The organism is Mycoplana sp. BE70 (genome assembly GCF_031455855.1).
GTDB lineage: Bacteria > Pseudomonadota > Alphaproteobacteria > Rhizobiales > Rhizobiaceae > Mycoplana.
Genome location: NZ_JAVDTM010000005.1, coordinates 344,032 through 384,672, shown reverse-complemented (window position 1 = coordinate 384,672; position 40,641 = coordinate 344,032). Strand labels below are relative to the sequence as shown.

The window sequence follows — 40,641 nt, the reverse complement described above, 5'->3', positions numbered from 1 at the left end:
CTGCGAATAGCAAAGCGACACGAGAAATATCTCCAATGCGAAACCATTGTTTTTATTGGCATGTCGCACTTGGAAATAGAATGTACCCGGCTACATATGTTAGTCGCGTAATATATCTTATGGAACCTTTCCGCTTGGTTCCCCAGATACCCTCGTGACCTGGGGCTGTTTAGGGACCTGCTGGCTATGGCTTGAGCCCATCATCACTCATCGTGTTCGCCTCAACACCGCTATACCAAGTTGGGATCATGCTTCGAAGCTCCCTGACTGAAAGTCTGCCGGGTTTAACGTGGTTCATTCGGTGGCCGTGCTAAGGCAGGCAAAAACTTGTTGCAGCTTTCTCGAGGCTCATCAGATCGTATCCGCCCTCTTGGATCAACAGCACCAGCAGATCGAGTCTTCCAAGTATTTCCCCCATCGTCCTGAAGGCCTCGACGATCAGGCGAAGGCCTCGTGCCGGATCGCGTGCCGGCGCGTCGAAGCCCAGGGAGATGATCAGGACCTGGGGCCGATGGCGAGCGCCGCCTTTGACCTTGTGAGCAAATGTCTTTCTTCATCGCAAATGTGGCGCATGCACACGCAGTCTTACAAATGCAGACAACCGGCGAGGAAATCTTACTTCACTATCGTAATTTTCGAGGCGCGCTCAAAGCATTATGCGATCTTTTGAGTTAGCGACGAAGATCGGCCATCGAGTTGAAACGCAAAGGATAGTCATTGATACGGGCCGGCGATGCTTATATGCGGCGCCCTGGCGAGTGCCATAGGCGAGGAAAAAGATAATGGTTGAAGCTTCCGTTGCTGCCGATCTGTGGACCGTGATGTCGAAGGTGTACGCAATGCCGGGCGTCGCCCAGGCGTGCCTGGAATTGCAGGACCGGTTTGAACTCGACGTGCCGTTGTTCCTTGCCGTGCTCCAGGCGGCCGGGAAAGGCAGCCGCATCGATGCCGACACGATTCGGAGCCTTGACGAGAGCTGCAGCCGATGGCGTGCGGAGGTCGTCCGGCCCCTGCGCGCGATCAGGGTGCAGCTAATGGCCAATCCGTGGATGGAAAACCGCGCGCCAGTCGTGTCCTTTCGCTCGGCGCTCAAGATGCTGGAACTGGACGCCGAAAGGCTCGAGATCGCGGTGTTGGAGGAAGCGATCGCCGACCTGCCGCGCGATGAAGGTCAGGAGGACGGGTCGGCACGGATTAGCGCCGTCGCGCAAATGGTTCTCGAACGTTTCGCCGGCCGCACCCTGCCGGAAGAGATGCCGCAAGCCCGTCTCATCGCAGACGCCGTGTGGTCACTCGCACGGGGCTGATGCTGAACTCGTGAATACAATATCATAATCGATCGCGTCTTCTGCACCGGATTTCGCCTAGCGAAATCGAAGCCAGGCGCATGGCGAAAAAAACCTACCGGATTCAACTCCTGTTTGCAGAGGTGACACGCAGTAATAGGTATGTTAGTCTTTCAAAAGGATATCATTATCAAGGCCGAACATGCCTGAACCCGATCAGCACCTCTATGAGAAGATAAAAGCAACGATCGATCGCCGTGTCGAGGCGGAGGAGTGGCCCGCTGAATTCCAGGTTCCGGCAGAGGTCGAGCTTGCGGAGGAGTTCGGGGCGTCTAGGCTGACCGTGAGACGTGCCTTACGTGAATTGCAGGCCGAGGGCGTCCTGATACGCATCCAAGGGCGGGGAACCTTCGTGGTCGGCCGGCGCATGCAATGCGCTATCTTCAATATTTCCGACATGGCCGAGGAAATTGTGTTCAACGGCGGCGCCCATGCCAGCAACGTGATCCAGCTCGGCGTCGTGCCGCGGGAAGACCCGCAATCGAACATGCTGGCACTGGGGCCGGATGGGGTTGTCTTTCATGCGCGGCTGCTGCACCTGGAGGATGGTACGCCGATCCAGCTTGAAGATCGCTACGTCAATGCAAGCGAGGCTCCGTCCTTCCTGGAGCAGGACTTCAGCAAGATCACGCCGCACGCCTACCTGCTTCGCGAGACGACGGTGACATCCGTGGACAATACGATCCGCGCCATCAGGCCGGACGCGGACGCGTGCCGGCTCTTGCAGATCGACAGCACCCAACCGTGCCTCCTGCTAGACCGGTCGACCTGGCGCGAGGGGACCCCGGTGACCCGCAGCCGCTTCCTCTACCCGGGCGATCGTTACCGGCTGCGGAGCTCGCACGAAGCGCGCCAGAACCGCATTGTGAACGCAAATGGACCATTGACGCCGAAGGGACGCAAGAAATTCAGGTGAAACGGCTGTTCCGGCAGCCGCGGGGGACCCGCGACGTCGCGGCTCGATAATATCCGCGATCTCCCCGAGCGATATGAGGCGGAGCGTCAACACCTCGATCGAGAGGCCGTGGGCCGACGTGACTATGCTAGCCAGCGTCGTTGCCGCACATTCACCCCTTGCAAGGGCCCATGCCGCAGCGCGGGAAGCGTCCTGCGCATCCCCACACGGATTTCGCCGCGGGTGCCCCCTCGCACCGGCATGCCACGATCTCGGCGGCGGACGTCAGGATGACTATATCGAAGCCTGGCAGGCCGAACCGCGGCGACACGGCCGCCATCGGAAGGCCGGATGGCCCCCGGCAGGAAATGCGGATCGGACAGGTCAGCCCCGGGCCTTCATTCCCGTGAACGACACGGGGAAGTGCCGTGATGGTCATCAAGCCCGGCGGCGAGAAAGCCGCAACCGGTAGCGATCGCCGCACAGCTCGAGGGGATGAGATCGTCGATCGCCGCGCGGAAAGCATCGTGCCGTAGACTATGATGCGCGCGGGTCAGAGGTATCCTCCATCAGGCTGCCCTTCAGGCCGCCCCAGCGCCGTATGGCGCCGGTATCGATGTCGAAGAGGTCAAGGGCGCGGGCACTGGAATGGGTGACCAACTCCTCGATGCTCTGCGGCTTGGCATAGAAGGCGGGGACGGGGGGCATGATGATGGCCCCCGTCCGGGTGAGCGCTCCCATCGTCTCGATGTGCCCCAGATGCAGCGGCGTTTCCCGCAGCATGAGCACGAGGCGACGGCGCTCCTTCAGCACCACGTCGGCGGCCCGGCTCATCAGGGTGGAGGTCACGCCCGTGGCGATCTCCGACATGGTGCGCACGGAACAGGGGGCGATGAGCATTCCCATGGTGCGGAACGATCCGCTGGCGATCGTCGCGCCGATATCGGCGACCGGATAGATCACATCGGCCCGGCCCTCGAGATCGGCCTTCTGCAGGCCGAGTTCCTGGTTCAGTGTGAGAAGGGCCGAGCGACTAACGACGAGATGCGTTTCCACCTCCGCCGCCCGCGCAAGTTCAAGGGCGCGGATTCCATAGGCCGCACCCGAAGCGCCCGTGATCCCGATAATCAGCCGCCGCGTGCTCATGATCAGGCGCCCGCGAACCAGTCGGAGAGATGGATGTCATTCACCATGCGCAGCCGCTTACGCTCGAATTCCTCTTCCCGTCCCCAAGGCTTGGTGGCGTCGACCAGCAGGCGCCCCCAGTGATCCTTGGCCTCATCCCGGTAGAAGGACGGGGTCTCGGGAATGACGAGCGTGTCCTTGTCGGGGCGGCAGCGGGTCAGAATCGCCCATTGCACGTCGTCCATGTCGTAGATGTCGACATCCTTATCAACGACGGTGATCTGCTTGGCCCAGATGGGTTCGGCGCCGATCGTCGCCAGCATGACCTGGCGCGCATGGCCTTCGAACTGCGGTTCGATCTGCACGATGGCATGGTTGACGAAGGGCTGGCATGTCACGTTGACGATGCCGGGAAGCGCCGCGCTCAGCCGCTGGTAGATGTTGGCCGAGACGGAAAGCTCCAGCGTCAGCACCTCCTCGGGCGAGCCGCACAGGATCGAATGGAACATGGCGTCCTTGCGCACGGTCACGCCAAGCACTTCGAAGACGGCATTGGGACCGACGGGGACGTAATAGCCCATGAACTCGCCGAACGGGCCTTCCGGGCGGCGCTCGTTGGGCAGGAACCGGCCCTCGATCACCACCTCGGTCTCGGCGGGAACTTCAAGGTCGATATGGTTGCATTTGCGCATGGCAATCGGCGTGCCTCGCAGGCGCGCAGCCACTTCCAGCTCGTCCACGTCATAGGGCAGCGGAGCGGCGGCGGTCAGGAAGGCGTGGGCCGGCGGGCCGATGAGCATGGCCGCCTCGAGCGGCCGCCCCATCTTCTCGGCCTTCTCGTGATAGATCGTCAGATGGTGACGCGGCGCGAGGCGGCAGCGCAGCTCGTTGTCGCTGATGAACATCGAGCGGTGATAGGAGAGGTTGCCCACCCCGGTCTCGGGGTCCTTGGCGATGAACATGGCAGAGGTGAAATAGGGTGCGCCGTCTCGGTCCGAATAGGTGATCAGCGGCAGGTCGGATAGTTTGACCTCCTCGTATTCCGGGGTCTCGTTCGCCGGCACGAGGGGGTCGCGCATCTCGGCCGAGCCGAGCGAGGATAGCTTGCTCCACTGCCGGCAGAAATCGTTCGCGTCGATGCCGATCACCTCACCCAACCGTTCACGGGTGCTGTAGACATTGGTGACCACCGGAAAGCGCGTGCCCTTCACATTGGTGAACATCACGGGCTTTGCCCATTTCTTCTGCGCCAGATGGGTGACGGCGGCAAGTTCATGGGCGGGGTCGATCTCGCGGTCGACGACCAGCAGGTCCCCGCGTTCCTGGAGTTTGCGAACAAAATTTCTCATGGGCGGCTCCTATTGTCAGGGTTTCAGCGGCTTGTGCCGGATAGGGCGGGGATGGTGACGATGCGGTTGGTGCGCGCCTCGTGTGTGGAGCGCATGCGGTAGCGGTCGCCGGGATAGATGAAACGGCTGCGCGTGACGGGAACTCCGTCACGCCAGGTTGAGCGATCCAGCAGGAGGCACGGCTGGTCGGCGCCTATCTGCAGGTGCAGACGGATTTCGTCGTCGACACGGATGGAGCGGATTGTGTTGTCGACGGTCGTGACGGTGGTCTCGCGCAGCAGCCAGGCATGCGGGCTAGTTTTCGAGAAATCCTGCTCGATGTAGTCCGGCGCCTCCACGGCGTTCACATAGCGATCTTCCAACTGGATCGGGCTGCCGTCCTCCAGATGAAGCAGCCGTGAATGGAAAACGGTATCGCTGGCGCCGAGCTGGAGCATGTTCCAGCCAGGATCGTCCCTGGTGAGGATCGAATGCTGGAGCAGCCGGCAGCTATGGGCACCGCCCCCGGAAGCGATCTCCTCCGATATGTCGGCGAGATTGAACACGGCGCATTGCATGCGCGGGCCTATGACGAACGTGCCGCGGCCCTGGACGCGTAGCAGCACGCCATCTGTCTGCAATTCGCGCAAGGCCCGGCGTACCGTAAGGCGGGACGCGCCAAATTCGCTGGCAAGATCCTCTTCCGAGGGGATTTGGAAGTTGGGCGGCCACTCCTCGGTCTCAATACGGCGATCGATCACGCATTTGATGCGCTCGTATAGGGGCTGGTCTGACGCCAACGTGTCCTCCAAAGTGATATCATTATGTTGAGCGCAAACCACACCAAATTTGCCAAGAAGGCAAGGGGGAATTCATTTTTAAATAGAAAGTCAGCGCAATTGCTTACTATTTATGCATTTCGCCGCGCCATTGGTTAAATTTTATGCAGATAAGTAATTTATCAGATCAGCAATTCTGTTCTTGACAGCGATTAGGCATATCATTTTTAATCGAAACAGATATCGCTATGCCGCTCAAGGCGCTACTTCATGCCGCGAAAAGGAGAGACCATGCCCATGCAAGACCTACCGAAACTGTCTATGTACATCGACGGTGAATGGGTCGCCCCGGCCTCGGGGGAGTATATCGAGACAGTCGATCCCTTTACCGCGAAGCCCTGGGCCTTGATCCCGCGTGGAAATGCAGAGGACGCCGACCGTGCGGTGCGCGCGGCGCATCGCGCCTTCACGGAAGGCCCCTGGGGCAGGATGCACCCGACCAAGCGCGGACGTATCATCCAGAGATTCGCCGCCCTCATCGAGGAACATGCCGATGCACTTGCCGAAATCGAGGTGCGCGACAACGGCCGCCTGCTGGAGGAGATGCGGCACCAGATCCGTTACATTCCGCACTGGTATCACTATTATGCTGGCTATGCCGACAAGATCGAGGGCGCGGTCCATCCCTGCGACAAGCCGGCGCTCAGTTTCTCGCGCCATGAGCCGCTAGGCGTCTGCGTCGGCATCGTGCCGTGGAATGCGCCGTTGCTGCTGTTCTCCCTCAAGGCGGCCCCCGCCTTGGCGGCGGGCAACACGCTGGTGATGAAGCCCGCAGAATTTACCTCCGCGACCGCGCTCAAGCTCATGGAGCTAGTCGAGAAGGCCGGTTTTCCGACCGGCGTCATAAACGTCGTCACCGGCTACGGCCCAGAGGTGGGCGAGCCGCTGGTTACGCATCCGCTGACCCGGCACTTGGGCTTCACCGGATCGACGAAGACGGGCGCCCATCTGTCCGCGCTGGCGGCGAGGGACGTGAAGCGTGTCAGCCTGGAACTCGGCGGCAAGTCCCCCAACATCGTCTTCGCCGATGCCGATCTCGACAATGCCGTGCGCGGCGTGGTGGGCGGGATCTTCGGCGCAGTCGGCCAGACCTGCATCGCTGGCTCGCGTCTCCTCGTGCATCGCTCTATCCAGGACCGTTTTCTGGAAAAGCTCGCCGCCTTCACGAAAACGGCACGCATCGGCGATCCGCGCAAGGTCGAGACCCAGATCGGGCCGATCGCCAACAGCATGCAGTTCGAAAAGGTGCTCGGTTATATCGACATCGCTCGCCAGGAAGGCGCTGAACTCGTCCTCGGCGGCAAGCGCCCGGACCTTGCAGAATGCGGCGCCGGCTTCTTCATCGAGCCGACCATCTTCACCGGCGTCAACAACGATATGCGCATCGCGCGGGAAGAGGTGTTTGGCCCGGTTCTTTCGGCCATAACCTTTGACGAGCCGGAAGAGGCCGTCGCCATCGCCAATGACAGCGAATTCGGCCTCGGCGCAGGAGTCTGGACCTCGAACATGCGCCTTGCCCTGAAGATGTCCGAACAGCTCGAGGCCGGCAGCGTCTGGGTCAACACCTATCGCGACATTTCCTACACCACGCCTTTCGGCGGCTACAAGAAAAGCGGCATCGGGCGCGAGAACGGCGTGGCGGGGATCTACGAATATCTCCAAACCAAGGCCGTCTGGCTCTCGACCGCGGAGGAGATCGCCAATCCCTTCGTGATCGGTTGAAGCGCGACGCCGATTTCATCCGCACACAAACGACGAGCCGCAACAGGCCGAGTGGCTCGTCGCCAACCTGAGGCCACAAACGGGAGGACGCAATGATTTTCGAGAGAGTGAAACGCTACAGTTATGTCTCCGCGGTGGGTGCCATCGCCGCAATCGGCCTGCTTGTCGTGGCAGGCGCCGCCAATGCGCAGTCGGCGGCCGACATTCTGCCCCAGAAATACAAGGATTCCGGGGTCATCAAACTGGTGACCGATGCGAAATATCCTCCCTTTCAGTCGATCAACGACGCAGGCGAGATGGTCGGCTTCGAAGTCGATCTCTGGGACGCGATCGCAGAGCGCCTCAGGGTGAAGATCGATGTAACGTCCGTCGCATTCGATTCGCTCATCCCCGGCGTCCAGTCCGGTCGTTGGGATCTCGCCATGGAAGGGATCACCGACAATGCGGAGCGGCAGAAGGTCGTCAGCTTCGTCGATTACGGCTACACCACCTCCTCCGCCTATGTCCTTGAAGAAAAGGGCAGCGGGATCGACGACCATCTCAGCCTTTGCGGCCTGAAGGGAGCCGCGCAAAGCGGCACCGAATGGGTCGGCATGATCACGACGGAAATCGGCGACGCCTGCGCCGCCGCCGGCAAGGAGAAGCCTTCCGTCTCCGAATTCGGAACGTCGGAGGCGACTTTGCTTTCCCTCTATTCCGGGCGTAGCGATTTCGTTCTGACCTCCGCGGCCTTGGCTGGCGAAATCCAGAAGGCGGCGCCGCGTCCCGTGAAGGTCCTCAAGATGCCGGTACTCGCCCGCATGCCGAGCGGCATCGCGTTTCGCAAGGATGAAACGGACCTCGGCGAGGCCGTGCTGGCGGCTCTGAAGGAGGTCCGGGCGAGCGGCGACTACGACAAGATCTACGAGAAATGGACGGTCTCGCCGATGGCGATGGAACACGAGCCGGGCATCAACCTTGCCACGGTTCCGGCTGCGGAATGAAAAACGCGGTCGGTGGCTCCGGCCACCGGCCGCATCAAACCGGCCATTATTGAGAGACAGCGATCATGTCGAATGATTCAACTCTGGCGTTGTCGGCCCCATCGGATCGACCGGCGCTGACATATGTCCCGGCCACGGCCTGGAAGACGCGGCTGGCCGCAGCCTTACTGATCATCTTCGTGCTGTATTGCGCGAATATGATCGCGGCAAATCCCAATTTCGGATGGGCTGTCGTCGGTGACTATCTGTTCGACGCACGTATTCTTTCGGGCCTTTCCCTGACGCTGTGGTTGACACTGGTCACGATGGCGATCGGCGTCGTCTTGGGAACGATTTTCGCCATTCTCGCGATGACGGACAATATTGTCATCTCGACCGTCGCCAATGCCTATATATGGTTCTTTCGCGGCACCCCAGTTCTTGTCCAGCTGATATTCTGGTACAATCTCGGCGCTCTCTTTCCGGAACTTTCCCTCGGAATCCCGTTCACGTCCCTGTGGGTTTCCGTCCCCACCAATACACTCATATCGCCTGTTACAGCGGCCGTGCTCGGGCTCGGACTGAACGAAGGCGCCTATATGTCCGAAATCATCCGCAGCGGCCTGATGTCGGTCGATCCGGGCCAAAGGCAGGCCGCGAAATCGCTGGGCATGACCAGTGGAAAGGCGCTGTGGCGCATCGTCTTGCCGCAGGCAATGCCAGTGATCATCCCGCCGACCGGCAATCAGACGATCGGCATGCTGAAGACTTCGTCCCTCGTGAGCGTGATCTCGCTGGCCGATCTGCTCTACTCCGCTCAGACGATCTATTCCCGGAATTTCCAGACCATCCCGCTGCTGATCGTGGCCTGCCTGTGGTACCTAGCGGCCACCACGCTCCTGAGCGCCGCCCAGGTGCGAATAGAGCGGCATTTCAGCCGATCGACCGTAACTGCCATCACCCCAATGAGACGCCTGTTTCGCCGGAAGGTTCGATAAAAATGTCAGATCCGATGATTGTCTTTGACCGGGTATCGAAAAGATATGGCAGCTTGCCGGTGCTGCACGACATCAATCTGGAAGTCACCGCGGGAGAGGTCATCAGCCTGATCGGCCCATCCGGATCCGGCAAGTCGACCCTCCTGCGCTGTGTCAATCACCTGGAACGGATCGAGCAGGGAAGCATCACTGTCGACGGGGAGTTGATCGGTTATCGCCGTGACGGAAACTTCGCCTACGAGCTATCGGAAAAGCAAATTGCGCGGCAACGGGCGCGGATCGGAATGGTGTTCCAGAACTTCAATCTGTTCGGACACAAGACCGCTCTCGAGAACGTCATGGAAGCGCCCGTCCATGTTCTCGGCATCGGAAGACGGGAGGCCAAAGCGCTCGCGGGCGAGCTTTTGGCGCGTGTCGGTCTGGCTGACAAGATGCAGAATTATCCCCGAATGTTGTCCGGCGGCCAGCAGCAGCGCGTTGCCATTGCACGGGCGCTGGCGATGAAGCCCAAGGTCCTGCTCTTCGATGAACCCACAAGCGCGCTCGACCCGGAACTGGTCGGCGAAGTCCTCGACGTCATGCGATCGCTGGCGGCCGAGGGCCTTACGATGATGGTGGTCACCCACGAGATGTCTTTCGCGCGTGAGGTCTGCAACCGCATCGCCTTCATGCAGTCGGGTCGGATCGTGGAATTGGGGGCGCCTTCCGAGATGTTCAGCAGCACTGCCTTCGAGCGCACCCGCTCCTTCATGGCGAAGGTTCATTAAATGGATGCTCGAAGAAACGTCCACATATCCAGCAAGTGGGATATGATCGTCATCGGCGGAGGTATCGTCGGGTGTTCGGCCGCATTTTACGCGGCGCGTTCCGGCCTGCGCGTCCTTCTCGTCGAGCGTGACACGCCAGGCTCCGCACAATCGGGCCGTAATCTTGGCTTCGTTCGCCAACAGGGACGAGACTTCCGCGAGCTTCCTCTCGCCATTGCCTCGCTGCGCCTTTGGAACGGTCTCGAAAAGGATATCGGACGCAGCGTCGGCTGGTTTCGCGGCGGCAACATCGTTCTGGCGGTCAATGACAGCGACATGGCGCATCAGGCGGACTGGCAGGCCAAAGCGAAGGATTTCGGTCTCGACACCGTGCTGCTAACGCCGGCCGACGTCGCCGGAAAACTTCCCCTCCTTTCCGAAAAAGCCGGCATTCGAGGCGCGATGTTCACCGCCTCGGATGGGCGGGCTGAGCCGGGACGCGCCACGCGGGCGTTGTTCGAGGCCGCGGTCGAAGCGGGTGTCTCGGTTATTCTTGGCGGGAGCGTGAAGCGCCTGGATGTTCAGGCCGGGCTTATCCATGGGGTATGGATCGACGGTAAGCTTTATCGTGCCGACACGGTCCTCTGCGCCGCCGGCACGGGAAGCGGCAAGCTCCTGCGCCCGATCGGATACGTTCTTCCCCAGGAAAAGATAAGGGCGACCGTGGCGCGTTCCCTGCCGGTGCCGAACCTCACCCTCCATCCCTGTGTCTCGCTGCCCCAGACTGGCCTTCGGCAGGATGTAAACGGGGCAATCGTTTTGTCGGTGGCGGGGGGAGAATATGACGTACGGCTCGATTCCTGGCGATACATGCGCCACTATCGGGAAACGAGAAGAAGCAATCCAGATGCGGCGCGGATCAACTATCTTGGTCCAATTCAGCCGTTTGTCCGGTCGCATCGCTCCGCACCGATAGCGGATATCGCACCAACCCGAGAAGCCGTGCAGCCTGCCCTTTACCGCGTCCGGCAGGCCCAAAATGAATTGCAGAGATTTATACCTGCATTGGCGGAGGTTGCTATCGAAACCGTATGGGCGGGCATCATCGATACCCTCCCCGACGTGGTTCCCGTCATAGGTCAGGTCAAAGCCGTCGAGGGGCTTCTCGTCGCTGCCGGATTTAGCGGACACGGTTTCGGATTGGGACCGATGGCTGGGAAAATCATGGCCGAACTCGCAGTAGGCCAAACCCCGTCGGCTGATATTTCGGCTCTTTCGCCGGCGCGCTTCCAGCAACTACCCAAATGAACTGACAGCACTCGATCCGCCTGACGACATCGGCGACCATGAACATGGAGACTAAAATGCCAAAGAGAATCTTTTCCGGTTCCCCCTCCGAAACGACCGCAGGCTACGCCAAGGCTGTGATTGATGGGACAACGATTTATGTTTCCGGCACGACAGGCCGTGATAAGGCCACGGGTCTGTTTCCTCCGGATGCGGCAGATCAGGCACGCAATGCATTCGCGGATATTGAGGATGCATTGAACAAGGCAGGGGCCACCCTCGCCAATGCCGTGGCAAGTCGCGTTTACGTAGCCGACCTCGAAGCGGCCGAGGCCGTAGGGCCGGTGCTTGGACAGGTGTTCAAGGATATTCGACCCACCAGCACGTTCTTAATATGTCAAATTCCTGCACGCGGTGCAAAAGTCGAAATCGAGATTACTGCTTCCCTTGCCGATTGAGGCTGCCCATGTCGGTCGACATGGAGATCCGATTAACCGGAGAAAGCGGTGGCAGGTTGGATGTTCGGCCCCCTCCCCTTGGGAGGCGACATAGAGGATAGTGGTGAACATTGGCTGTTCCGGCATATTCACGCGGAAAGCAGCGGCCAAGCCAGGGCGTGTGCTGAAGCAGTGCGAGGGCGTCTTAGGCATGGAGGGCGAGCACTGCAGCACCGGCGGCGGGACTTCGATCTCGGAGACGACGACGCGCCATTCGTTGAAGCGCGCGCAGCACGTCGGCACCTCCGCGCTTTTAACATGCCCGCGGGCAGCGCTTGACTATTTTGAGGCCTGGTGCGGTCTTGCTACCGGCTCTCCCCTCCCGGCGACGGGGCGGTGAGCGACCTCTTCGATGTCGGCGTCACGGCAGCTTGGGCAGCGTATTGAAGGGATCGATTACCGGCACACCGAGCGGCTCGAAATGGCACGTGTTCCTTGTCAAAACGGTGAGCCCCAGCACCTGCGCCGTTGCGACTTCGAAACCAGGCTTATGCGCACGGGCGTGATCAAGGATGGCGCCAGCCGCATTCGCGCATTTCAGGTCAAATGGCAGCAGCCTCTCCGAATAGAGATACTCAATGGCGCTCCACCCGTCGCGAAGGGCGCGCGGTTTCGTCGTCGCACCTTCGTGTTGCGCCTTTGCGATGCCCGCTGCAACCTCTGCCGCCGAAACGACGGAGAGAAATAGATATGGACTGGCGCGGTCCAGCCAATTGACCAGGGCGCCTCCCCTCCCCGCCTCGACGGCGCGAGCGCCGAAATGACGTTGGTGTCGACGAGGGACATCAGAAGTCGATGGCGCGGTGCGGCTTACCGGTCCGCGTCGGAATATCGATTTCGTCGCCGGAAAAGCGCCCAGCAACCGGCCGAAGCTCGGCACATGCGACAGCTTCTCGTATTCCTGATAGGACACGACGGCTTCCTTCCTACCGTGCCGGGTAATCAAGGCTGGATTGCCACGAAGCGCTTGATCGACGACGGCCGACAGCGTCGCTTTGGCGTCTTTCAGCTGGATCTCTTTCCGTAGACGGTGGTCTGCGGTTCGAACTCTTCCAAGGTGAGGAATTGAACGGGTGCTCCTTCAAAGCAAGGGCACTGTTTGATGAGTGGTCGCGTCATCCAAACTGGCGTGGTTTTTCAGGTCGCTAATAAGGTTTGTGACAATTTTCAAGGGCTGGCGATTTGCCGGCAGTAGCAGGAGCGTGCGGAAATATATGGCTGGCTCGAAGGGGCGGACAATGAGATTCCTGCCGAGATAAGGTTCAGCCGTTATAGGGTTCACCACGCCGCAACCGAGTCCGGCATTGACCAGCGCGCATATCGTCGTCGAGTGTTGAGTCTCAAGCACGATTTTGGGCTTTATCGCTCCCGTCTCAAAAATGGCATCTACCTGCCGGCGAATCGTGTCCTCGGGAGAAAGCGCAACGAATGGTTCGCCGTGCAGGTCCTTCGCGAGTACGACTGCCCGTTCCCTTAGACGGTGGTCGGCCGGAAGCGCAACCACCGCGCGGTAATTCGTGAAAGGCCGGGCATCGACACCGGCCAGTTCTGTCTCGTCTGCTACCACTCCGACGTCGAGCTGTCCGGAGGCAACGAGATCTTTCACCAGAGTGGACCTCTGGGTTTGGAATGTAATCGTCACCTCGGGGTGGCGCTTCTGAAAAGCATACAACGCCTTTGGAACCACATTTGTGCTCAGTTCCGACAGGCTGGCAAAGCGAATTTCGCCTGAGCCGAAACCGCCGATGCGCGCCGCAGCGCTGCGAAGGTGAGTTAGCCCGGTGAAGGACTGCTCAACCTCGCGAAAGAAAAGCCGAGCCTCCGAGGTCGCCAATAGGCGGCCGTTCGTGCGGTGGAAGAGGGCGAGGCCGGTACTGTGCTCCAGTTCCTGAATGGCCTTGCTAACGACGGGCTGCGAAATCCTGAGGACCTCAGCAGCGCGAGAGGCCGTACTGTTGGTCATCACCGCATGGAAGATTTCGATCTGCCGCAGATTCATGAGGACGTCCTCCAGTGAGAATAGACAAGCGCCTGTGTGGTGACGCCGAAGATCAAGACGGATGATTTAACGTCACGGATCGACGCCCTCGCGGCTCCGTTGAGCTGTACTGGCCTGGCCACTACCGCACAGCAGTACAAATGCTGTGTATGGCTCCAGTGTCCTGGCTCTGCTCAAGGCCATTCCTCCGTCTCGATACGGCGATCGATTACGCTTTTGATCCGCTCGCACAGGGGATGGTCTGATGCCATTACGCTATCCAAATAATATCATTATGCTTAGGCGGAAATCACACCAAATTTGCCCGAAAGGCAAGAAAGATTATGTTTCGGACGTAAAATTGACGAAAAATGCCTATTTGTTGGGCGCAAACTAGGGGTGATGAGTTTTTGTGCGCCGAGAATGATTTTTCTTTGTCCGAGAATTCTGTTCTCTCTATTGAATAGAGATGTCATTTCAAATTGAAATGGATATCGATATGTAGCGGGTGCGCCCTCACTTAAGTGTGTCAGTGATCACGGCAGTTGGTGCAATCGACAGGAAATATCGAGCGCTCCGACTCTATTCTCAATGCATACCGCTGCCTCTTGACGGTGATCCGACGTGGCATCTCACATCCGAGCAAGGTCGATCGCGGCCTGGGCGAACGCCTGCGCCGTAGCCGCGAAGATAGGTCACGATGACACGATAGCCCGACTCGGCAAGAACCGGTGCCACATCGATATAGCTGTGGATGTCGTAGGGCCAGCCGTGCAGCAGAGGCGCGACGGGCCCCGACGACCGGGCCAGGCCCACTTCATGGACAGCTTAAGGGCTCGATCTGCCGCAGAGGCGTAGAGCGTCGGGCCCTGAGGCGCATTCTCGGTTCCTGGTTCGAACCTCCGAGCGCCGGAAGGAAATCGAGCTTCCGCTGATACGCAAACGGATCGTTCACGCTCAGCCACCCGGCGCCCCTCGGTCAAATATTTTTTGCGGTGCATATCCCTTCACCTGACGAACCGGGCTTGACTAAACGTTATTTGTCGTTTGTTATAACACTATACGAATTGCTCTACAGGAAGCCATACCATGACCGTGCACAGGACTTTGCGCCATTCCCTTTTTAGTCGTCTGGCGGACCCCTCGCTGGTGAGGCATCAAGCCTATGTCGGCGGAGAATGGATGAGTGCCGACAATGGCAGCACGATCACGGTGATCGATCCCGCTACGGCCCTTGAGATAGGCACTGTGCCGAACATGGGCTCTGATGAGACCCGCCGCGCCATCGAGATGGCAGAGGGGGCCCGGCAGGACTGGGCGGCTCTTGCAGCCAAGGACCGCGCCGCAGTGCTGCGCCGCTGGTTCGACCTCATGATCGCCAACCTTCCCGATCTCGCGGCCATCATGACGGCAGAGCAAGGCAAGCCGCTGGCCGAAAGCGAGGCCGAAATCCGCTATGCCGCCTCCTTTGTCGAGTGGTTCTCTGAGGAGGCCAAGCGCGCCTACGGCGACCTCATCCCCGCGCCCCGCGCCCATTCGCGCATCATGGTGCTCAAGCAGCCGATCGGGGTCGTCGCCGCTATTACGCCCTGGAACTTCCCTTCCGCCATGATCACCCGCAAATGTGCCCCGGCCTTTGCCGCTGGCTGCTCGGTCGTGGTGAAGCCGTCCGAATTCACGCCCTATTCGGCTCTGGCGCTGGCCGAGCTTGCCGAACGCGCCGGCCTTCCGAAGGGCGTCTTCAATATTGTCACGGGCGACGCCACCGCTATCGGCGGTGAGATGACCTCCAATCCGATCGTGCGCAAGATCAGCTTCACGGGCTCGACCCGCGTTGGCAAGCTGCTTCTGGAGCAGTCGGCCAATACGGTGAAGAAGGTAGCGATGGAACTCGGTGGCAACGCCCCACTCATCGTCTTCGACGACGCCGACCTCGACGTCGCCGTGCAAGGCGTCATCAACGCGAAATTCCGCAACACCGGACAGACCTGCATCTGCCCGAACCGCATCTATGTGCATGAAAACGTCCACGACGCCTTCGTAGCGCGCCTCTCGGCGGCAGTCGGCGCACTCAAGGTGGGCGACGGCTTCGTTGATGGCGTGCAGCAGGGTCCGCTGATCAACGAGGCGGCCGTCACGAAGGTGGAGCGCCATGTGGCGGATGCTCTGGGCAAGGGTGCCAAGGTCGTCGTCGGCGGCAAGCGCCACAACCTCGGCCAGACCTTCTTCGAGCCGACCGTGCTGACGAATGTCGATGCCACCATGCTCTTCGAGAGCGAGGAGACCTTCGGCCCCGTGGCCCCGGTTCAGCGCTTCTCGGACGAGAAGAGCGTCATCAAGGCCGCAAACGCCACCTCTTCCGGCCTTGCCGCCTATATCTTCACCCGCGATCTCGACCGCATGTGGCGGGTCGCCGAGCAGATTGAATCCGGCATTGTCGGCGTCAACGAAGGCCTGGTGTCGAACGAGGTTGCGCCCTTCGGCGGCGTGAAGGAATCCGGCATCGGCCGCGAAGGCTCGAAATACGGGATCGAGGAATTCCTCGAGCTGAAATACGTCTGCATCACCCAATCGGCAGCCTGACGGCCGGCCGGAAAACGCAGCTCGCAGGCAATGGTGCTTGCGGGCCTCATCTGAACGCGCATGAAAAGGGGAAATACGTGAAACTTGCGAATTCATTGAAACTGGGAGTTCTGGCCTGCGCTACCGCGCTTATGGGTGCGATGTCCTTCGCCGGCTCCGCACAGGCTGGCGCGGCGCTCGACGCCATCAAGGCCCGCGGCAATCTCGTCTGCGGCGTCGGCCAGGCCGTTCCGGGCTTCTCCGCACCGGCTGCCAATGGCGAACTCGCCGGCATCGACATCGACTACTGCAAGTCGATGGCCGCCGCCATTCTCGGCGACGCCTCCAAGGTAACCTATCGCCAGGCGTCCTACTCGGAACGTTTCGTGCTGCTGTCTTCCGGCGAAATCGACGTTCTGGCCCACGACACGACGACCACGCTCAACCGTGAAGGCGCCCAGAGCGCACGCTTCGCTTCGCCGAACTATTTCGACGGCTACACCTTCATGGTCTCGAAGTCCCTCGGCGTCGACAGCCCGGACCAGCTCGCTGACGCCACCGTCTGCATCCTGCAGGGTTCGACCTTTGAAGTGAACACCGAGAACTTCTTCAAGTCGCGCGGCCTGAACTATACGCCGCTCGTCCTTAGCGCCTGGGAACAGCTCGACGCTGCCTTCTTCGGCGGCCGCTGTGACGCATTCGGCGGCAACTACGGCAACCTCGCCGGCTCCCGCGCCGGCAACGGCAATGTCGACGACTACATCATCTTCCCGAACTTCATAACGCTGGAGCCCTATGCGCCGGCCGTGAAGAGCGGCGACGAAGAACTCTTCCTCATCGCCCGCTGGGTCATGTTCGCTCTCGTCGAAACCGAGCGTCTCGGCATCGCGCAGGCCAATGTCGCCGACCTCGCCAAGAACTCGCCCGATCCGGAAGTCAAGCAGCTCCTCGGCACGACCCCGGGCAACGGCAAGGACCTCGGCCTTTCCGAAGACTGGGTCGTCAAGATCGTCTCGTCCGTCGGCAATTACGGCGAGAGCTTCGAACGCAACCTTGGCAAGGCCTCGCCTCTCAAGCTCGACCGCGGTCTCAATGACCTGTGGACGAAGGGCGGCCTCATGTATGCAGCACCGTTGCGTTGATGCGTAGCGAGCGCCTTCAAAACGCGCTGTTTGTCGCGGCAGCTATCGCAGTTTTTGCGTGGCTGTCGCACAATCTTGCGTCCAACCTCGCCGCCCGCGGCGTCAGCATCGACTACGGTTTCCTCTGGAATGCCACGTCGTTCCCGATCGGCGAGTCGCTGATTTCCTTCGGTTCGGGCGACAGCTATTTCCGGGCCCTGCTCGTCGGTCTGCTCAACACCGTCAAGCTGGCCTTTGCAGCGATCGTGCTGTCCACCGTGCTCGGTCTTCTGATCGGCCTTGCGGGACGCACCGCCCATCCGCAGCTCCGCGCCCTCGCGAAAGCCTATATCGAGGTGACGCGCAACACGCCGCTGCTGCTCATTCTCGTCGTCTGCGCCACCGCCGTCCGCGTACTGCCGTCGCCGCGCCAGGCCTGGACCTTCGGGGAATCGATCTTCATTTCGAGCCGCGGCCTCTATATTCCGACGGTGCTGGTCGGTGATGCCGGACCAATTCTGGTCACCATCATTGTGCTCGCCCTTGTCTGCGGCTTCCTCTTCTGGCGCATCATGGTGCGCCGCCGTAACGAGACGGGCCATTTCCCGCGGCCCGCGACGAGCGGGTTGTTCCTGTCGATCGCCGCACTTGTCGGCGTCATCGTCTATGCGCTTGGCTGGGGCGAAATCCAGAAACCGACGCTCATGGGCTTCAATTTCCGCGGCGGCATGGGCATGACGCCGGAATATCTGGCAATGCTCGGGGGGCTTTCGTTCTATACGTCCGGCTTCATCGCCGAGATCGTCCGCGGCAGTCTCGCGGCGCTGCCGAAGGGCCAGTCGGAAGCGGCTCATTCACTAGGTCTCAGCCCCCTGCTGACGCTCTATCTGGTGCTGGCCCCGCAGGCGCTGCGGCTCATGCTGCCGCCACTCGCAAACCAGTATCTCAACGCCATCAAGAACACGACGCTGGCCGTTCTCATCGGCTATCCGGACCTGGTTTCCGTGGGCAACACCGCACTCAACCAGACCGGCCGGGCCATCGAGACCGTGTCCATCTATCTGCTGATCTACCTGTCGCTCAGCCTGGTGACCTCCGCAGTCATCCGCTGGCTGGAAAAGCGCGCGCAACTGGTGAAGTCATGAGCGAAATTACCGCGGCACTCCCTCGCCCCTCCAATGGCGGCCTCACCGGCTGGCTGCGCCCCTATTTCCATCCGTGGCCGCACGCCCTGCTGACGGTGGCGATTACCGGCAGCCTCTTCTACCTTCTCGCGCGCTTCTACCAGTGGACCGTCACCGACGCGGTCTTCGGGCAGGCGTCGCCCGAAACCTGCCGTGCGGCGGCTGGCGCCTGCTGGGCCTTCCTGCACGAGCGCTACCACATCATCCTCTTCGGCAGCTATCCGGCCGACCAGTACTGGCGCCCGACGCTTGCCGTCGTGCTAGTGCTCGCCATCCTCATCCTCAGCGGCTTCCGCCGCTTCTGGAAACCGGCTCTCGCGCTCGCCTGGATTGCGGTTATGGTGATCAGCCTGATCCTGATGGGCGGCGGCATCCTCGGCCTGCCTTCGGTTTCCACCAGCCGTTGGGGCGGCCTGCCGCTCACCGTCGGCCTGTCGGCCTTCGGCATCGTGCTGGCTCTTCCACTGTCGGTCTTCATCGTGCTTGGCCGCCGGTCGAAGGCTGCCGTCATCCGTCGTTTTTGCTCGCTCTATGTGGAAATCGTACGCGGCCTGCCGCTGATCGCGGTGCTGTTCATCGCCTCGACAATGCTGCCCTTCCTTCTCCCGGGCGGCAACCTCATCGACAATATTCTGCGTGCGCAGGTGGCGCTGATCCTGTTCCAGGCGGCCTATCTCGCCGAGGCGATCCGCGGCGGTCTCGAAGCGGTGCCGCGCGGCCAGTCGGAGGCCGGTCACAGCCTCGGCCTTTCCAATGGCCTGATCTCCCGCCTGATCGTGCTGCCGCAGGCTTTCCGCATCGCCCTGCCCGCGATCATCAATACCTTCATCGAGTCCATCAAGGACACGACGCTGATCAGCATCATCGGTCTCATCGACGTGCTTGGCGGAGCACGCGGAGCGATCGCCGACGGCGCCTGGCTCGGCTTCTATCGCGAGGCCTATCTCGTCGTCGGCGGCGCCTTCTTCGTCTTCTGCTTCATCCTCTCCATCCATTCCCGCCGCCTTGAGCGGGAGTTCGCCAACGAGAAGCATTGAGGATGGACGGCAAGGAGATATCGCAGGCGGATGGGGGCTTCATGCAGACCTACAAGACGCTTGTCCAGGATACGCTCAACGAGCAGATCTACCAGCAGATCAAGGAAAAGCTGATCATCGGGGAATTCCGCCCCGGGGACCGGCTGGTCCTGAGAAATCTCGCGGCGGCGCTTGGAACGAGCGTGGTTCCCGTCCGCGATGCGCTCCAGAAGCTCGAAAGCCTCGGGGCACTGCGTCTTGAACGCACCTTCGTCGTCCCCCTGCTGACCATCGCGGAACTCACGGAAATCCGCGATATCCGCGTCGCGCTCGAGGGTCTTTCCGCCGCCCGCGCGGCACGGGCAGCAACGCCCGAGACACTCGCGGGCCTGCGCGTCCATTTCGACGCCATGACCGAGGCTGCGCACGCCAACGACACCAGCCGGTTCCTGCGCGCCAATGCCCGCTTCCACCTGCATATCGCTGACATGAGCAACTCGCCGATCCTGCGCGACATGATCGAACCGCTGTGGCTGCGCATGGGGCCCTCGGTGCGCCTCGCCAAGGCCGAGCCCGGGAAGCTGACCGACGCCATTCCCGACCACGAGACGGCATTTGCGGCAATATCTGCAAACGACGCCACTGGTGCCCGCAAGGCCGTGGTGTCCGATGTTGTCAACTGTTTCGGTATCCTCGCGGACGCCTTCCAGGGAGCGGACGAATGACCGCGCGATTCGACACCGCCGAAGCCGAGGCCGTCGTCCTCCGCCATTTCGGCGTCAGTGGTCGCGCGAGCGAACTTGGCGGCGAACGCACCCAGAACTTCCGCATCCGAACGCCAATGGGCACCACCTTCACGCTCAAGGTCTCGGACCCACAGGAGAGCGCGGACGGCACTTTGCTTGAAAGTGCCGCACTTCAGCACATAGAGCACACCGCCCCGAACATAGCGGCGCCGCGTGTCGTGCCCGCCCTCACCGGCGAAGGTTCCGTTTTCCTCGGGGCCGAGGACGGCCGCTACCTGCGACTGCTGACCTATCTCGAAGGCACGCCGTTGTCCTTCATCGACGCACCGACGCCGGCGCTGCGCCATGCCATCGGAGAGGCCGTCGCCCGCCTCGACGCGGCGCTCGCAAGCTTCGACCATCCCTTCTCGCGCCAGCGCGATCTCATCTGGGACGTCAAGAACATCGCCCGCCTGCGCCCCTCCCTGATACTGATCGACGAGAAGCGCCGGCCGCTTGCCGAGGCGATGCTCGACCGCTTCGAGACGGTCGCGAGACCGCATATCGCCGTGCTGCCCGCGCAGGCCGTGCATAGCGACATGAACGGCCAGAACATCCTCGTCGACAGCGATGCGAGGGACCGTCTTGCGGGCTTTCTCGATTTCGGCGACCTCGTCCACGCGCCCCGCCTCGTCGATCTCGCCGGCGCGGCGTTGCTGCAGGTTCGCGCTGACGAGGACGATCTGCAAAATGCCGCCGACGTTGTCCGCGCCTACCACCAGGCCTCGCCACTGCAGGATGTGGAGATCGAGCTTCTGCTGGAATTCATGATCGCGCGCTGCGTCGTCAACGTCGTGGTCACGGAGTTTCTTGCGGACCGCGACCCGGCCAACCGCCCCTATATCATGAAGAACAACCCCGCCTCCTGGATGCGGCTGGAGCGGCTGTCGTCGCTTTCGCGAAATCCATTCAGGAATCCCCTCTAGAGAACGAAGGTGCATGCCATGAGCGTACCCGTGATGATCAATGCGTTCGACAGCAGGAACGCCGCCAACCTGGACGAGCGCACGCGCGACCTCGTGGAGCGCCGCCAGCGCGTTCTCGGCCAGCCCTATCGCATGTTCTACGAGGAGCCGGTCCATTTCGACTGGGCAAGCGGCGTGCGTCTCTACGATGCCGCGGGCAATGCCTATCTTGACGCCTATAACAACGTGCCCTGCGTCGGCCATTGCCACCCGCGCGTCGTTGCGGCCATCGCCGAGCAGGCCGCGCGGCTCAATGTGCACACGCGCTATCTCGACGAGAGCATCGTCGGCTATGCCGAGCGGTTGCTCGGCCATTTCCCCGCCGAGACCAACCGGCTGATGCTGACTTGCACCGGCAGCGAGGCCAACGACCTTGCTCTGCGCATCGCCCGTAACCACACCGGCGGCACCGGCTTCATCGTCACCGCCAATGCCTATCACGGCATCAGCCACGCGATTGCCGCCATATCCCCCTCACTCGGCCTGAACGTGCCGCTGGCCGTGGACGTGCGCACCGTCGCAGCCCCCGATCCGCGCCTTGCCGGTTCGCCGGAAGAGGTCGGCGCCTTCTTCGAGCGTGAGGTGCGGGCCGCCATCGCCGACATGCAGCGCCACGGCATTCGTCCCGCTGCACTTCTGGTGGACACGATCTTCTCCAGCGACGGCGTCTTCGCCGAGCCGGCTGGCTTCCTTGCCGGCGCAGTCGACGCGATCCGCGAGGCGGGCGGCCTCTTCATCGCCGACGAGGTGCAGGCGGGCTTCGGCCGCATGGGCTCGCATATGTGGGGCTTTCAGCGTCACGGGATCGTGCCCGACCTCGTTACAATGGGCAAACCCATGGGTAACGGCTACCCGATCGCCGGCGTGGTGGCGCGCGAGGAGGTGCTGGAGCGTTTCGCCCGCGAAGCGCGTTACTTCAACACCTTCGGCGGCAATCCCGTCGCCTGCGCCGCCGCCACCGCCGTCCTCGATATCATCAGGGACGAGGACCTGCTGGCGAATGCGTCCAGCGTCGGTGCGTATATGATGGCCGGCTTCGAGGCGCTGGCAAGTCGCCACGCCGCCATCGGCGAAATCCGCGGCCAAGGTCTGTTTCTCGGCGTCGATATTCTGAGCGCTGACGGTTCGCCCTCCCCCCGCATAGCAGGCGACCTCGTCAACGCCCTGCGTCGCCGCCGCGTGCTCATCAGCGCATCGGGACCGCTCGGCCATGTCCTGAAGATCAGGCCGCCGCTGCCCTTCTCCATCGCCGATGCGGACGAACTGGTGCAGGTCTGCGACGAGGTGCTGACCACCCTTTGAGCCGCATAGCGCGGAATAGAGATCAACCGCGCCGCCGAGGAGGCAAGGCGCAGCAATGCAGGAGGATGCTCGAATGGCGGGCGAAAATATCATACGTTCTGACGATCTTCAGGTCGACACCACGAAAATGCAGGTCTCGGCGACCGATGTCGCCATCGCGATCGAAAAGATGCACAAGTGGTACGGCGAGTACCATGTTCTCAGGGATATCGACCTCAAGGTCATGAAGGGCGAGCGCATCGTCATTTGCGGCCCCTCGGGTTCCGGCAAGTCGACGATGATCCGCTGCATCAACCGCCTGGAAGAACACCAGAAGGGCCGGATCGCCGTCGACGGCATCGAACTCAACGATGACCTGAAGAAGATCGACGAAGTGCGCCGCGAGGTTGGCATGGTGTTCCAGCACTTCAACCTTTTCCCGCACCTGACGATCCTTGAAAACTGCACGCTTGCCCCGATCTGGGTGCGCAAGGTTCCGAAGAAGGAAGCCGAAGAGATCGCGATGCACTATCTGAAGCGCGTCAAGATTCCGGAACAGGCCCACAAGTATCCCGGCCAGCTTTCCGGCGGCCAGCAGCAGCGCGTGGCGATCGCCCGTTCGCTCTGCATGAAGCCGAAGATCATGCTCTTCGACGAGCCCACCTCCGCACTCGATCCGGAAATGGTGAAAGAAGTGCTCGACACCATGGTGTCGCTCGCCGAGGAAGGCATGACCATGCTGTGCGTGACGCACGAAATGGGCTTTGCCCGCCAGGTCGCCAACCGCGTCATCTTCATGGACCAGGGCCAGATCGTCGAAGAAAACACGCCCGCCGCCTTCTTCGACAATCCGCAGCACGAGCGGACGAAGCTCTTCCTCAGCCAGATCCTGCACTAGGATCGCACCATCACATCACAGACAGCCGCCAAGGGGAGCATTCATGCAACGATACCGTTATACGGACCTTATGGAATTCTCCACGCGGCTGCTCAACCGAGCTGGCCTTGCACACGAGCGGGCGGAAACCGTCGGCTCGCTGTTCCTCGAGGCCGATCTGCTCGGCTACTCGACCCACGGCATGCAGCGCTTGCCGACGAATATCGAGTGGCTGCTCAGCGGAGAAACGCGCCGGGACGGTGTCCACGAGGTTCTGAGCGCTGCACGCAGCAGCGAGGTCTGGGATGCACAGTTCCTGCCCGGCCCGTGGATCACGGCCAAGGCGGTGGACCGCGCCTGCAACATCGCGGAGGCGGAAGGGACCGGAACCGTGGTCATCCGTCGGGCACAGCACATCGCCTGCCTGGCGAGCTACCTGGAACGCGCAACTCGACGCGGCATCATGGTGATGATCACGGCGAGCACGCCAACCGAGGCGGTCGTGGTGCCTCACGGCGGATTGAGCCGAGTCTTTTCCTGCAATCCGATTGCCGCAGGCATTCCGACAGACCGGGATCCCATTCTGATCGATACGACGGCCGCGATGTCCGCGCAGGGACCTTTGAACCGCAGCTACCGGCTCGGGAAGAAGCTGCCGCTGCCCATGATCGTCTCGCAAAGCGGAGAGATCACCGACGATCCTGCCGAATTCCTTGAGAGAAATGGCGGCATCCTGCCGATCGGAGGCCCCGGGCAAGGATACAAGGGCTTCAGCATTGCCCTTCTCACCGAAGCGCTTTCCGGGGCGCTCGGTGGTTTCGGCCGAGCTTCGCAGACGGGTGACAGCGAGGCCAATGGAGTCTTCGTACAGGCGATCGACCCCGCCCATTTCGCTGGCCGTACAGCATTCGAACACGAAATGGGGAAGCTTGCCGAGCAATGCAGAGCAAGTGCGGTGGCTCCCGGCCACGACCCTGTGCGCATCCCCGGAGATCGATCGCTTGCCCTGAAGCGCGACCAGCTCGAAAACGGCGTTGGGCTCATCGATACGATCGTTGAGGATATCCGGCCGTGGGCAATCAAGCTCGATTGCTCCTTCCCCGGCGCCATCTAAAAAGGCGTTCGTGGCGCCTCCACCGTTCAACGAGGAAGAGGCGCTACGGTGTCAATAGTCTCAGTCGAACGAAGCGAGGACGGCGGCTGCGATGGTATCCGTCTTGTCCTGGCCCGGCGTAATGCCGATTCCCCGCGCGGTCGTCCGCTCGATGGCGGCCATGACGCGGGCCGCGGCATCGCGCTCGCCCAGATGATCGAGCATCATGGCGCCGGACCAGATGGCGGCGATCGGGTTTGCAATGCCGAGATGGGCAATGTCAGGCGCGGAGCCGTGCACCGGTTCGAACATCGAGGGTGCGCTTCGGTCGGGATTGATGTTGGCCGAAGCGGCAAAGCCGAGCCCGCCTTGGATCGCCGCGCCGAGATCGGTCAGGATGTCACCGAAGAGGTTCGAGGCGACGATGACATCAAGGCTGTCCGGCGCCATCACCATACGGGCCGCCATGGCATCGATATGATAGCTGGTGACTTCGACATCGGAATATTCGGCCGCGAGTTGCCGGGTGATCTCGTCCCAGAACACCATCGAATATTTCTGCGCGTTGGACTTGGTGACGGAAGCGAGCTTGCCGCGACGGCTACGGGCCTGCTCGAAGCCGAAACGCAAGATCCGCTCGACGCCCGTGCGCGTGAAGATGGAAGTCTCCACCGCCACCTCGTCCGCCGTGCCCTGATGGACGCGACCCCCCGCGCCGGAATACTCACCTTCCGTGTTTTCGCGGATGCAGAGGATATCGAAGCCCTCGGCCCGCAGCGGCCCCTTGACGCCCGGCAGCAGACGATGCGGCCGGATATTGGCATACTGCACGAAGGCCTTGCGGATCGGCAGCAGGAGACCGTGCAGCGAAACGGAATCGGGAACTTCGGCCGGCCAGCCGACAGCGCCGAGCAGGATGGCGTCGAAGGCACGCAGCGTCTCGATGCCGTCGGTCGGCATCATCGCGCCGGTTTCCCTGTAGAAGGCGCAGGACCACGGCAGCGCCGTGCCCGCCAGCCTGAAATCGCTGCCTGCAGCCTTTTCGAGAACTGCCCAGGCCGCTTTGGTCACGGCTGTGCCGATGCCGTCGCCAGGAATGAGCGCGATCGAATAGGTCTTCATGGGATTGGTTCTCCGGGTCAGGCAGGCAAAAGATGGAAGAACAGAGCGCCGCGATCGACGCGGCGCTCTTCAATGCGTCAGTTCAGGTCTTCGGCGGCGCACCACTGCGCGGTGTCGTCGAGCGCCTTGCGCAGACGCTTCACGGTCTCGTTCACCTGCTCCTCGTTGATGACGAGCGGCGGGCAGAGCGCGACGACGTCGCCGATGGCGCGGACGATCAGGCCGTGCTCATGGCCGGCCGCAAACGCGCGAGCGCCTGCCTTGCCGGCAGTGGCGAACGGACGGCGCGTCTCCTTGTCCGCAACCATTTCGATGCCGGCGATGAGGCCCGCACCGCGCACTTCGCCCACCAGCGGATGGTCCGCCAGTTCCGCCAGGCGCGTCTGAAAGATGCGGCCCATGCGGGCGGCGTTGCCGATGAGGTCCCGCTCTTCGATGATCTTGAGGTTCTCAAGACCGACGGCGGTCGCGACCGGGTGACCCGACGCGGTAAAGCCGTGTCCGAAGGTGCCGATCTTCGCCGTGTTGTCGGCGATCGCATTGTAGACCGCTTCGGTGAAGACGACAGCGGCGAGCGGCATGTAGGACGAGGTCAGCTGCTTCGACATGACCATGATATCAGGCGTAAAGCCATAATGTTCGCAGCCGAAGGTCGTGCCGAGACGGCCGAAGCCACAGATCACCTCGTCGGCGATGAGCAGGATGTCGTACTTGCGGCAGAGCGCCTCGATACCCTTCCAGTAGCCGGCCGGCGGAGGCATGACGCCGCCGGCAGCCATCAGCGGCTCACCGATGAATCCGGCAATGGTTTCCGGGCCTTCCTCGAGGATCACCGCTTCGGCTTCGGCAATCAGGCGCTCGGCGAACTGCGCCTCGGTCTCGCCCGGCAGGCCGTAGCGATAATAGTGCGGGCAGGTCAGGTGGCGGACCGGGATGGCCGGAAGGTCGAAGTCGCGGTGGTTGTTCGGCAGACCCGTCAGGCTGCCTGAAGCGATGGTGATGCCGTGGTAGCCGCGCGTGCGGGCGAGGAACTTTTTCTTCTGCGGCCGGCCGAGCGCATTGTTCATGTACCACACCATCTTGATCATGGTGTCGTTGGCTTCGGAACCGGAACTGGTGAAGAAGACACGGGTCAGCGGCTCGGGCGTCATCTCGACGATCTTCTCGGAGAGACGGATGGAGGGCTCATGCGACTTGTGGCTGAACGTATGGTAGTAGGGCAGCTTGGCCATTTGTTCGGCCGCGACCTTGACTAGACGCGGCTCGTCAAAGCCAATGGCAACCGACCAGAGACCCGCGAGGCCTTCGATATACTCCTTGCCCGCGTCGTCATAGATGTAGATTCCCTTGCCGTGGTCAACGATTAGCGGACCCTGGCGCTCATGCGCACGGGCATCCGTGTAGGGATGCAGGGTCGTCGTGATGTCCGCGTGGGCCAAAGAATTGGAGAGCTTGCCGCTCATGGTCTGTTCCTCCTTGGGGCGTTTCCGCGAGTGCGCGGAACCCCGGCGGCGGACGCAAGGCCTCCGCCGCTCGCATGTTTGTCTTGACATCCTCGCGGATGACCGTTCGGAAACCGAAGGCGGCCTGACAGGCGCCCGCCTTCAGCGGTGGCAGTGGCACGCCGCACGCTCGCCCGTCATCGCCCCGGAAATCCGGCGCGACAGCGTCGTCGAATACGGCTCGATGACGATTTGCGACAGATGAAGCCTGAACGCGACTACAATCTCGGCAACGCGCGCCTAGATTGTGGTGGCGTCCTATCCTAGAATGGACCGCTTCCGGCTAAAGAAGGCACTGTCCTTTCTTCTGTCTAGTGTTATAACACAGTAAACATGCCTTCCCATGTTTTTGGTGTCAAGCCACATGTTGGGTGTTATGACGAGTTGCGCACAAAGGGAGAGCCTAATTGACGAGCCGTGAAATCCCGTATGATGGAGCCAACGCGCCGGAACTGTCTCCGGTCTCCCGGGACATGTTGCACGAGCAGATCTACGAGATGCTGAAGCGCAACCTGATGATGGGGCGCTTCATGCCCGGGCAGAAGCTTCCCCTCCGAGGGCTGGCAAAAAGCCTCGGCACCAGCCTGATGCCAGTCCGTGACGCGCTCCAGAGATTGGAAAGTGTCGGCAGCGTTGTATCGACGCCCAACAGAACGATGATGGTGCCGATCTTCACCAGCAAGCAATTGCAGGATATCCGCATCTTGCGCTCGATCCTTGAAAGCGCCGCACTTGAGCGTGCCGTGGAAAACCATACGGACGAAGAACTCGGGAGGTTGAAAGTCCACGTCATCGATATTTGCCGCTCGGCGGAAATTGACGATCTCGACCTCTTCCTCGAAGCCAACTACCACTTCCACATGCTGATCGCCGAAATGAGCCGCCTGTCCTTCATCGGCCAGCTTCTGGAACCGCTGTGGATGCATATCGGGCCGTCCGTACGTCACTCGGTACCCAACAAAACGCTTTTCCATAGTTCAGCCCAGAACCACAAGGACGTCTACGACGCGATCGTCGCCGGAGATGCAAAGGCCGCGAACGAAGCGCTCCAGCGAGACATTTCTGAAGGCTACAATTTTTGAAGCACCTCTCACCACTTTGGCGATGTATCCGTATGCATCTGAGACTAACACCAGTTCCCACCCGTCGATGAGAGGCTGGAATCGCCGCAGCGAGTTCTCGTCAAGCTAGCCATCGGGCTGGACGCAGAGGCGATGGTCTTGAGAGGATTCGGACCGCAGACCACCCCGCGGCGAATAGCTATGTCCTTACAATTCTTGTCTTCGTTGCTCGCCGGCACGGGGCGCATAGCCGCTCGATCGAGTTATTGGAGCCGGAACATTTTCCACAAGAGGCACGGCCCCGCTTGGTGCGGGATCGCACTCGCTCAAATATCAGTATGCGCCGCTACTTCCAGCATGGCATGTTCCGTATTGGGCGGCTCGAGCAATTCATCTGTTGCTCAATTGCCTTTACTTCCACTCGTAGGATCGCTCCATGTAATGCGGCCGTTCCGCGACAAGGGCAGATGAGTTTATCGTCGCTGCAGCAAACTGCAGCGCATCTGCTTCGTCATTGAACCCAATGAAAACCATCAGCATCGATCGGGTCACTGGCTGCCCTTTTTTTCGATACGAGAAGTTCACTGCGCAGTGTGGGTACCGTGCATCAATTACACTCGACCCTTTACGTCCGTTTGTCTCGACCGTCAGGGCAAGGAACTGACCGAGGGCAAAAAACCGATCAATCGCTGAGAAGGCCGATCCCTGTGAAATTTGCTGATTCGCCCCTGCAGCGGAGCGCCCATAGTACAGGCTGTCTGTCTGACCTTTGCGCCTTGTCGTCTCGTAGACGATGAGGCCACCGGCTGCGGCCAACTCCAGCCGAACATTGAAGGTTTGAAAGTCTTCAGGACGGCGATCCAGCTCGGAAAACAACGCCCTCAAATTCGCGATATAGTCAGCGTATAGCGCTATCATAGAGCCTCATCTGGTTCCAAGGTCGGTGCCGAACACATCGCGTCGTCGGGTCACTATCTCGATCTCGGTCAGAAGGCAACGCTGTTGCCCTGACGACTTGGACCTCGTTCCGTCGCCAGTCCCAGTAGATATGGTCCGTCTCATGGAGCGAGCGGCCCAAGAGCGGCACCGGGCGTAACCCGACATTACAGCGCGAACCCGTCACGTGCCTCCTTTCCAATTGCAACCGTCAAGTTTAAGACGGTGGGCAGCACTAACAAATACAAGGTCTGTGAATGTCAATCTCGCTCAGTCTACTCACCGGTTCTGACGCTGTTGCGCCGGCTTCCCCCGTAATCGTCGCGCTACGCCTTGACGGCGGCTTCGGCAGGCGTGCAGCGGCCTTGGACGAACAGACCCGCGGCATGCTCAGCCGCGCATGCGCCAGCCCACGTTGCAAAGGCGAGTCAGGCGAGATCATCGATCTGCTGGCGCCGGTCGGCGTATCTGCGCGCCGCATCATCGTTCTGGATCTGGGGTCAAAGTCGAAGATCACTGCGCTTTCGGCAATGAAGGCCGGCGCTGAACTGGCCAAGAGACTGGAGACGGAAGCCGAGTCAGCTGCGGTTTTGCTGGCGGATCAGGTGACGGATGCTGCGATCCCAGCAGGCGAAATCATGGCGCGGCTGCTGTTGGGCATGCGGCTTAGAAACTATCGCTTCGCGCTCATGCCGAAGCAGGAAACCGCGCATGATATCGCGCTGACCCTTGTATCCGACGAGGTTGACCAGGCAGCCATCGATAGGCTGTCTGCGGTTGCCGATGGCGTGAGTTTGGCGCGCACGCTTGTGAACTATCCCGCCAGCCATCTGCACCCCGACAATTTCGGCGACCACCTGTCGCCCCTTCGCGAAGCCGGAATCAAGGTCGAGGAATTGTCGCCCTCCGAACTCGAACGTCTGGGGATGGGGGCGATCCTCGCTGTCGGCAACGGCTCCGACCGCAAGCCGCGCCTGTTCGCGCTTACCTATCGGGGCGAAGGTGCAACCGGCAAGCCGTTGGCCCTGGTCGGCAAGGGCATGTGCTTCGATGCAGGTGGGTTGTGCATCAAGACCGGCCCGCAGATGTTCACCATGAAAGCGGATATGGGCGGCGCGGCCGCGGTGGTCGGCACCATGCTGGCTCTGGCGCGTCAGAAGACATCCGTTCATGTGGTCGGCGTGTTGGCCGTTGCCGAAAACATGCTTTCCGGCAACTCCTACAAACCGGGCGATATCGTTACGACCATGTCGGGTCGGACGGTTGAGGTATACGACACCGACTGCGAAGGCAGAATGGTGCTGTCCGACGCGCTGCATTACACGGCGACGCGTTTCGACCCTTGTGCGATCGTCGATCTGGCCACGCTGACCTATTCGGTGATGCGCGGGCTCGGTCATGCCTTCGCCGGCCTTTTCGCCACCCATGACGAACTGGCCCAGGGCCTTCTGGCGGCCGGAGAGAAGACGGGCGAACGATTCTGGCGCCTGCCGCTCGACACGGCCTATGATGAGGGCTTGCATTCCGATGTGGCCGATCTGCGGCAGCATTCGCGCGATCTTGAAGATGGCGATGCTCTCTTCGCGGCAGCCTTTCTGAAGAATTTCGCCGAAGGCCGTCCGTGGGTGCATCTCGATATCGCCGGCAAGGAACTGATCGGCGAGGATCGGCTGCTGGCGCGGGCGGGCGGCGCGGGCTTCGGCGTACAGCTCCTGGAAGAATGGATCACAAGCAATAGCGCAAGCTTGCAAAAGCTGGGCTGATCAGAAAACAGAAAGGGCGGCTAGAGCCGCCCTTTTCGTATCAACATCGATCAGCCGTCGACCCGCACCAGATGTCCGGGCGATATTTCCCTGTAGCGCCGCTCGGGGGGGGCGAAGTCAAGCGGGCGAAGAGGCGTGCGGAGTTCGTTGATCGGCTGGTTTCGCCGCAGGTGCCGGCGGGAAGGATCCGGTACGGTCACCGCCCCGATCAGCCTTTGTGTGTAGGGATGCTGCGGCCGCTCGAGGATCTCGGCCCGCGGCCCGATTTCGACGATCTCGCCAAGATACATCACGGCGATGCGGTGGCTGATACGCTCGACCACGGCAATGTCGTGCGAGATGAACAGAAAAGCGATGCCCATTCTGTCCTGGATATCGAGGAGCAGGTTCACCACCTGCGCCTTGACCGAAACATCCAGCGCCGAGACGGACTCGTCCGCTATGATCACCTTCGGGTCCAACATCAGCGCCCGGGCTATGCAGACGCGCTGGCGCTGCCCACCGGAGAACTCATGCGGATAGCGTTCAAGCATCGACGGTGAGAGATCGACCTGCTCCATCAATCTGGCGGCTTTGGTTCTGGCCTCTTCCGCGCTGCCCAGCCCGTGCTCGCGGAACGGTTCCACCAGAGCATCGCCGACCGTCATGCGCGGATTCATGCTCGCAAGCGGATCCTGCGGGATCATCTGGATCTCGCAGCGCTTGCGGCGCATCGCTGCCGCCGGGAGCTCGAACAGTTCGTCATCGTCAAGACGGACGCTGCCGGTCGAGTGATTGTTGAGCCGAATGATCGATCTGCCGGTCGTCGACTTGCCACAGCCGGATTCACCGACCAGAGACAGTGTTTCACCCGCAAAGATCGAGAACGAAACATTCTCCACTGCATGCACACGCGCAATACGTCGGTTGAGCATACCGCCGCGGACATCGAAACGTGTCACGAGGTTTCGCACGTCCAGAAGCGGCCGGCTCATATCCGGTTGCCGCTCCAGAGGTGCAGGCGCACTTATCTCGCCGGTTCCCATGTCGACTTCCGGAAAACGCAGCGGGGCCGGCTCTCCCTTCATACTGCCAAGCGTCGATACGCTTGCCAGCAATGCCCTTGTATAGATTTCGCGGGGATTGGCGAATATCTCCGCAGTCGGCCCCTGCTCGACCGGGTTTCCGCGATACATCACCACGGTTCGATCGGCCATTTCCGCCACCACACCCATGTCATGAGTGATGAAAAGAATGGCCATGCCGTACTCGGCCTGAAGGTCCTTCAGCAGATCCAGGATTTCTCCCTGCACGGTCACATCAAGCGCAGTCGTCGGCTCGTCGGCGATCAGCAGTTTCGGGCGCGAAGCGAGAGCCATGGCAATCATGACCCGCTGACGCATCCCCCCTGAAAAGGCATGCGGATAGTCATCCATCCGTTGCGCGGCATTGGGGATGCGAACCCGCTCGAGCAGCGCGATCGCTTCCTTGCGTGCCTCAGACTTTGGCAATCTGCGGTGGGAGGTCAGCGCCTCGATGATCTGTTCGCCCACCCGATAGATGGGGTGCAGGCTGGTCATCGGCTCCTGGAAGACCATCGCGGCGGTCTGGCCGCGAATGTCCCGGATCATCCCCGCCTCGTCGAGTTTGAGAACATCCTTGCCATCCAGGATGATCTCGCCTTCCAGCCGGCTGGTCGCCGGATCGAGCAGCCGCATGATCGACAGCGACGTCACGCTCTTGCCCGACCCGGATTCCCCTACCAGCGCCACCGTCTCACCGGCGGCGATATCGAAGGACAGGTCCTTGACCACGCGGTTCCATTTGCCCCGCGCCCCCAGAAAGGAAACGTTGAGGTTGCGGATCGACAGCATTGCGCCCTTCTGTGCCGGCAAGGCGGCATCTTCCTTCAAGGCCATCTTCATGCCCGCCTCATTCTCGGATCAATCAGGATACAGACGAAGTCGACCAACGCATTGGCGATCACCACGAAGAACGAGGCATAGAGCACCGTCGTCATGATCATCGGCAGGTCAAGGACCTTGAGCGCCTGATAGGTCAGGCGGCCGACGCCGTTGATGCCGAATACGACCTCCGTCAAAACCGCAGCGCCTCCGACGAGCACACCGAAATCCATTCCGAACATGATCACGATGGGGATGATGGCGCTGCGGGTCGCATGCTTCAAAAGTACCGTGCGCCCGGTCAGGCCCTTCGCGCGAGCCGTGCGGATGAAATCCTCCTGATAGGTTTCGATGATGCCGGTCCTCAACATCCGTCCATAAAGGCCGATATAGAGGAAGGCCAGCGTCAGCCAGGGGAAGATCATGGACTTGAACCATAGACCTGGATTTTCCGACAGCGGCGTATAGCCAAGCGCCGGCACCCAAGAAAAGGCCCATGTGTCATGGAGGCGGCTCTGGGTGACAAGGTTCACCATTTCGCCGACCCAGAAGACGGGCATCGCGACGGCCATCATCGAAATTCCCATCAGGATCTTGTCCGGCCACCGGTCCTTGAAGGCTGCCGCGAGGATGCCAGTCAGAGTGCCGCCGAGCATCCAGAGGATGGCCGCGCCCGTGACCAGCGAGAGCGTCGCGGGCGCTGCCGCCATGACCGCGGGAATGATTTGCTGGCCGCGGTTCGCAAAGGAGGTGAGATCCTGCGTCACGAACAGCCGTTTCATCATCAGCCCGTATTGGACATAGATCGGCCGATCGAAGCCGAAGTCCTTGCGGACTGCCTCCACAGTCTCCTGCGCGGCGTTGCGCCCGGCAATGCGCGCAGCCGGATCGGAACCCGGCGTCGCGAAGAAGATCAGGAAGGTGATGACGGAAAGCCCGAACATCACCGCCATCATGCGCAAGAAGCGCGAGAGAATTGCAGCAAGCATGGCTCAGCGTCCCCGAGCGGATTTGGGATCGAGAACGTCGCGCAGCACGTCACCCAGCAGGTTGAGCAGCAGGACGGTCACCATGATGGCGATGCCTGGCGCCATGGAAACCACGGGACGCGAATAAAGCAGGGATTGTCCATCCTGCAGGATCGTGCCCCAGCTCGCGTTCGGCGGCTGCACGCCCACCGACAGGAAGGACAGGGAGCTTTCCGTGACGATGTTCAGCGCCATCAGCATCGGGGCGAAGACGATCAGCGTCGTGGATACATTCGGCAGGATATGCCTCCACAGGATACGTGCAGGCCTGATGCCCAGCGCACGCGCGGCCAGGACGAATTCGCTCTGGTTCAGGGCGAGAACCCGTCCCCGGATCGGGCGGGCGACATAAGGCACATAAACAAGGCCAATGATGAGGATCGGCACGATCACGCTGCTCGACGATATTTCGAAGGGGCCTAAGTGAAAACTTCGGCCGATCATCACGATGGAGAGAGAGATGGCGAGAAGATAGACCGGAAAAGCCCAGATGATGTCGATGACATTGGAGAGCACGCCATCCACCACGCCGCCCAAATAGCCGGCAGCGATTCCGACGATCGCGGCGATCAGCAGGCACAGCACCGTCGAGGCGCCCGCGATCAAGAGCGAGTTGCGTCCACCGTAAAGCAGGCGTGCCGCCACGTCGCGCCCTTGCATATCGGCGCCCAGGAAATATTGCCCGCTCCAGGTCGGACCGATCGGTGTGACGCCGAGGCCCAGCCCCTCGGTCGACGGCTGCATGACGGGAACGCGTTTGCCGTCCAGTTCGATTTTCGCCGACAGGCCGGATCGGAACGGATCCGCTTTGGACATGTATTCTGCGTAGACCGGCGCCATTAACGTGGCAATGACAATCAGCAGGAGAAGGCTTGCCGATATCACAGCAGTGGGGCTCGCGAGCAGCCCCTCGAGGACGCGCCTCCAGGGGCCTCGACGTGACCACCCTTCATCCCCGGCCGAAATGGCCGGGGACAGAGCGGTCTGCTCGTTCGATGGGATCGTCATTTCCTTCACTGAACCCAGGAATTCCCGACCAGCCAATGGAACTGGCTGGAGAACTGGTAGTTGCCCAGGCGCGTGGAGTTTAGATCGACATCCTTCGGCGTGAAGAGCGGGACGGCCGGAGCCAGCGCCATCATGTCACGGTCGATCTTGCCCCATTCCTTGTTCGCCGCTTCCAGATCGGTTGCGGCCAGCGCCATAGCGGCCTTCATGCGATCGTCGAGCGGCTTGTCGCAGATGCCCGACATGTTGACCGAAGAATCCGAGCCCGGCGTGAAGCTGTCGCAGCCGAACAGCACGTTGAGGAAGTTCGACGGCGCCGGATAGTCCTGATACCACTGCGTCACCGATATCTGCACCTTGTTATTGGTGTTCTGGATATAGGTGAACTGGATATCGCCCGAGATGGATTGAACGGTGGCATCGTAGCCGAGATCCGAAAGAACGGTCTGCAGATAGGTGCCGACGGCGCGCGATGTTGCAGTGTCGTCACTGACGACGGTCACCTTTTGGCCCTTGGTGCCGGATTCCTCGACCAGCGCACGCGCCTTGTCCATATCCGGAGCGCTCCACTCGGTGCCCGGGTTGGCGGTGTAGTCGCAGTGAGGATCAAAGCCGGGCATGTCCGGCGGCAGGATGGTGCAAACCGGTGACGCCAGAGCGGGACCGCCGAACAGGGAAACGAGCGCATCGCGATCGACAGCATAGTTCAATGCCTGCCGCACGCGTACGTCGTCGAAGGGCGCGAGATTGGTGTTCATCGGCGCATACCACCAGGCGTTCAGTGGCGAAACGCGTAGCTGGTCGGGGTTGCTCACACTCAGCTCGGCGAGGCGATCCGTCGGCACCGGCTCGTACATCCAGTCGGCCTGGCCGTTGAGGATGGCGTTGACGGCCGCTTCCTCCGTACCGCCGAAGGTATATTCGATACGGTCCGGATAGCCCTTCGGCTGGGCGTCCTTGCTCCACTCGTTAAAGTGCGGATTGCGCACCATGATGAGCGAGGCGTTCGGATCATAGCTTTCGAACATGTAGGTTCCCGTGCCGGGGATCGGCGCATTGCCGGCATCCTTTGCCACCGTGTCGGCGGGCATGATCGACGCATGCGGCACCGCCAGTTTGTAGAGGAATTCCGCATCCGGAGCGACGAGATTGATCGTCACGGTGTTGTTGGCGGCATCGGCCACGACGCCACCTTCGAGCGTGCAGGTCTCGGCCTCGGCAAGGCATTTTTCGGCACCGACGATGCCGCTGTAGAAGCTGCCCGAAGTCGGGCTGCTAACCTTGAAGATGCGCTGCAAGGACGCCACGACGTCATCGACCGTCAGATCCTTGCCATTGGAGAACTTGATGCCCTTGCGCAGCTTGAATGTATAGCTCCGGCCGTCGTCGGAAAGCGTCGGCATTTCCTCGGCCAAATCCGGTACAACTTCTGCGCTTTCGGGACCGGCAACCTTCTTGAAGGCCATCAGGCCATCGTGAGTGTAGATGTAGAGAGGCCAGTAGCGCGCTGTGTAGTTGATGTGCGGATCGAGCGTTCCCTCGGAGGAGACGCCCAGCAGTTTCATCGTGCCGCCGTAGTGTACAGCGTCGGCGTCCTGCGCCTGCGCCGGCTGGAAAGCTATGCACAGCGCAAGCGCTGTCGCACCGAGAAGCACCCGCCCGCGCGCAGCAAGACCGCTCAGCTTTTGGGTTTCGTCCATATTATTCTCCCTCTTGGATAAATACGTGTTTGTTCAATTGCCTATCCGACCAGCGGCCGGAAATTTACGCCCTAATCTCTTGTCGCACTCCGGCAAGCCGCCGAACACTTCATGCAATCTTTGAATTCTTCGACGCGGGACTGCGACTGGAATCGAGGAGAGGTGATCGGAGAAAAGCTGGTCGCTGCCAGTGTGGCTTTGTCGCACGCATCGGAGATGAGCAGCGTGCGCACATCGATCAGATACAGCTGATCGATTTCGGCCCAGCCAAAACCGGGATGATTGCTGCCAACCTCGCTTGGAAAAGTGACCCTCCCCCTCAACCTGAGATCATCTTCTCGGTAACCCGAAGGATTGGCAAGCGACTAAGCCGTTGTAAACAGAAATTTTTCCGTCGCACCCAGCGCTAGGTGGGGCGCCTAGGGTTAGGTGGGTCGCCTTGGGTCTGGACGATTTCATCGAGAACATAACCGCTCTCATCAAGGCGCATTCGGCCGAACGGTCTGAACGCAAGTCAAAAAAAATGGGCCAGCGAAAATCGCGGCCCATAAAGTGTGAAGGTAATTTGTACCTCCAGAGGGAACAGCTGGTGCGGCGGCACTGGGAGGAAAACCGCCATGTGCATCAGCTGTGGGCGTTATGCCGGAATTTTGACCAATTGGAAAACATTTATTGTGCAATGCAGCTATGCGAATCCTGCGCTGCTATTGTACAGACGCGCGACATCCGGCGAACCTGACAGAGATGGCGCCAGAGGTGCGCCAGGAGACATCGATCCTGCGCTCGGCAAGCAGATCCCTCGACATGCCGCCGGCTAAGTGGGAACCGATGACAGAGCCAAACAACGTGAGAAACTGAGACGAGCGGTCCTGGTGTGCGGAGCTTGCCGCGGCGTTCGGCAGCACGCAGATCGACGGAAGCTACAGCCCTGCCTGGCAAGCCGGAGTGCGTTCAGGCCGGACGACGATGCCGGCCTGCATCGGCCATTGCAGTTGGCAGGGTCCGCCATTGCCTATGGCATCTTCGTTCTGCCCGCTTGTGATCACCATGCGTTCGATCCCTTGAACGTCCCGGAAACGCAAATAGGTGACGACGCCCAGAAACTCCGTGCTGACGAGTCTTGCCGATATCGCATTGGTGCCTTGCTCGGCGCGTCGCCCTTCGGATGCAACACGAATGGCCTCCGGTCGCACACCAACCATCACTCGATCGCCCTCCAGGATGTTGTCCGCAAGTGGTACCTTGACTGATAGGTCCTCCCCAATGGCAACATCCATGAGGCCATTCGCCCGCTTTCCCGCGATGCCGTCGAAATAGTTCATGTAGCCGATGAAGTCGGCAACGAATCGGCTGTTCGGCCTGTGGTAGAGTTCGGCGCCGGTGCCGATCTGGGCAATCTTGCCGCGGTCCATCACAGCGATGCGGTCAGCGATGGCGAGCGCCTCTTCCTGGTCATGGGTGACGATGATCGCTGTGATGCCAACCTTCTTTAGCAGGCTGCGCAGTTCGGCGCGCATGCCCTCGCGCAGTTTCTTGTCCAGTGCCGAGAGCGGCTCGTCGAGCAGGAGGACGGACGGTTCCGTCGCGATGGTTCGGGCGATGGCGACCCGCTGCTGCTGCCCGCCCGAGAGCCTGGCGGGATAGGCATCGCGCAGGTTGGTCAATTCCAGCATGGCGAGGCTTGCGGTGAGGACCGCGTCACGCCGCGCCGCCGGCATCTTCTTCATGCGCAGGCCGAACGTCACGTTGTCCGCGACGGTCATATGCGGAAAGAGGGCGTAGTTCTGGAAGACCATGCCGACGTTGCGCCGGTAGGGTGGCACTCCGCTCATCGTTTTTCCGCCGACGGAGATCTCCCCCTTGAGCGTCGGCTGCAGTCCGGCTATGGCGCGCAGCATAGTGGTCTTGCCGCAGCCGCTGGGGCCGAGCAGCGCCACGATCTCGCCGGCCTCGATATCGAGGCTCACCTCGTCGAGGATACGCTTGCCCTGAAGATCCACGGTGAGACCCGTCAGAACCACGCCGCGCTTTGCGAGATTGAGCGAATAGGTCATCTGACCAACCTTTCCAGACCGATCCACTTTTCCATGAGATAGACCGCGAGCACGCCACCCAGCATCATCAGCGTCGAGAGCGCAGCGACCGTGGGATCATTTTCCGTGCGAATGTATTGATAGGCGGCCACGGGCAAGGTCGGGCGATTGCCGACCAAGAACATCGTGGCGGTGAAATTATGAAATGACATGACGATCGCGAAGACCGCCGCGCCGAGCAGGCCCTTGCCCAGAAGCGGCAGGGTGACATGCAGGAAGGCCTGATGCGGCCGGGCACCCAACAGCATCGCCGCGCTTTCCAGGTTGGGGTCCATGCCCTGCAGATTGGCAACGACAAGTCGAACGACATATGGAAGCACGATCAGGGCGTGCAAGACGACCAGAACCGTCGTGTTGGAGATAAACAGGACCGTGTTCGCCCACAGAAGCATCGCGATACCCATGACGATCTCCGGGACGAACAGCGGGGCCATGACGAACACGCTGGCTGCTTGCCGCCCGAAGAAACGGAAGCGCACAATGGCAAGCGATGCGAGCACCCCGAGCACCATGCTGATGACGCAACTGGTGGCGGCAAGCAGCAGGCTCTGCCTAAGTCCTACCGCAAAGCTCGGCGTGCTGAACACGTTGACATACCACTTCAGCGAGACGCCGCTCGGAGGAAAGGCAAGTGTTGCAGCGCTGTTGAAGGAGATCACCAGAATGAGCAGGTTGGGCAGTGCCATGAACAAGAGGACAGCGAAGGTCGCGATCTGAAGGGTCGAAGGTATGAAACTGCGCGTCATCGTTGGAAACGCCTATGGAAGCGATCGCCGGCTACTGTGAGGGCGAGGATGGCGATGGCGGAGATCAGGAACAATATACCCGCGGCAGCCGAACCGAGCGGCAGGTTGCCGAGATTGATGGACTGATCGAAGATGAAAACCGCGATCATGTCGACCCGACCACCGCCCAGGAGCATCGGTGTTACGAAGGAGTTCAGCGACAGCAGAAAGCTGAGCATCGTCCCGGCCAGTATGCCCGGCACGCAGAGCGGCAGGGTGATCAGCAGGAAGACCCGCCAGGGCGCCGCGCCAAGCAGCGCCGCCGCTTCCTGTAAGCGCTTGTCGAGCCGGGCGATAACGCCATTGAGCGACAGGATCATATAGGGCAGGATCCCGGAGATCAGACCGACCAGAACGCCGAATTCGTTGAACATCAGCCGGAGCGGTTCGTCGGTCACGCCGAGCCAGAGCAGCAGCTTGTTGACCAGTCCCGTGCGCCCGAGGATGAGCACCAGACCGAACATCTTGAGCACATAGTCGCTGAGGAACATAGCGAGCAGTGCCGCAAAGATCAGCTTGCGCTGGCGAGGCGAAGCCTTGGTTTCCATGTAATAGGCCGCGGGAAAGCCGAAAACCAGCGCTACCGCCGTCGCCACCCCTGCCAGCCACAGCGAGGAAGTAAAAAACTGGCGATAAGACGCATTGGTCGCCAGGCTCTCATACTGGGCGAGGCTGATGCCGTTGCCCGTTCCATCATCGAGGCTCCAGCCGAGCACGGACGACAGCCCCATCAACAGCGCCGCGATCAGGACGAGGGACGGGGCTACCAGCAGATAGGGCACGAGCCTCTGTCTCATGGATCTGCCACCGGCTCATGGGGCGCGATCTGGCAAGCGGCGCGATGCTTCGCCTGCCAAACTACGCCTTCGGACGAAAAGGGGACTGACGGCATTGCCGTGCCGGTCCCGCCTGCACGACGAGGATCAGTTCTCACTGGATCTCCTGCTGCCACCGGTCGTTCCACGCGGAAAGCTGGGTGGAGATCGCGGGCTCGTCCATGTAGCGGAATTGCGTATCGGCGGGGACCACCTCGCGCAGCTCGGGCGAAACCGCCGCCTGCGTGTTGATCGGCAGGCAGCCGAGCTCTTTTGCAATGCCTTCCTGCGCGTCCTTGCTGATGGCAAAATCGATGAAGCGGGTGGCCGCCTCGACA

General features: G+C 61.1%; 35 protein-coding genes and 3 pseudogenes (1 of these 38 only partly in view). 20 read left to right on the top strand and 18 right to left on the bottom strand.

The genetic code is table 11. From position 1 onward, the window contains the following. Positions 1–310: 310 nt before the first annotated feature. Positions 311–508, bottom strand: a pseudogene (locus J2Y48_RS25365) (histone deacetylase family protein); the annotation flags it as partial. Between the two features lie 274 nt (positions 509–782). Here J2Y48_RS25365 and J2Y48_RS12115 point away from each other — a divergent pair. Continuing rightward, positions 783–1,307, top strand: a complete 525-nt coding sequence (locus J2Y48_RS12115) for a TIGR02444 family protein (RefSeq protein WP_310417755.1) — start codon at positions 783–785, stop codon at positions 1,305–1,307. Between the two features lie 181 nt (positions 1,308–1,488). Further along, positions 1,489–2,262, top strand: coding sequence for a UTRA domain-containing protein (locus tag J2Y48_RS12110; protein ID WP_310417753.1), 774 nt, complete (start codon positions 1,489–1,491; stop codon positions 2,260–2,262). Between the two features lie 516 nt (positions 2,263–2,778). Here the strand turns inward: J2Y48_RS12110 and J2Y48_RS12105 are convergent. Genes J2Y48_RS12105 through J2Y48_RS12095 form a run of 3 tightly spaced genes read right to left on the bottom strand, consistent with a single transcriptional unit; the run spans position 2,779 to position 5,494 of the window. Then, the gene (locus J2Y48_RS12105) at positions 2,779–3,387 is read right to left on the bottom strand and encodes a UbiX family flavin prenyltransferase (protein WP_310417751.1); all 609 of its coding nucleotides are present in this window, start codon (positions 3,385–3,387) and stop codon (positions 2,779–2,781) included. Positions 3,388–3,389: 2 nt separating this feature from the next. Next, positions 3,390–4,715 (bottom strand): UbiD family decarboxylase, encoded by a 1,326-nt coding sequence (locus tag J2Y48_RS12100; protein WP_310417747.1) that lies wholly within the window; start codon positions 4,713–4,715, stop codon positions 3,390–3,392. Between the two features lie 23 nt (positions 4,716–4,738). After that, positions 4,739–5,494, bottom strand: a complete 756-nt coding sequence (locus J2Y48_RS12095) for a UTRA domain-containing protein (RefSeq protein ID WP_310417744.1) — start codon at positions 5,492–5,494, stop codon at positions 4,739–4,741. A gap of 276 nt (positions 5,495–5,770) precedes the next feature. On the opposite strand from J2Y48_RS12095, the gene J2Y48_RS12090 reads away from it, so the two are divergent. The 6 genes from J2Y48_RS12090 (at position 5,771) to J2Y48_RS12065 (ending at position 11,706) form a co-directional block, all read left to right on the top strand. Beyond that, positions 5,771–7,255, top strand: a complete 1,485-nt coding sequence (locus J2Y48_RS12090; RefSeq protein ID WP_310417799.1) for an aldehyde dehydrogenase — start codon at positions 5,771–5,773, stop codon at positions 7,253–7,255. Positions 7,256–7,347: 92 nt separating this feature from the next. Then, positions 7,348–8,238 carry an ABC transporter substrate-binding protein gene (locus J2Y48_RS12085; RefSeq protein ID WP_310417741.1) on the top strand — a complete coding sequence of 297 codons (891 nt, stop codon included), beginning with the start codon at positions 7,348–7,350 and terminating at the stop codon, positions 8,236–8,238. Positions 8,239–8,303: 65 nt separating this feature from the next. Next, positions 8,304–9,215 carry an amino acid ABC transporter permease gene (locus J2Y48_RS12080; protein ID WP_310417738.1) on the top strand — a complete coding sequence of 304 codons (912 nt, stop codon included), beginning with the start codon at positions 8,304–8,306 and terminating at the stop codon, positions 9,213–9,215. A 2-nt stretch (positions 9,216–9,217) separates the two neighbouring features. Next, positions 9,218–9,982 carry an amino acid ABC transporter ATP-binding protein gene (locus J2Y48_RS12075; protein ID WP_310417736.1) on the top strand — a complete coding sequence of 255 codons (765 nt, stop codon included), beginning with the start codon at positions 9,218–9,220 and terminating at the stop codon, positions 9,980–9,982. 42 nt (positions 9,983–10,024) lie between these two features. Continuing rightward, a complete protein-coding gene (locus J2Y48_RS12070) occupies positions 10,025–11,269 on the top strand; it encodes an FAD-binding oxidoreductase (protein WP_310417733.1) in 1,245 nt (414 codons plus the stop codon). Between the two features lie 56 nt (positions 11,270–11,325). After that, the gene (locus J2Y48_RS12065) at positions 11,326–11,706 is read left to right on the top strand and encodes a RidA family protein (protein ID WP_310417730.1); all 381 of its coding nucleotides are present in this window, start codon (positions 11,326–11,328) and stop codon (positions 11,704–11,706) included. A gap of 824 nt (positions 11,707–12,530) precedes the next feature. On the opposite strand, the pseudogene J2Y48_RS12060 reads toward J2Y48_RS12065, so the two are convergent. The 3 genes and pseudogenes from J2Y48_RS12060 to J2Y48_RS12050 form a co-directional block, all read right to left on the bottom strand. Beyond that, positions 12,531–12,811, bottom strand: a pseudogene (locus J2Y48_RS12060) (type II toxin-antitoxin system Phd/YefM family antitoxin). A gap of 15 nt (positions 12,812–12,826) precedes the next feature. After that, entirely contained in the window at positions 12,827–13,744 is a 918-nt protein-coding gene (locus J2Y48_RS12055) for a LysR substrate-binding domain-containing protein (RefSeq protein ID WP_310417726.1), read from the bottom strand. Positions 13,745–14,398: 654 nt separating this feature from the next. Beyond that, positions 14,399–14,524, bottom strand: a pseudogene (locus J2Y48_RS12050) (alpha/beta fold hydrolase); the annotation flags it as partial. 381 nt (positions 14,525–14,905) lie between these two features. Here J2Y48_RS12050 and J2Y48_RS12045 point away from each other — a divergent pair. From J2Y48_RS12045 to J2Y48_RS12005, 9 genes are all read left to right on the top strand, one after another. Beyond that, positions 14,906–16,306, top strand: coding sequence for an NAD-dependent succinate-semialdehyde dehydrogenase (locus J2Y48_RS12045; protein WP_405030212.1), 1,401 nt, complete (start codon positions 14,906–14,908; stop codon positions 16,304–16,306). Positions 16,307–16,383: 77 nt separating this feature from the next. Beyond that, positions 16,384–17,427, top strand: coding sequence for a transporter substrate-binding domain-containing protein (locus J2Y48_RS12040; RefSeq protein WP_310417721.1), 1,044 nt, complete (start codon positions 16,384–16,386; stop codon positions 17,425–17,427). Next, on the top strand, positions 17,427–18,551 hold the full coding sequence (locus J2Y48_RS12035; RefSeq protein WP_310417717.1) for an ABC transporter permease subunit: 1,125 nt from the start codon (positions 17,427–17,429) through the stop codon (positions 18,549–18,551). Before J2Y48_RS12040 ends, J2Y48_RS12035 begins: the two co-directional genes overlap by 1 nt. Beyond that, positions 18,548–19,627 carry an amino acid ABC transporter permease gene (locus J2Y48_RS12030; protein ID WP_310417714.1) on the top strand — a complete coding sequence of 360 codons (1,080 nt, stop codon included), beginning with the start codon at positions 18,548–18,550 and terminating at the stop codon, positions 19,625–19,627. Before J2Y48_RS12035 ends, J2Y48_RS12030 begins: the two co-directional genes overlap by 4 nt. 2 nt (positions 19,628–19,629) lie before the next feature. Further along, entirely contained in the window at positions 19,630–20,331 is a 702-nt protein-coding gene (locus tag J2Y48_RS12025; RefSeq protein WP_310417711.1) for a GntR family transcriptional regulator, read from the top strand. After that, entirely contained in the window at positions 20,328–21,317 is a 990-nt protein-coding gene (locus J2Y48_RS12020) for a phosphotransferase (RefSeq protein ID WP_310417708.1), read from the top strand. The genes J2Y48_RS12025 and J2Y48_RS12020 overlap by 4 nt, the downstream gene beginning before the upstream one ends. 18 nt (positions 21,318–21,335) lie before the next feature. Further along, positions 21,336–22,658 (top strand): aspartate aminotransferase family protein, encoded by a 1,323-nt coding sequence (locus J2Y48_RS12015; RefSeq protein WP_310417707.1) that lies wholly within the window; start codon positions 21,336–21,338, stop codon positions 22,656–22,658. Between the two features lie 73 nt (positions 22,659–22,731). Continuing rightward, positions 22,732–23,535: an amino acid ABC transporter ATP-binding protein gene (locus tag J2Y48_RS12010; protein ID WP_310417704.1), complete on the top strand. Its 804-nt coding sequence runs from the start codon at positions 22,732–22,734 to the stop codon at positions 23,533–23,535. Between the two features lie 43 nt (positions 23,536–23,578). Then, positions 23,579–24,628 carry an Ldh family oxidoreductase gene (locus J2Y48_RS12005; protein ID WP_310417701.1) on the top strand — a complete coding sequence of 350 codons (1,050 nt, stop codon included), beginning with the start codon at positions 23,579–23,581 and terminating at the stop codon, positions 24,626–24,628. A 60-nt stretch (positions 24,629–24,688) separates the two neighbouring features. Here J2Y48_RS12005 and J2Y48_RS12000 read toward each other — a convergent pair whose 3' ends face one another. Together J2Y48_RS12000 and J2Y48_RS11995 are read right to left on the bottom strand one after the other, a co-directional pair. Further along, positions 24,689–25,729, bottom strand: coding sequence for a tartrate dehydrogenase (locus tag J2Y48_RS12000; protein ID WP_310417698.1), 1,041 nt, complete (start codon positions 25,727–25,729; stop codon positions 24,689–24,691). 77 nt (positions 25,730–25,806) lie between these two features. After that, positions 25,807–27,192, bottom strand: coding sequence for an aspartate aminotransferase family protein (locus J2Y48_RS11995; RefSeq protein ID WP_310417696.1), 1,386 nt, complete (start codon positions 27,190–27,192; stop codon positions 25,807–25,809). Positions 27,193–27,638: 446 nt separating this feature from the next. Here J2Y48_RS11995 and J2Y48_RS11990 point away from each other — a divergent pair, with 446 nt between their 5' ends. Then, on the top strand, positions 27,639–28,313 hold the full coding sequence (locus tag J2Y48_RS11990) for a GntR family transcriptional regulator (protein ID WP_310417693.1): 675 nt from the start codon (positions 27,639–27,641) through the stop codon (positions 28,311–28,313). Between the two features lie 390 nt (positions 28,314–28,703). Here the strand turns inward: J2Y48_RS11990 and J2Y48_RS11985 are convergent, their stop codons facing one another. Beyond that, positions 28,704–29,210 (bottom strand): hypothetical protein, encoded by a 507-nt coding sequence (locus J2Y48_RS11985; protein WP_310417690.1) that lies wholly within the window; start codon positions 29,208–29,210, stop codon positions 28,704–28,706. Between the two features lie 383 nt (positions 29,211–29,593). On the opposite strand from J2Y48_RS11985, the gene J2Y48_RS11980 reads away from it, so the two are divergent. Further along, the gene (locus J2Y48_RS11980; RefSeq protein WP_310417688.1) at positions 29,594–30,991 is read left to right on the top strand and encodes a leucyl aminopeptidase family protein; all 1,398 of its coding nucleotides are present in this window, start codon (positions 29,594–29,596) and stop codon (positions 30,989–30,991) included. 50 nt (positions 30,992–31,041) lie between these two features. Here J2Y48_RS11980 and J2Y48_RS11975 read toward each other — a convergent pair whose 3' ends face one another. From J2Y48_RS11975 to J2Y48_RS11960, 4 genes are all read right to left on the bottom strand, one after another. Next, positions 31,042–32,889 (bottom strand): ABC transporter ATP-binding protein, encoded by a 1,848-nt coding sequence (locus J2Y48_RS11975; protein ID WP_310417797.1) that lies wholly within the window; start codon positions 32,887–32,889, stop codon positions 31,042–31,044. 2 nt (positions 32,890–32,891) lie between these two features. Next, positions 32,892–33,863: an ABC transporter permease gene (locus J2Y48_RS11970; RefSeq protein ID WP_310417685.1), complete on the bottom strand. Its 972-nt coding sequence runs from the start codon at positions 33,861–33,863 to the stop codon at positions 32,892–32,894. Between the two features lie 3 nt (positions 33,864–33,866). Next, entirely contained in the window at positions 33,867–34,718 is an 852-nt protein-coding gene (locus tag J2Y48_RS11965; protein WP_310417681.1) for an ABC transporter permease, read from the bottom strand. 197 nt (positions 34,719–34,915) lie between these two features. After that, a complete protein-coding gene (locus J2Y48_RS11960; RefSeq protein ID WP_310417678.1) occupies positions 34,916–36,610 on the bottom strand; it encodes an ABC transporter substrate-binding protein in 1,695 nt (564 codons plus the stop codon). Positions 36,611–37,049: 439 nt separating this feature from the next. Between J2Y48_RS11960 and J2Y48_RS11955 the strand changes: the two genes are divergently transcribed. Then, entirely contained in the window at positions 37,050–37,349 is a 300-nt protein-coding gene (locus J2Y48_RS11955; RefSeq protein ID WP_310417676.1) for a hypothetical protein, read from the top strand. A gap of 181 nt (positions 37,350–37,530) precedes the next feature. Here the strand turns inward: J2Y48_RS11955 and J2Y48_RS11950 are convergent, their stop codons facing one another. From J2Y48_RS11950 to J2Y48_RS11935, 4 genes are all read right to left on the bottom strand, one after another. Then, entirely contained in the window at positions 37,531–38,664 is a 1,134-nt protein-coding gene (locus J2Y48_RS11950; RefSeq protein ID WP_310417673.1) for an ABC transporter ATP-binding protein, read from the bottom strand. Then, on the bottom strand, positions 38,661–39,449 hold the full coding sequence (locus J2Y48_RS11945; protein ID WP_310417670.1) for an ABC transporter permease: 789 nt from the start codon (positions 39,447–39,449) through the stop codon (positions 38,661–38,663). Before J2Y48_RS11945 ends, J2Y48_RS11950 begins: the two co-directional genes overlap by 4 nt. After that, positions 39,446–40,285, bottom strand: coding sequence for an ABC transporter permease (locus J2Y48_RS11940; RefSeq protein WP_310417667.1), 840 nt, complete (start codon positions 40,283–40,285; stop codon positions 39,446–39,448). The genes J2Y48_RS11945 and J2Y48_RS11940 overlap by 4 nt, the downstream gene beginning before the upstream one ends. A 133-nt stretch (positions 40,286–40,418) precedes the next feature. Continuing rightward, on the bottom strand, positions 40,419–40,641 hold the final stretch of the coding sequence (locus J2Y48_RS11935) for an extracellular solute-binding protein (RefSeq protein ID WP_310417664.1). It continues 806 nt past the right edge of the window; the window shows 223 of its 1,029 coding nt (coding positions 807–1,029); its start codon lies off the right edge, out of view; it ends in the stop codon at positions 40,419–40,421.

Coding starts and splice junctions, on each gene's coding strand:
- J2Y48_RS12115 (WP_310417755.1), top strand. CDS start 783: ATGGTTGAAGCTTCCGTTGCTGCCGATCTGTGGACCGTGATGTCGAAG.
- J2Y48_RS12110 (WP_310417753.1), top strand. CDS start 1,489: ATGCCTGAACCCGATCAGCACCTCTATGAGAAGATAAAAGCAACGATC.
- J2Y48_RS12105 (WP_310417751.1), bottom strand. CDS start 3,387: ATGAGCACGCGGCGGCTGATTATCGGGATCACGGGCGCTTCGGGTGCG.
- J2Y48_RS12100 (WP_310417747.1), bottom strand. CDS start 4,715: ATGAGAAATTTTGTTCGCAAACTCCAGGAACGCGGGGACCTGCTGGTC.
- J2Y48_RS12090 (WP_310417799.1), top strand. CDS start 5,771: ATGCAAGACCTACCGAAACTGTCTATGTACATCGACGGTGAATGGGTC.
- J2Y48_RS12085 (WP_310417741.1), top strand. CDS start 7,348: ATGATTTTCGAGAGAGTGAAACGCTACAGTTATGTCTCCGCGGTGGGT.
- J2Y48_RS12080 (WP_310417738.1), top strand. CDS start 8,304: ATGTCGAATGATTCAACTCTGGCGTTGTCGGCCCCATCGGATCGACCG.
- J2Y48_RS12075 (WP_310417736.1), top strand. CDS start 9,218: ATGTCAGATCCGATGATTGTCTTTGACCGGGTATCGAAAAGATATGGC.
- J2Y48_RS12070 (WP_310417733.1), top strand. CDS start 10,025: ATGATCGTCATCGGCGGAGGTATCGTCGGGTGTTCGGCCGCATTTTAC.
- J2Y48_RS12065 (WP_310417730.1), top strand. CDS start 11,326: ATGCCAAAGAGAATCTTTTCCGGTTCCCCCTCCGAAACGACCGCAGGC.
- J2Y48_RS12055 (WP_310417726.1), bottom strand. CDS start 13,744: ATGAATCTGCGGCAGATCGAAATCTTCCATGCGGTGATGACCAACAGT.
- J2Y48_RS12045 (WP_405030212.1), top strand. CDS start 14,906: ATGAGTGCCGACAATGGCAGCACGATCACGGTGATCGATCCCGCTACG.
- J2Y48_RS12035 (WP_310417717.1), top strand. CDS start 17,427: ATGCGTAGCGAGCGCCTTCAAAACGCGCTGTTTGTCGCGGCAGCTATC.
- J2Y48_RS12030 (WP_310417714.1), top strand. CDS start 18,548: ATGAGCGAAATTACCGCGGCACTCCCTCGCCCCTCCAATGGCGGCCTC.
- J2Y48_RS12025 (WP_310417711.1), top strand. CDS start 19,630: ATGGACGGCAAGGAGATATCGCAGGCGGATGGGGGCTTCATGCAGACC.
- J2Y48_RS12020 (WP_310417708.1), top strand. CDS start 20,328: ATGACCGCGCGATTCGACACCGCCGAAGCCGAGGCCGTCGTCCTCCGC.
- J2Y48_RS12015 (WP_310417707.1), top strand. CDS start 21,336: ATGAGCGTACCCGTGATGATCAATGCGTTCGACAGCAGGAACGCCGCC.
- J2Y48_RS12010 (WP_310417704.1), top strand. CDS start 22,732: ATGGCGGGCGAAAATATCATACGTTCTGACGATCTTCAGGTCGACACC.
- J2Y48_RS12005 (WP_310417701.1), top strand. CDS start 23,579: ATGCAACGATACCGTTATACGGACCTTATGGAATTCTCCACGCGGCTG.
- J2Y48_RS12000 (WP_310417698.1), bottom strand. CDS start 25,729: ATGAAGACCTATTCGATCGCGCTCATTCCTGGCGACGGCATCGGCACA.
- J2Y48_RS11995 (WP_310417696.1), bottom strand. CDS start 27,192: ATGAGCGGCAAGCTCTCCAATTCTTTGGCCCACGCGGACATCACGACG.
- J2Y48_RS11985 (WP_310417690.1), bottom strand. CDS start 29,210: ATGATAGCGCTATACGCTGACTATATCGCGAATTTGAGGGCGTTGTTT.
- J2Y48_RS11975 (WP_310417797.1), bottom strand. CDS start 32,889: ATGGCCTTGAAGGAAGATGCCGCCTTGCCGGCACAGAAGGGCGCAATG.
- J2Y48_RS11970 (WP_310417685.1), bottom strand. CDS start 33,863: ATGCTTGCTGCAATTCTCTCGCGCTTCTTGCGCATGATGGCGGTGATG.
- J2Y48_RS11965 (WP_310417681.1), bottom strand. CDS start 34,718: ATGTCCAAAGCGGATCCGTTCCGATCCGGCCTGTCGGCGAAAATCGAA.
- J2Y48_RS11960 (WP_310417678.1), bottom strand. CDS start 36,610: ATGGACGAAACCCAAAAGCTGAGCGGTCTTGCTGCGCGCGGGCGGGTG.
- J2Y48_RS11950 (WP_310417673.1), bottom strand. CDS start 38,664: ATGACCTATTCGCTCAATCTCGCAAAGCGCGGCGTGGTTCTGACGGGT.
- J2Y48_RS11945 (WP_310417670.1), bottom strand. CDS start 39,449: ATGACGCGCAGTTTCATACCTTCGACCCTTCAGATCGCGACCTTCGCT.
- J2Y48_RS11940 (WP_310417667.1), bottom strand. CDS start 40,285: ATGAGACAGAGGCTCGTGCCCTATCTGCTGGTAGCCCCGTCCCTCGTC.